Annotated in this window: 52 protein-coding genes and 1 tRNA gene (1 of these 53 only partly in view); 28 read left to right on the top strand and 25 right to left on the bottom strand. The window is 74.2% G+C overall.

Going from position 1 to position 56,383, the window contains the following annotated elements; all coding sequences use genetic code 11:
- The 5 genes from AMK13_RS34890 to AMK13_RS34870 form a co-directional block, all read left to right on the top strand.
- Positions 1-443, top strand: partial view of a carbohydrate ABC transporter permease gene (locus AMK13_RS34890; protein ID WP_049651466.1) — the 3' end only. 466 nt of this gene lie to the left of the window's left edge; 443 of the gene's 909 nt are visible here — the last part of the coding sequence; the start codon falls outside the window, past its left edge; the stop codon is at positions 441-443.
- Positions 444-451: 8 nt separating this feature from the next.
- Positions 452-1,732 (top strand): 6-phospho-beta-glucosidase, encoded by a 1,281-nt coding sequence (locus tag AMK13_RS34885; RefSeq protein WP_074005641.1) that lies wholly within the window; start codon positions 452-454, stop codon positions 1,730-1,732.
- Between the two features lie 172 nt (positions 1,733-1,904).
- Complete coding sequence (locus AMK13_RS34880; protein WP_074005610.1) at positions 1,905-2,924, top strand: N-acetylglucosamine kinase; 1,020 nt, start codon at positions 1,905-1,907, stop codon at positions 2,922-2,924.
- 168 nt (positions 2,925-3,092) lie between these two features.
- A complete protein-coding gene (locus AMK13_RS41460) occupies positions 3,093-3,794 on the top strand; it encodes a hypothetical protein (RefSeq protein WP_079272777.1) in 702 nt (233 codons plus the stop codon).
- 360 nt (positions 3,795-4,154) lie between these two features.
- Complete coding sequence (locus AMK13_RS34870; RefSeq protein WP_198959494.1) at positions 4,155-5,255, top strand: hypothetical protein; 1,101 nt, start codon at positions 4,155-4,157, stop codon at positions 5,253-5,255.
- A gap of 113 nt (positions 5,256-5,368) precedes the next feature.
- Here AMK13_RS34870 and AMK13_RS34865 read toward each other — a convergent pair whose 3' ends face one another.
- Both AMK13_RS34865 and AMK13_RS34860 read right to left on the bottom strand, forming a co-directional pair.
- Entirely contained in the window at positions 5,369-6,031 is a 663-nt protein-coding gene (locus AMK13_RS34865; protein WP_049653795.1) for a response regulator, read from the bottom strand.
- Positions 6,028-7,281: a sensor histidine kinase gene (locus tag AMK13_RS34860; RefSeq protein ID WP_074005609.1), complete on the bottom strand. Its 1,254-nt coding sequence runs from the start codon at positions 7,279-7,281 to the stop codon at positions 6,028-6,030. The genes AMK13_RS34865 and AMK13_RS34860 overlap by 4 nt, the downstream gene beginning before the upstream one ends.
- Positions 7,282-7,415: 134 nt before the next feature.
- Here AMK13_RS34860 and AMK13_RS34855 point away from each other — a divergent pair, with 134 nt between their 5' ends.
- Both AMK13_RS34855 and AMK13_RS34850 read left to right on the top strand, forming a co-directional pair.
- Positions 7,416-8,327 (top strand): ABC transporter ATP-binding protein, encoded by a 912-nt coding sequence (locus tag AMK13_RS34855; RefSeq protein ID WP_074005608.1) that lies wholly within the window; start codon positions 7,416-7,418, stop codon positions 8,325-8,327.
- On the top strand, positions 8,324-9,196 hold the full coding sequence (locus AMK13_RS34850) for a hypothetical protein (RefSeq protein ID WP_079272776.1): 873 nt from the start codon (positions 8,324-8,326) through the stop codon (positions 9,194-9,196). Before AMK13_RS34855 ends, AMK13_RS34850 begins: the two co-directional genes overlap by 4 nt.
- A gap of 26 nt (positions 9,197-9,222) precedes the next feature.
- Here the strand turns inward: AMK13_RS34850 and AMK13_RS34845 are convergent, their stop codons facing one another.
- The 3 genes from AMK13_RS34845 to AMK13_RS34835 form a co-directional block, all read right to left on the bottom strand.
- On the bottom strand, positions 9,223-9,786 hold the full coding sequence (locus AMK13_RS34845; RefSeq protein ID WP_074005607.1) for a DUF4291 domain-containing protein: 564 nt from the start codon (positions 9,784-9,786) through the stop codon (positions 9,223-9,225).
- A gap of 116 nt (positions 9,787-9,902) precedes the next feature.
- Entirely contained in the window at positions 9,903-10,457 is a 555-nt protein-coding gene (locus AMK13_RS34840; protein WP_074005606.1) for a hypothetical protein, read from the bottom strand.
- A gap of 38 nt (positions 10,458-10,495) precedes the next feature.
- The gene (locus AMK13_RS34835; protein ID WP_074005605.1) at positions 10,496-11,254 is read right to left on the bottom strand and encodes a tyrosine-protein phosphatase; all 759 of its coding nucleotides are present in this window, start codon (positions 11,252-11,254) and stop codon (positions 10,496-10,498) included.
- Positions 11,255-11,566: 312 nt separating this feature from the next.
- Here AMK13_RS34835 and AMK13_RS34830 point away from each other — a divergent pair, with 312 nt between their 5' ends.
- The 8 genes from AMK13_RS34830 to AMK13_RS34795 all read left to right on the top strand — a co-directional run bounded on the left by AMK13_RS34830 (position 11,567) and on the right by AMK13_RS34795 (position 24,244).
- Positions 11,567-12,343: a GntR family transcriptional regulator gene (locus AMK13_RS34830; protein WP_074005604.1), complete on the top strand. Its 777-nt coding sequence runs from the start codon at positions 11,567-11,569 to the stop codon at positions 12,341-12,343.
- 145 nt (positions 12,344-12,488) lie between these two features.
- Complete coding sequence (locus AMK13_RS34825) at positions 12,489-13,610, top strand: PucR family transcriptional regulator (protein ID WP_241853159.1); 1,122 nt, start codon at positions 12,489-12,491, stop codon at positions 13,608-13,610.
- A gap of 371 nt (positions 13,611-13,981) precedes the next feature.
- A complete protein-coding gene (locus tag AMK13_RS34820) occupies positions 13,982-14,710 on the top strand; it encodes an OB-fold-containig protein (protein ID WP_074005603.1) in 729 nt (242 codons plus the stop codon).
- A gap of 124 nt (positions 14,711-14,834) precedes the next feature.
- Positions 14,835-16,865 carry a flotillin family protein gene (locus AMK13_RS34815; protein ID WP_049655427.1) on the top strand — a complete coding sequence of 677 codons (2,031 nt, stop codon included), beginning with the start codon at positions 14,835-14,837 and terminating at the stop codon, positions 16,863-16,865.
- Positions 16,866-16,989: 124 nt separating this feature from the next.
- Positions 16,990-21,747 (top strand): DNA repair ATPase, encoded by a 4,758-nt coding sequence (locus AMK13_RS34810; protein ID WP_241853158.1) that lies wholly within the window; start codon positions 16,990-16,992, stop codon positions 21,745-21,747.
- A gap of 34 nt (positions 21,748-21,781) precedes the next feature.
- Positions 21,782-22,192 (top strand): PPOX class F420-dependent oxidoreductase, encoded by a 411-nt coding sequence (locus AMK13_RS34805; RefSeq protein WP_074005601.1) that lies wholly within the window; start codon positions 21,782-21,784, stop codon positions 22,190-22,192.
- Positions 22,193-22,329: 137 nt separating this feature from the next.
- Entirely contained in the window at positions 22,330-23,184 is an 855-nt protein-coding gene (locus AMK13_RS34800) for a class I SAM-dependent methyltransferase (protein WP_074005600.1), read from the top strand.
- Positions 23,185-23,191: 7 nt separating this feature from the next.
- Positions 23,192-24,244 (top strand): aromatic ring-hydroxylating oxygenase subunit alpha, encoded by a 1,053-nt coding sequence (locus AMK13_RS34795; protein WP_074005599.1) that lies wholly within the window; start codon positions 23,192-23,194, stop codon positions 24,242-24,244.
- Positions 24,245-24,630: 386 nt separating this feature from the next.
- Here AMK13_RS34795 and AMK13_RS34790 read toward each other — a convergent pair whose 3' ends face one another.
- The 8 genes from AMK13_RS34790 to AMK13_RS34755 form a co-directional block, all read right to left on the bottom strand.
- Positions 24,631-26,325, bottom strand: a complete 1,695-nt coding sequence (locus AMK13_RS34790; RefSeq protein ID WP_074005598.1) for a 4Fe-4S binding protein — start codon at positions 26,323-26,325, stop codon at positions 24,631-24,633.
- Between the two features lie 58 nt (positions 26,326-26,383).
- Positions 26,384-27,295 (bottom strand): AurF N-oxygenase family protein, encoded by a 912-nt coding sequence (locus tag AMK13_RS34785; RefSeq protein WP_074005597.1) that lies wholly within the window; start codon positions 27,293-27,295, stop codon positions 26,384-26,386.
- A 288-nt stretch (positions 27,296-27,583) separates the two neighbouring features.
- Complete coding sequence (locus AMK13_RS34780; protein ID WP_074005596.1) at positions 27,584-28,633, bottom strand: alpha/beta hydrolase; 1,050 nt, start codon at positions 28,631-28,633, stop codon at positions 27,584-27,586.
- Between the two features lie 142 nt (positions 28,634-28,775).
- Positions 28,776-30,053 (bottom strand): RNA polymerase sigma factor, encoded by a 1,278-nt coding sequence (locus AMK13_RS34775; protein WP_074005595.1) that lies wholly within the window; start codon positions 30,051-30,053, stop codon positions 28,776-28,778.
- Positions 30,050-30,427, bottom strand: a complete 378-nt coding sequence (locus AMK13_RS34770; protein WP_074005594.1) for a YciI family protein — start codon at positions 30,425-30,427, stop codon at positions 30,050-30,052. Before AMK13_RS34770 ends, AMK13_RS34775 begins: the two co-directional genes overlap by 4 nt.
- A 166-nt stretch (positions 30,428-30,593) precedes the next feature.
- A complete protein-coding gene (locus AMK13_RS34765; protein WP_074005593.1) occupies positions 30,594-31,619 on the bottom strand; it encodes an RNA ligase family protein in 1,026 nt (341 codons plus the stop codon).
- Positions 31,620-31,757: 138 nt separating this feature from the next.
- Positions 31,758-33,005: a 3-phosphoshikimate 1-carboxyvinyltransferase gene (gene aroA, locus AMK13_RS34760; RefSeq protein WP_074005592.1), complete on the bottom strand. Its 1,248-nt coding sequence runs from the start codon at positions 33,003-33,005 to the stop codon at positions 31,758-31,760.
- A 160-nt stretch (positions 33,006-33,165) separates the two neighbouring features.
- Positions 33,166-33,828, bottom strand: coding sequence for a TetR/AcrR family transcriptional regulator (locus AMK13_RS34755; protein ID WP_074005591.1), 663 nt, complete (start codon positions 33,826-33,828; stop codon positions 33,166-33,168).
- 134 nt (positions 33,829-33,962) lie between these two features.
- Between AMK13_RS34755 and AMK13_RS34750 the strand changes: the two genes are divergently transcribed.
- On the top strand, positions 33,963-35,375 hold the full coding sequence (locus AMK13_RS34750) for an amidase (RefSeq protein WP_074005590.1): 1,413 nt from the start codon (positions 33,963-33,965) through the stop codon (positions 35,373-35,375).
- 110 nt (positions 35,376-35,485) lie between these two features.
- On the opposite strand, the gene AMK13_RS34745 is transcribed toward AMK13_RS34750, so the two are convergent.
- Both AMK13_RS34745 and AMK13_RS34740 read right to left on the bottom strand, forming a co-directional pair.
- Entirely contained in the window at positions 35,486-36,193 is a 708-nt protein-coding gene (locus AMK13_RS34745; protein WP_074005589.1) for a response regulator transcription factor, read from the bottom strand.
- Positions 36,194-36,240: 47 nt separating this feature from the next.
- The gene (locus tag AMK13_RS34740; protein WP_074005636.1) at positions 36,241-37,455 is read right to left on the bottom strand and encodes a sensor histidine kinase; all 1,215 of its coding nucleotides are present in this window, start codon (positions 37,453-37,455) and stop codon (positions 36,241-36,243) included.
- Positions 37,456-37,765: 310 nt separating this feature from the next.
- Between AMK13_RS34740 and AMK13_RS42530 the strand changes: the two genes are divergently transcribed.
- The 8 genes from AMK13_RS42530 (at position 37,766) to AMK13_RS34705 (ending at position 44,339) form a co-directional block, all read left to right on the top strand.
- Positions 37,766-38,110: a hypothetical protein gene (locus AMK13_RS42530; protein WP_143204709.1), complete on the top strand. Its 345-nt coding sequence runs from the start codon at positions 37,766-37,768 to the stop codon at positions 38,108-38,110.
- 278 nt (positions 38,111-38,388) lie between these two features.
- A complete protein-coding gene (locus AMK13_RS34735; protein WP_074005588.1) occupies positions 38,389-39,597 on the top strand; it encodes a hypothetical protein in 1,209 nt (402 codons plus the stop codon).
- A 44-nt stretch (positions 39,598-39,641) separates the two neighbouring features.
- Positions 39,642-40,859 (top strand): hypothetical protein, encoded by a 1,218-nt coding sequence (locus tag AMK13_RS34730; RefSeq protein WP_074005587.1) that lies wholly within the window; start codon positions 39,642-39,644, stop codon positions 40,857-40,859.
- A 376-nt stretch (positions 40,860-41,235) separates the two neighbouring features.
- Positions 41,236-41,505: a hypothetical protein gene (locus AMK13_RS34725; RefSeq protein WP_074005586.1), complete on the top strand. Its 270-nt coding sequence runs from the start codon at positions 41,236-41,238 to the stop codon at positions 41,503-41,505.
- Positions 41,506-41,855: 350 nt separating this feature from the next.
- Positions 41,856-42,125, top strand: coding sequence for a hypothetical protein (locus AMK13_RS34720; RefSeq protein ID WP_074005585.1), 270 nt, complete (start codon positions 41,856-41,858; stop codon positions 42,123-42,125).
- Between the two features lie 214 nt (positions 42,126-42,339).
- Positions 42,340-43,224 carry a hypothetical protein gene (locus tag AMK13_RS34715; RefSeq protein WP_107418942.1) on the top strand — a complete coding sequence of 295 codons (885 nt, stop codon included), beginning with the start codon at positions 42,340-42,342 and terminating at the stop codon, positions 43,222-43,224.
- A 133-nt stretch (positions 43,225-43,357) separates the two neighbouring features.
- Positions 43,358-43,819: a hypothetical protein gene (locus tag AMK13_RS34710; protein ID WP_074005584.1), complete on the top strand. Its 462-nt coding sequence runs from the start codon at positions 43,358-43,360 to the stop codon at positions 43,817-43,819.
- A 112-nt stretch (positions 43,820-43,931) separates the two neighbouring features.
- Positions 43,932-44,339 (top strand): hypothetical protein, encoded by a 408-nt coding sequence (locus tag AMK13_RS34705; RefSeq protein ID WP_074005583.1) that lies wholly within the window; start codon positions 43,932-43,934, stop codon positions 44,337-44,339.
- Positions 44,340-44,356: 17 nt separating this feature from the next.
- Here the strand turns inward: AMK13_RS34705 and AMK13_RS34700 are convergent, their stop codons facing one another.
- Positions 44,357-44,713, bottom strand: coding sequence for a peptidase inhibitor family I36 protein (locus AMK13_RS34700; protein ID WP_143204708.1), 357 nt, complete (start codon positions 44,711-44,713; stop codon positions 44,357-44,359).
- Between the two features lie 256 nt (positions 44,714-44,969).
- The gene (locus AMK13_RS34695) at positions 44,970-45,359 is read right to left on the bottom strand and encodes a peptidoglycan-binding domain-containing protein (RefSeq protein ID WP_074005581.1); all 390 of its coding nucleotides are present in this window, start codon (positions 45,357-45,359) and stop codon (positions 44,970-44,972) included.
- A gap of 309 nt (positions 45,360-45,668) precedes the next feature.
- Here AMK13_RS34695 and AMK13_RS34690 point away from each other — a divergent pair, with 309 nt between their 5' ends.
- Positions 45,669-49,178: a hypothetical protein gene (locus AMK13_RS34690; RefSeq protein ID WP_074005580.1), complete on the top strand. Its 3,510-nt coding sequence runs from the start codon at positions 45,669-45,671 to the stop codon at positions 49,176-49,178.
- Between the two features lie 64 nt (positions 49,179-49,242).
- On the opposite strand, the gene AMK13_RS34685 is transcribed toward AMK13_RS34690, so the two are convergent.
- The 4 genes from AMK13_RS34685 to AMK13_RS34670 form a co-directional block, all read right to left on the bottom strand.
- Positions 49,243-49,326: transfer RNA gene (locus AMK13_RS34685), tRNA-Leu, on the bottom strand.
- 312 nt (positions 49,327-49,638) lie between these two features.
- Positions 49,639-49,836: a hypothetical protein gene (locus AMK13_RS34680; RefSeq protein ID WP_049649391.1), complete on the bottom strand. Its 198-nt coding sequence runs from the start codon at positions 49,834-49,836 to the stop codon at positions 49,639-49,641.
- 303 nt (positions 49,837-50,139) lie between these two features.
- Positions 50,140-51,141, bottom strand: a complete 1,002-nt coding sequence (locus AMK13_RS34675) for an alpha/beta hydrolase (RefSeq protein ID WP_074005579.1) — start codon at positions 51,139-51,141, stop codon at positions 50,140-50,142.
- Positions 51,142-51,165: 24 nt separating this feature from the next.
- A complete protein-coding gene (locus AMK13_RS34670) occupies positions 51,166-52,233 on the bottom strand; it encodes an alcohol dehydrogenase catalytic domain-containing protein (RefSeq protein ID WP_049649390.1) in 1,068 nt (355 codons plus the stop codon).
- A 97-nt stretch (positions 52,234-52,330) separates the two neighbouring features.
- Between AMK13_RS34670 and AMK13_RS43160 the strand changes: the two genes are divergently transcribed.
- Entirely contained in the window at positions 52,331-52,924 is a 594-nt protein-coding gene (locus tag AMK13_RS43160; RefSeq protein WP_158077785.1) for a CGNR zinc finger domain-containing protein, read from the top strand.
- Between the two features lie 74 nt (positions 52,925-52,998).
- Here AMK13_RS43160 and AMK13_RS34660 read toward each other — a convergent pair whose 3' ends face one another.
- Genes AMK13_RS34660 through AMK13_RS34650 form a run of 3 tightly spaced genes read right to left on the bottom strand, consistent with a single transcriptional unit; the run spans position 52,999 to position 54,321 of the window.
- A complete protein-coding gene (locus AMK13_RS34660; RefSeq protein WP_338016377.1) occupies positions 52,999-53,259 on the bottom strand; it encodes a DUF397 domain-containing protein in 261 nt (86 codons plus the stop codon).
- A 20-nt stretch (positions 53,260-53,279) separates the two neighbouring features.
- Complete coding sequence (locus AMK13_RS45470; RefSeq protein ID WP_079272787.1) at positions 53,280-53,417, bottom strand: DUF397 domain-containing protein; 138 nt, start codon at positions 53,415-53,417, stop codon at positions 53,280-53,282.
- On the bottom strand, positions 53,374-54,321 hold the full coding sequence (locus AMK13_RS34650; protein WP_074005576.1) for a Scr1 family TA system antitoxin-like transcriptional regulator: 948 nt from the start codon (positions 54,319-54,321) through the stop codon (positions 53,374-53,376). The genes AMK13_RS45470 and AMK13_RS34650 overlap by 44 nt, the downstream gene beginning before the upstream one ends.
- Before the next feature lie 161 nt (positions 54,322-54,482).
- Between AMK13_RS34650 and AMK13_RS34645 the strand changes: the two genes are divergently transcribed.
- Both AMK13_RS34645 and AMK13_RS34640 read left to right on the top strand, forming a co-directional pair.
- Positions 54,483-54,911, top strand: coding sequence for an ATP-binding protein (locus tag AMK13_RS34645; RefSeq protein ID WP_079272770.1), 429 nt, complete (start codon positions 54,483-54,485; stop codon positions 54,909-54,911).
- 14 nt (positions 54,912-54,925) lie between these two features.
- The gene (locus tag AMK13_RS34640; protein ID WP_074005575.1) at positions 54,926-55,477 is read left to right on the top strand and encodes a hypothetical protein; all 552 of its coding nucleotides are present in this window, start codon (positions 54,926-54,928) and stop codon (positions 55,475-55,477) included.
- 125 nt (positions 55,478-55,602) lie between these two features.
- On the opposite strand, the gene AMK13_RS46175 is transcribed toward AMK13_RS34640, so the two are convergent.
- Entirely contained in the window at positions 55,603-56,169 is a 567-nt protein-coding gene (locus AMK13_RS46175; protein WP_074005574.1) for a LysM peptidoglycan-binding domain-containing protein, read from the bottom strand.
- Positions 56,170-56,383 lie beyond the last annotated feature (214 nt).

Below are 56,383 nucleotides of genomic sequence, written 5' to 3'. Positions count from 1 at the left end.
AGCAGATGGGCCTGAGCAGCTCGCTCTGGCCGCTGATCATCCCGATGGCCTTCGGCGACGCGTTCACCATCTTCCTGCTGCGCCAGTTCCTGATGACCATCCCCAGGGAATACATCGAGGCCGCCCGGATCGACGGCTGCGGCGACCTGCGCACCCTGCTGCGGGTGGTCCTGCCGATGGCCAAGCCGGCCATCGCCGCGGTCGCGCTGTTCCAGTTCTTCTACTGCTGGAACGACTACTTCGGCCCGCAGATCTACGCCAGCAACAACCACGACTCCTGGACGCTCAGTTACGGGCTGGAGTCCTTCAAGGCCGCCCACCACACCAACTGGAACCTCACCATGGCCGCCACCATGATGGTGATGGCCCCGGTGATCGTCCTCTTCTTCTTCGCTCAGAAGGCCTTCATCGAAGGCGTGACACTGACAGGGGTCAAGGGCTGATGTCCGCACTGAAGTTGGCAATCGTCGGCGGGGGTTCGACGTACACTCCGGAGCTGATCGACGGCTTCGCCCGGCTGCGCGACACCCTGCCGGTCGGCGAGCTGGTGCTGATCGACCCGGCCGCCGAGCGGCTGGAGCTGATCGGCGGCCTGGCCCGGCGGATCTTCGCCCGGCAGGGCCACCCCGCGGTCGTCACGGTGACCACGGACCTGGCGGCGGGCGTCGCGGACGCCGACGCCGTGCTGCTCCAGCTGCGCGTCGGCGGGCAGGCGGCCCGCAACCAGGACGAGACCTGGCCGCTGGAGTGCGGCTGCGTCGGGCAGGAGACCACCGGCGCCGGCGGGCTCGCCAAGGCGCTGCGCACCGTCCCGGTGGTGCTGGACATCGCCGAGCAGGTGCGCCGGACCAACCCGGACGCCTGGATCGTGGACTTCACCAACCCGGTCGGCATCGTCACCCGGGCGCTGCAGACCGCCGGCCACAAGGCCGTCGGGCTGTGCAACGTCGCGATCGGCTTCCAGCGCAAGTTCGCCGGGCACCTGGGCGTGGACCCGGAGCTGGTCCGGCTGGACCACGTCGGGCTCAACCACCTGACCTGGGAGCGCGGGGTGACCCTGCTGGACGCCCCGGGCGCCACGACCGGGCGCGAGGTGCTCCCCGAGCTGCTCTCCTCGCACGGCAAGGCGATCGCCGAGGACCTGCACCTGCCGCAGGCCGTCATCGAGCGGCTCGGCGTCGTGCCGTCCTACTACCTGCGGTACTTCTACCAGCACGACGCCGTGGTGGCGGAGCTGAGGGAGCAGGGCTCGCGGGCCGCGCAGGTCGCCGAGATCGAACGGCAGCTGCTGGAGCTGTACGCCGACCCGGCCCTGGACACCAAGCCCGAGCTGCTCGGCAAGCGCGGCGGCGCCTTCTACTCGGAGGCGGCCGTCCAGCTGATCGCCGCGCTGCTCGGCACCGGCGGCGGCACGTCCGTCCAGGTGGTGAACACCCGCAACGACGGCGTACTGCCGTTCCTGCCGGACGACGCCGTCATCGAGGTGCCGGCCGAGGTGGACGCGCGGGGCGTGCGCCCGCTGCCGCAGCGGCCCGTCGAGCCGCTGTACGCCGGACTGGTCGCCGCCGTCACCTCGTACGAGCACCTCGCCCTCGACGCCGCCCTGCGCGGCGGCCGCGACCGGGTCTTCGACGCCCTGCTCGCCCACCCGCTGGTCGGCCAGATCGAGCTCGCCGACCAGCTCACGGACCGCCTGCTCGCCCACAACCGCGAGCACCTCGCCTGGGCCTGACCCGGCCCGCTCCGCGCCGTCCGGCGACCGCCCCCGGTCGCCGGACGGGCACCGCGAGGAGACCGTCCACCCCCGGCCGGGGACCTTTCGGCCGGGCCACCCGGCCGGGACCACCGCCGGGCACCCGGCCGACGACCAACGGCCCGGGCCACGTACGAGCCGCGGGGACCTGATGACCCACCAGCCCGAACCACTCCTGCCCGGCGTCCTCGCCATCGACGCGGGGAACTCCAAGACCGACGTCGCCCTGATCGGCACCGACGGCAGCATCCTCGGCACCGCCCGCGGCGGCGGCTTCGAACCGCAGAAGATCGGCGGCGCGGCGGCCGTCGCCGGCCTCGCCCCGCTGGTCGAGCAGGCCGCCGCCGAGGCCGGCCACCCGTCCTGGAGCGGCGTGCTCACCGGCCACGTCAGCGCCTGCCTGGCCAACGCCGACCTGCCGGTCGAGGAGGAGGCGCTGCGGGTGGCGCTGGAGTCCCACCCCTGGGGCGCCGGCAACACCGTCGTCAACGACACCTTCGGCCTGCTGCGGGCCGGCACCGACGGCCCGCGCGGGGTCGCGGTGGTCTGCGGCGCCGGGATCAACTGCGTCGGCCTGCTGCCGGACGGCCGCACCGCCCGCTTCCCCGCCCTCGGCGAGCTCACCGGCGACTGGGGCGGCGGCTCCGGACTCGCCGTCGCCAGCATGTGGCACGCCGTCCGCGCGGAGGACGGGCGCGGCGGGCCGACCGGGCTCGCCCGCGCCATCGCCGAGCACTTCGGCCTGCCCGGCGCCGGCGCCGTCGCCGAGGCCGTCCACCTCGGGCACCTGCCGCACGCGCGGCTGCACGAGATCGTCCGGGTGCTGTTCGCCGTCGCGGACGAGGGCGACGAGGTGGCGCGGGGGCTGATCGACCGCCAGGCCGACGAGATCGTCCGGCTCGCGGTGGTGGCGCTCCGCCGCCTGGACCTGCTGGACGCCCCCACCCCGGTGGTGCTGGGCGGCGGTGTGCTCGCCTCCCGGCATCCGCTGCTGCTGGACAACGTGACCGCCCGGCTCGCCGAGGCCGCGCCGCTGGCCGAGCCGCGCGTCGTCGTCGCCCCGCCGGTGCTGGGCGCGGCGCTGCTCGGCCTCGACCACCTGGCGGCGGGCGCGCGGGCGCAGGCCCGGGTGCGCGAGGCGTACGAGGCGGGCCGGCCGGTGGCCGCCTGACGGCCGCCACCTGCTCCCCTGCCGCCGCCTGACGGCCGCTCATCGGCTCCTCTCCCCCGCCGGATCCGCACATCCGGCGGGGGAGGGGCCCTGGCGGGAACCACGGGCCGGGCCCCGGTCGTGTTAAGCGGGTACCGCCAACCGCCGCCGCCCGGGGAGACTTGTGTCATGGCCACCCCCCGCATGCTCCTCGCCGCCGCCCTGCTGGCCTGCGGCGCCGCCGCCGTCCTCACCGGCTGCACGCCCGCCGACTCCGGCCCCACCGTGGCCGCCGCCTCCGCCGCCGCGCTGGCCGACGAGGGCGCGGACGACCTGCTGGACGAGGACGACGGCCTCTTCTACGAGGAGGAGGAGTACTACTCCGGCTCGGCCGAGCCGTCCGCCGCCTTCTCCTCCGCCTCGCCCGACTCGTCCGCTTCGCCCGACGTGCCCGCCCCGCCGGACTCGCCGGACGCGCCCGCGTCTCCCGACGAGCCCTCCGCCGAGCCCTCCACGGGGTCTTCCGCCGGGCCCGGGTGCGCCGTTCCCACCGGCCGCCCCGGCCACGAGTTCCTCGTCGTCGTCTCCGCCGGACCGGCCGAACTCACCGCCCGGTCCGCCCGCTTCAGCTGCGGCTCCGCCCGCTACGAGCCCGTCGGCAGCCCCGTCCACTACGGCTTCGCGGGGGCGGGCGTGGCGGCGACCCTGGTCGACGTCACCCACGACGAACCGGCCAGGACCGTCCGCCTCGACGAGCTGATCGCCCACATCGACGACTGCCTGGCCGAGCGCGAACCGGCCGACCCGTACGGCTGCCACGGCAACGCCTACGACGTGGTGCTGGACTCGCACGGCCGGATCATGCGGATCGGCGAGGTCGAGGGCCCCTGAGTCGGCCTTCGGCGACGACCTGACGGCGCATACGGTGTAGAAGCGCCTCTCAACTGTTGGCATTCGGCTGCGCTACGCGCATCAACCCACGTCCAGCTGCGGGCTTTTGACGTTCGCTACGTCCGCCCGGGCGTTCCTTGGGGCGGGTCTTACCCTTTGCGTGCTTGAAGCGGTTTCGGCGGCGGTGCTTTGCTTCCGGCGGTCGGCGGTGAACCGGTCCCCCATCCCACCCCGCTGGTCGTCCCTGACGGGCCGCCGGCAGGTCCGGCTCGCCGTCGTCGTGCTCCTCCACCCCTTCGTCCCCCACCGTGCCGCCGCGCCGTACCCGGGCGCGGCCGGCACCAGAGAGGAACCCTCACGATGGGCATCTCCCCCACCTCCCGCCGGATGCGACTGCGGGCCCTGACCGGGCTCAGCGCCCTGGCGCTGGCCGCCGCCGGCTTCGCGGCCGCCCCGGCGGCCCAGGCCGCCCAGGACAACCGGCCGGCCGGCGAGTTCGCCGGACAGCCGCACCCCTACCGGCACGGCGCGCACCCGACCAAGGAGGCCGGCAACTCCGCGAAGGCCGCGGGCAACAACCTGAGCTACGGCGGCGGCGTCGACGGCATCGGCGTCACCACCGGCGCGCCGAAGGTCTACCTGGTCTTCTGGGGCTCCCAGTGGGGCACCCAGGGCACCAACTCCAGCGGCTACACCACCCTGACCGGCGACCCGAAGGGCGAGGCCGTCCGGGCGCAGCAGCTGTTCAAGGGCCTCGGCACCAACAGCGAGACCTGGTCCGGCGTCATGACCCAGTACTGCGAGGGCGTCGCCGCGGGCGCGACCAGCTGCCCGACCGGTTCGACGCACGTCGGCTACCCGACCGGCGGCGCGCTGGCCGGCGTCTGGGTCGACGGGTCCGCCGCCGCTCCGGGCCAGGCCAGCGGCAACCAGCTGGCCGCCGAGGCCGTGAAGGCGGCCGGGCACTTCGGCAACACCACCGCCGCGTCCAACCGCAACGTGCAGTACGTGGTGCTGTCGCCGACCGGCACCCACCCGGACGGCTTCAACACCCCGAACGGGGGCTTCTGCGCCTGGCACGACTGGAACGGCGACACCACCCTGAGCGGCGGCGCGGCCTCCTCCCCGTACGGCGACGTGGCGTTCACCAACGACCCGTACGTGACCGACATGGGCAGCTCCTGCGGCCAGAACTACGTCAACAGCGGCAGCGCGGGCACCCTGGACGGCGTGACCATCGTGTACGGCCACGAGTACTCGGAGACCATCACCGACCAGAACCCGGCGGGCGGCTGGACCGACTCGACCGGGTACGAGAACGCCGACAAGTGCTCCTGGAACGGGGTCGGCGGGACGGGCGGCGCGCAGAACGTGACGTTCGCGACGGGCTCGTTCGCCATGCAGGGCACCTGGTCGAACGGCGTGAGCGGCTGCCAGATCTCGCACGCGGTCGTCCACTGACGACCGGGTGAGGCGAGCGCCGGAGTGGGCCGTGCGGGCCCGCTCCGGCGCTCTCGCGTGACGCGCTCCACATGCTTTTCGCGCGTTACGCGCCTTGCGCGCTTTACACGCTTCTACGCACTGACCAGCCCGAACTCGTAGGCCTGGATGACCAGGTGGACCCGGTCGCGGGCGTCGAGCTTGGTGAACAGCCGGGCGACGTGGGCCTTGGCGGTGGCCACGCTGATGGTGAGCTCCGCGGCGATCTCGGCGTTGGACAGGCCCCGGCCGACCAGGGTGAGCACCTCCCGCTCGCGCTCGGTGACGGCCTCGGCGACCGGCCTGCGGGGCCTGGCCGCGGCGTCGGCGTCCGGGCGGGCGGCGAACTCGCCGATCAGCCGACGGGTGATGCCGGGGGCCAGCAGGGCGTCCCCGGCGGCGACCACCCGGACGCCGTCCAGGATGGTCTCCAGGGCGAGGTCCTTGACCAGGAAGCCGCTCGCCCCGGCCCGCAGCGCGCCGTAGACGTAGTCGTCGTCGTCGAAGGTGGTGAGGACGAGGACGTGGGTGGGCAGGTCCGGGTCGGCGGTGATCCGGCGGGTGGCCTCGATGCCGTCCATGCCGGGCATCCGGATGTCCATCACGGCGACGTCGGGGCGCAGCCGGGCGACCAGTTCGACGGCCTCGGCGCCGTTGCCGGCCTCGCCGACCACCTCCAGGTCGGGGGCGTCGGCGATCAGCACGCGCAGGCCGGTGCGGATGAGCGGCTGGTCGTCGACCAGGACGACACGGATCACGGTCCCACCTCCACGGGGGTCTCGACGGCGGTTCCGACACCGGGCTCGCCGGGGGTCTGCACGGCCGGGGTCCGCACGGCCGGGCTCTCGGGGAGCGGCAGCCGCGCGGCGACCCGGAAGCCGCCCTCGGGGCGCGGGCCGGCCGCGAACTCGCCGTCCAGCAGGGCGACCCGCTCGCGCATGCCGGCCAGTCCGTAGCCGGTGCCGGGGGTGCCGGTCGCCGCGCCCGCGCCCAGGTCGACGACGGTGACGTCGAGTTCCCGCGGCCCGTACCCGACGGTGACGTGGCAGTCCCGGGTGCCGGAGTGCTTGACCACGTTGGTGACCGCCTCCTGGACGATCCGGTAGGCGGCGAGGTCCACCTCGGACGGCAGCGGACGGGCTTCGCCGCGGCGGGTGAGCGCCACCCGCACCCCGGCGCCCGCCGCCTTCTCCACCAGCCGGTCCAACTCGCCCAGTCCGGGCATCACTTCGAGCGGCGCCGGCTCCCCCTCGCCCTGCCGCAGCGCGCCGAGCATCCGGCGCAGCCCGGCCAGGGTCTCCCGGCTGGTGGCCTCGATCGCCTCCAGGGCGGCCCGGGTCTCGGCGGGCTGGGTGTCCATGACCCGGCTGCCCATGCCGGCCTGGATCGCGATGATGCCGATGTTGTGGGCCACCATGTCGTGCAACTCGCGGGCGATGCGCAGCCGTTCGGCGGTGATGGCCTGCTCGGAGGCCCGGCCGCGCAGCGCCTCGGTGTGGGCCCGGCCCTGGTGCACGGTGTTGCCGATCAGCCAGGCGATCAGCACGGTGGCCGCGAAGCCCCCGTAGGCGAGCGGATTGACGGGGTAGTCGTTGACGGCGCCCCAGAGCAGCAGCCCGGCGAGGGTAGCGAGCGGCAGCGCCAGGGCGGTGAGCGAGACCCGGCGGGAGCGGGTGGCCGCGCAGTAGCCGACCACCGCGTCGGCGATCAGGAACTGGAGCGGCGCCGCCTCCGGGACGCCCCACATCCCGAGCGCGAACATCCCGCCCCCGAGCGCCACCACGACGGCGAGCAGCGGCAGCCGGACCAGCAGCGTCGCGACCAGGGTGGTGACCACCGCGGTGACCACCATCGGCATGTCCTCGGGATTGCCGTGGTAGTTCAGCAGGTGGTGCAGCTCGTTCTCGCGCGTGAAGAAGCGGAACGCGACCAGGGCCGTCCACAGCGCCCCCACCCACACGCCCGCGGGCAGGCGCCTGAGCAGCGGCGGACGGGGTTCGGTGATCATGACGCGATGGTAGCGGCGGCCCTGACGGCGGCACATTGGCCCGGGGGCGTAATCCCCGGGGCCAGTGCGGCCGCCCGCGGTTGTGGCCCGCGGCCCGATGCCCGGGCGGGGGCCCGACCGGCAGCGTTGTCCCCGTGATCGAGATCGAGCGACTGACCAAGCGGTACGGCGCCACCACGGCCGTCGACCAGTTGACCTTCACCGTCCGGCCCGGCACCGTGACCGGCTTCCTCGGCCCCAACGGGGCGGGCAAGTCCACCACGCTGCGGATGATCCTGGGCCTCGACACCCCCACCGGGGGGAGTGCCACCGTGGCCGGGGTGCCCTTCGCGAACCGGCCGCGCGGCCTGCGGCACGTCGGCGCCCTGCTGGACGCGGGCGACGTGCACGGCGGGCGCAGCGCCCGGGCACACCTGTCGGCCCTGGCCCGGAGCAACCGCATCCCGCTCCGGCGGGTGGACGAGGTGCTGGCGGAGGTCGGGCTCGGCAAGGCCGCCGGGCGCCGGATCGGCGGCTACTCGCTGGGCATGAAGCAGCGGCTCGGCATCGCGGGCGCGCTGCTCGGCGACCCGCCGGTGCTGCTCTTCGACGAGCCGCTCAACGGGCTGGACCCGGAGGGCGTGCTCTGGGTGCGCGGGCTGTTCCGCCGGCTCGCCGCCGAGGGGCGGACGGTCTTCGTCTCCAGCCACATGATGGCCGAGATGGAGCACACCGCCGACCGGCTGGTGGTGATCGGGCGCGGCCGGCTGATCGCGGACGAGAGCCTCGCCGAGTTCTCGGCCCGCAACGCGGTCTCCTCGGTGGCCGTCCGAGGACCCGAACTCGCCTCGCTGGCCGGGGTCCTGCGCGCGGAGGGGGCCGAAGTACGGCTGACGGAGCCGGGGTTCGGGACCGTCACCGGGATGCCGGCCGAACGGATCGGCGAACTCGCGCTGCGGCACGGCGTGGTGCTGCACGAACTGGCCGCCCGGACGTCGTCGCTGGAGTCGGCGTTCATGTCCCTGACCGCCGACAGCGTCGAGTACCTGGCAGGAGAAGCCCGATGAGCAGCATGGCCCTTGGTTCCACCGGTTCCACCGGTTCCGGCGGTTCCGTCGCCGAGCCGGCCCCCCGGTTCCTCGACCTGCTCGCCGCCGAGTGGATCAAACTGCGCTCGCTGCGCTCCACCTACTGGGTGCTGGCGCTGGCCTCGCTGGTGGCGATCGCGGTCAACGTGAACGCCGTCCACACCGACCTGACGTACATCGACCACCCGCCCGCGCCGATGCCCGGGCGCTCCCCGTACACCTACGACCCGCTGTTCCACGGCCTCGGCAGCATCGCGAGCGACCTGATGGCGGTCGCGGCCGGCAGCCTCGGGGCGATCACCGTCTTCGGCGAGTACACCACCGGCCTGATCCGCACCACCTTCGCCGCCGTCCCGGACCGGCGCGGCGTGATCGCGGCCAAGGTGCTGCTGATCGGCGGGATCACCGCGCTCGCCGGGCTCGTCGTCTCGGCGGTCTCCTTCCTCACCATCAACGCGATGCTGGCCTCCCGGCACGTCGGGCTCTCCGTCACCGACGAGGGCTGCCTGCGGGCCGTGCTCGCCTACGCGGCGATCGTGCCGGTCTGCGCGCTGATCGGGATGGCGCTGGGCGCGCTGCTGCGGCACGCCACCGCCTCGATCGTGTCGCTGGTGATGCTGATGTTCATCCTGCCGATGATGTTCGGCGGGGACCGCTACCGGTGGCTGAAGGAGATCGGCACCCACCTGCCGCTGGCCACCGTGCAGCGGCTCACCATCACACCGAACTCCAGGACCACGATGGGGAAGTACGCGCCGAGCGTGCTGGACTCGTGGATCACCATGGGGGTGTGGGGCGCGGTGGCGGTGGCGGTGACGGTGGTCGTGGTGCGGCGACGGGACGTGTGAGGTATCGGGGCGCCCCAGGCCTCGGGTCACCCCAGGCCGAGGCGCCGCGCCGTCGCGGCGGGCAGCGGGTACGGGCGCTCGGGCGGCAGCAGCCGCTGCGCCTTCGCCGCCTGCCCGCCGCGGACCAGCGCGGCGATCCGCTGCACCTGCGGGGTGAGGTCGGTGAGCCCGACGACCCACTCCTCGGCGTAGCGGCGGACCAGCGACCGGCCGACGCCCACCTGGATGCTGTAGTGGTTCAGCGCCGCCCCGCGCAGCGACCGCTCCGGGTCCCACTGCACGTGGACCTCGGCGCGGGCCACCTCCTCCGGGTGCGCGGTGGTCAGGACGGCGCGGGCGAGCGCCTCCTCCCAGCCCTCCCGGGTGATCCGGACCGCCAGCACCCTGGTCTGGCCGGGCTTCTGCGCCCAGTTGCTGCGGTGCATCAGCCAGCGGAACGAGGGCTTGATCCACGTCATCCGGTGGAAGCCGAACGGCGCCGTGAACCGGCCCGCCGCCAGCGCCGCGTCGGCGATCGCCGGCGGGTAGGCCTGGTAGAGCACGATCGTCCGCCCGTCGTGGTCGGCCCGGATCTCACGCAGAGCGGTCATCCCACGCCACCCCCTTCCGCCCCGGCACGCTGCCCGCCCGGCCACGCTGCCAGCACCGACGGCACGGTGCAACGGGATTAGGGCACGCCGTCGGGCGCGGCTCCAGGGGCGCACCGCTATGGGACGAACTGCGCGCCGATCAGCCCGTGGCCGGCCTCGGCTGCGGCCCGCCAGACCGGGAGGACGGCGTCGAAGAGGCCGGAGAGGTCATCCGTCCGCAGGGCGTCGAGGGCCCGCCGCTCGGCCGCCCGCCGCTCGGCCCCGTCCAGGTCGAACACCGCCTCGACGGCCGGGAGGGCGGCCCGCACCTCCTCAGGCCCGACAACCACGTCCCCGAACCAGCCGGGCAGCCCGGCCGTCCGCTCCGGGCCGAGGCCGTGCGCCAGCCCCAGCACCGGGTAGCGGTTGCGGGCCTGGACGGCGGCGCACGGGCCGGCCGTCCCGCAGTCCTCCCAGACCGCGTACAGGCCGTCCGGGTCCTCCCCGAGCAGACCGACGGCCAGCTCCTCCAACTCCTCCGGCGCCAGCCCCTCCCGCTCCCAGCGACGGCGCAGCGCCCGGTTGCCCGGGTCCGCGGCGTGCGCGTCGAGCAGCGTCCGTAGCCGCGGCCCGTGCCGCTCGACGACGTCGGCGGGCGCGGGGATCAGGAACCACATCGCCTGGTAGCTCATCGCCCGCCAGCGTAGGCGCGGGCTCCGACAGGTCGGGCTCAGGCGGCGGCGCCCGCCTTGGTGCGGAAGGCGCCGAGGGTGGCCGCCGGGACGCCGCAGGAGGGGAGGAAGGAGGCGGCGCCGCCGTGGTGGGTGCGGACGCGGTCGAGGAAGACGGACATGGCCTCGGCCGGGGCCTCCAGGAGGGGCGCGGGGATGGTCAGGTTGCGGCCCCGGGAGTCGGTGACGCGGGAGGTGGTGCGGTCGTTGAGGGCGGTGCGGTGGCGCTCGGCGAGGCCCGCGAAGATCTGCGGGAGGGCGTCGGCGGTGCGGGTGTAGTCGGCGACGATGTGCTCGGCGGGGACGCCGAGGAGGTCCAGCAGGAGGGCGGTCAGCAGGCCGGTGCGGTCCTTGCCGGCGGCGCAGTGCAGCAGGACGGCGCCGGGGCGGACGGTGGCGTCGACGGCGGCGGCCACCGCGTCGGGCGCGGACTCGGCCAGCAGGACGTAGAAGTCGCCCAGGTCGGCGGCGGTGGCCATGGTGCCCATCCGCGCGGTGAGGGCGTCGGTGGCGGGGTTCACCGGGGCGGCGACGACGGATATCCCGGCGGACTCGGCGGCGGCCCAGTCGGCGGGGTCGGTCTCGCGCGGGTCGCGCAGGTCCACGATGGTGCGGATGTCGCAGCCGCGCAGCTGGGCGACGGTGGCCTCGTCGGCGGCCGGGAACGGCTGGGCGGAGCGGTACAGCACACCGGGGCGGACCCGTCGGCCCTCGGGGTCGCCGAGGGCGGCGGCGTCGCGGAAGTTGACCAGGGACATGCGGGAGGCCTTTCGGTGGGGCCGCACCCGGGAGGAGACGGGGAGATCCGGAGGCGGAGACATCTAGACGTCTAGATGTGTAACCCCTCGGGGGGCCGCCGGGCAAGCCTCGGTGGCGCGGGTCTCGCCGACGCGGGCCTCGATCGGTACATCCTTCTATCCCACGCCCATCGCCCGCCCACGGCGACCCGGGGGCCGCGGTGTCCCGTACGGCACGGCGCCCGGGCGGCCCGAGCGGTGACGAGGGGCACAGACGGCACGGGCGGCCCGAGCGGCGCAGGCGGCCCGGGCGGGCTCCGTAGGATCGGGCCCGTGGCGACGAACCCCCCGGACACCCCGAGCTCCCCGAACACCCCGGTGTACCGCCGCCTGGCCCGCCGGCTCCAGGAGCGCGTCGACACCGGCGCCTACCCGCCCGGCACCCGGCTGCCCAGCGAGCCCGAGCTGAGCGCCGAGTTCGGCGTGAACCGGCTGACCGTACGGCAGGCGGTGGCGGAGCTGGAGCGGGCCGCCGTGGTGGAGATCCGCCGGGGCGTGGGCACCTTCGTCCGCCCGCCCGCCGTCCGGGTGTCGATCGCCGTGGACCCGCGCAGCCAGCGCTTCGACCTCGGCAGCGTGCCCACCGCGCTGCCGAACGACGAGTCCACCGACGGCGAGTTCGTGGTGGCCGCCCCGCCCGTCACCGGCTCGGCGCAGGACGCGGAGGCGGCCCGCCAGCTGGGCCGCACTCCCGCGGAGCTGTCCCGGGTGGACTCGGTGATCCGGCTGGGCGGGCGGGCCCGGGCGGCGTGCAGCTACTGGGTGCCGTTCGGCCCGCTGCCCGCCGAGCTGGTTCGGCCGGGCCGCCCCGGGAACCTGGTGCCGGACCTGGCGCGGGCCGCCGGGGTGGAGCTGGAGTACGACTGGCGGGCCTTCGGCGCCGTCGGCGCGGACCTCGCGGACGCCGAGCTGCTGGGCGTCCCGCCGGGCACCGCGCTGCTGGTGCGCGAGGGGGTCAGCTGCACCCCGGACGGCGCTCCGGCGCTGTACGTGCGGCGGCGGATCGACGGCAGCAGCGCCCGCTTCGTCCTGCACTTCCGGGACCGGTAGCGGGGGCCGCCGCGGCGGGCGGCAGCGGCCGGTGGCGGGGGCCTCCCCGGCCGGTGGCGGGGGCCGCCGCGCCCGTTCCCGGCCGGAGTGCCCCTGATAAATTCAGCGCCGAAATACCGGGCCGCACGGGGGTTGGCAGGACAGGGTGACCGAGGAGATCGACTACGACATACCGACCGAGCTGGCCGAGGTCTACCTCGTGCTGCTCGCCGACGTCTCCCGCACCGGCCGGCTGCTGCGCCGCGAGGAGCTGGAGCGCCTGCGAAGGCTCGGCGAGCACTGCGCCGAGGCCGGGCACGGGCTGCGCGAGGTGGTCGCGCACTGCCTGGCCGCGGCCCGGCGGGCCTGGCAGACCCTGCCCGGGACGACCTCCGCGAGCAGCGTCACCGAACTGCGCCGGACCGGCGACGCGGTACTGGCCGCCACCGACGCCGCGCTGGCCGCGCTGGGCGAGGGCCACGAGCGGGCCCAGCGCCTGGCCGTCCGCCAGGAGGAGGCCGCCCGGCGGGAGTTCATCGACGACCTGCTGTTCGGCCGCAGCGACCTCGGACTGCTCGCCGAGCGCGCGGAGCGATTCGGGCTGCGGCTGGCGGGCGCGTACACGGTGGCGGTCGCGGTCGGCGACGAGCCGTTCGCGGACGTCCATCCGATGGTGCACCGGGTGGAGCGGGAGCTGGCCGGGCGGTTCGGCGAGCGGGACGTGCTGCTGGCCAGCAAGGACGGCCGGCTGGTGTGCATCGCCCCGGACTCCGAGCGGGCCGTGCTGGAGGCCTTCGCCGAGCTGACGCTGCGCCCGGGGAGCGGCCGCGGCTACCAGCCGGTCCGGCGGGTGGCCACCGGCCGCCGGCACTCGGGGCCGAGCGGGGTGCTGCGCAGCTACGAGGAGGCGCTGGACGCCCTGGACTACGCGCAGCGGCTGGGCCTGCCCGCCCGGCAGCTGCGGGCCGAGGAGCTGCTGGTCTTCCCGGTGCTGATGCGTGACCGGTCGGCGATGGCCGACCTGGTGCGCACCGTGCTCGGCCCGCTGACCGAGGCGCGCGGCGGCGCCCGTCCGCTGCTGGACACCATCGCGGTGCAGGCGGAGGCCGCGTACGTGAACGCGGAGGCGGCGCGCCGGCTGGGCCTGAGCGTGCGCACCCTGGGCTACCGGCTGGAGCGGATCAAGGCGCTCACCGGGTACGACCCGGCGGACGCGCTCCAGCGCTTCACCCTGGAGACGGCGGCCATGGGGGCGCGGCTGCTGAACTGGCCGGAACAACCGCTGTAGTGCGTGGGACTACCGCTGTAGTGCACGGAACAACCGTTGTAGTGCGCGGAACTACCGCTGCGGTACGCGGCGTTACCGCCGTGGTGCGCTGGACTACCGCCGTAGTGCGCGGCACGACGGCCGTAGTCCCCGCCGCCCAGGGAAGGGCCGCCGCGGTCCCGCCGCGCGAAACCCGCGCGGCGCCGCTGCGACCGTCCGGCGCCCGTCCTGTTGCCTGGTTGTTGCAGTGTCACGCGGGCCGCGTGTACCAGGGTGTCAAGAGGGCGTAAAGATTGCCGGATCCTGGCAATGTGCGACGGGCCCCGGCGCTGTCATGATCTCCCCGGTGCCGAAGCGCGGCGCCGGTGGAGAGGCGGGGGAGGGTGGCCGGGATGGGGGGATTCTTCGCGGCCGCGCTGGCCTTTCCGACGGCGCTGTTCAGCTTCGCGCTGGTGGTGGTGGTCGGGTACTGGTTGCTGATGCTGTTCGGCGGCCTCGTTCCCGGCGCCGTGCACGGGGGGCACGACGCCGGGCACCACATGGACGTCGGGCACGCGGGGCACCACCTCGGTACCGAGCACGGGGGGCACGTCGGACACGGGGGGCACGGTGCCGGGGGGCACGGTGCCGACGGGGGACCCGACCGGCCCGGTGCGGGCCACCACACGGGCGTGCTGGACGCGCTGGGACTGGGCGGGGTGCCCGTGACGGTGGCGGTGTCGCTGCTGGTCGCGCTCGCCTGGTTCGTCAGCCTGGCCGGCACCGTCCTCACCTCGGGGGCGCCGGCGCGCGGCGGCGTGTTCGTCGTCGCGCTGGCCGCCTCCTGGGCGGGCACCCGGGTGCTCGTCCGGCCGCTGTCGCGGCTGTTCCCGCAGGACCGGCCGGCCACCCGGGGGGACTTCGTCGGCCGGGTCTGCGTGATCCGGACCGGCCGGGTGACGGCCGACTTCGGGCAGGCCGAGGTCACCGCGGAGGACGGCTCCACCGCGACCGTCCAGGTCCGCACGGCGGAGCCCGAACCGGGCCTGACGGCCGGGCGGGCCGCCCTGATCTTCGACTACGACGCCGTGGGCGAGCACTTCCTGGTGGCGCCCTTCGAGCCGCCGTCCACCGGCGTCTGATCCCCGGCCTCCCGTTCCCCGGCCGGCCCTCCGCCACCGCACTTCCCTTTCGCACCACCTCTTCCCATCGACTCCTCGCACCACCTCTTCGCTCCAACTCGCCATCTCGTCAAAGGACTCCGTGATGGACACCATCGCCGTGGGTTTCGGCGTGCTCGTCGCCGTCGTGCTGCTCATCCTGCTCGCCATGCTGCTGTTCGTGGGCCGCCTGTTCCAGAAGGTCGAGCAGGGCAAGGCACTGATCGTCTCCCGGACGAAGAAGGTGGACGTGACCTTCACCGGCGCGATCGTCCTCCCGGTGCTCCACAAAGCGGAGTTGATGGACATCACCGCCAAGACGGTGGAGATCCACCGGGCCGGCCGGGACGGTCTGATCTGCCGGGACAACATCCGCGCGGACATCCGGATCTCGTTCTTCGTCCGGGTCAACAAGACCGTCGAGGACGTCATCAAGGTCGCGCAGTCGATCGGCACCGCCCGGGCCAGCGATCCGCAGGCGATCCAGGAGTTCTTCGCCGTCAAGTTCGCCGAGGCGCTCAAGACCGTCGGCAAGCAGCTGGACTTCACCGACCTGTACACCCACCGGCACGAGTTCCGGGACCAGATCATCGCGGTCATCGGCACCGACCTCAACGGCTACACCCTTGAGGACGCGGCGATCGACCACCTGGAACAGACCCCGATGAACCAGCTGGACGCCGACAACATCCTGGACGCCCAGGGCATCCGCAAGATCACCGAGCTGACCGCGATCGAGCACGTGCGCACCAACGAGTACCAGCGCACCGAGGAGAAGGAGATCACCCGGCAGAACGTGGACGCCCGGGAGGCCGTCCTGGAGCTGGAGCGCCGGCAGGCCGACGCCGAGATCCGCCAGCGCCGTGAGATCGAGACCCTGCGGGCCAAGGAGGACGCGGTGATCGCCCGGGTGCAGGAGGAGGAGCGGCTCAACGCCCAGACCGCCTTCCTGCGCACCGAGGAGCTGCTCGGGGTGCAGCGGGAGAACCAGGCCCGCGAGGTCGCGGTGGCGCAGAAGAACCGCGAGCGGGTGATCGCGGTGGAGAACGAGCGGATCGAGAAGGACCGTCTGCTGGAGGTCGTCGGCCGCGAGCGGGAGACCCAGCTCGCCACGATCGCCAAGGAGAAGGAGCTCGAGTCCGCCAAGCGCGAGGTCGCCGACGTGGTCCGCGAGCGGGTCGCGGTGGACCGCACCGTCGCCGAGCAGGAGGAGGCCGTCAAGACCCTGCGCGCCACCGAGGAGGCCGAGCGCGTCCGCAAGGCCGTCGTGATCCAGGCCGAGGCCGAGGCGCAGGAGAAGCTCGTCAAGGACATCAAGGCCGCGGAGGCCGCCGAGCAGGCCGCCACCCACAAGGCCCGCGAGGCGCTGGTGCTGGCCGAGGCCCGGCAGCAGGCCGCCGAGCTGGACGCGGCCGCCAAGATCCGGATGGCCGAGGGCGTCCGGGCGGAGGCCGCGGCCGAGGGCCTGGCCCGGGTCCAGGTCCGCGAGCAGGAGGCCGCGGCGGTGGAGAAGGTCGGCCGTGCCGAGGCCGTCGTCCAGGCGGAGAAGGCCAAGGCCGCCGCGCTGGAGATCGGCGGTCGGCTGAAGGCCGAGGCCGAGGGCCTGACCGAGAAGGCCGCGGCGATGGCCAAGCTGGACGAGGCCTCGCGCGGGCACGAGGAGTACCGGCTGCGGCTGGCCGCCGAGAAGGACGTCCGGCTGGCCGGGCTGGACACCCAGCGGCAGATCGCCGAGGCCCAGGCGGCGCTGGTCGCGGCCGGGCTGGAGAAGGCGAAGATCGACATCGTCGGCGGGGACTCGGTGTTCTTCGACCGGCTGGTGCAGTCGGTGTCGGCCGGCAAGAGCGTGGACGCCTTCGTCGCCCACTCGCAGACCGCGCAGACCCTGGCCGGGCCCTGGCTGGACGGGCGGGCGAGCTTCACGGACGACCTCACCCGGGTGCTCTCCTCGGTCTCCACGGCCGACGTGCAGAACCTGACGGTGTCCGCCCTGCTGATGAAGCTGATCGGCTCGGGGGCCGGCGACCAGGCCGGTCAGCTGCGCCAACTGCTGGAGTCGGCACGGAAGCTGGGCGTCGCGGAGACCCCGATCGGGGCGCTGGCCGGCGGGCTCGCCTCGGCCAACGGCTCCAAGTGATCCGCTGAGCGGGCACGCCGACCGCGCTGAGCGGGCACGCCGACCGCGCCGACCGCGCTGACCGCGGCTACCGATCCAGCCGCATCGATCGCGGCAACCGATTCGACCGAGTCAACTGAGGAACGTGACCGTGACCGTGGACGCCCTCGACGCCCGGCTCGACGCCGGCACCTACGAGGTCCTGCGCGACCGGCTCGCCCGAGCCGCCGCCGAACTCGCCGACCGGGCCCAGGCGTTGAACGCCCGCCGGGTTGCCGAGTTCGGCGGCGGGGAGCTGCGGCTGGCCGGCACCGGACGGCTCACCACCGACCGGGCCTGCCTGCCGCAGGACCTCACCGCCGCCGGCGGGCTGCTGCTGCTCGCCACCCGTCCGACCGAATCCGCCGACGGCGCCGGGGACTTCACCGACGTCCTCGGCCTGCACCACCCCGACCTCTCCCCCGCGCCCGCCGAGGGCACCCTGCTGGACGACCCGCGGCTGCGCCAGGACCTCGCCGACCTGCGGCGCTACTTCCGCGACGCCCGGCTGGAGCGGCTGCGCGCGGTGGACGGCCGGCTGCTCGCCGTCTTCCGCACCGGCCCGACCGCCGCCGACGTCCGGGTGCTGCGCTGGCGCCTGGACGACGGCCTCGCCGACGACGCCCAGCCGTCCTACCTGGACGGGCGCGGCGAACGCGACCACACCCCCGCCGACGGGCAGCAGCTGCCCTGGACCACCCTCACCCGGGACGACCAGCTGCCCGCCGGCCCCGGCCGCCCGCCCCGCGCCGACCTGGCCGGCGAACTGCTCGTCGGCGTCGACGGCGGCCGGCTGACCATCACCGCCCCGGACGGCCGGGAGCTGCACCGCGAGCCGCTGGCCGAGGCCCTGCAGACGCTCGCCGACGCCCGGATCGCCCACGCCCGGCTCGGCACCCTGCTGCTGGTGCGCGTGCGCCCGTACCAGGAGGAGACCGAGCGGCACCTGGTGGTGCACCTGCCCACCGGCACCGTCACCCGGATCGACGCGCTCGGCCAGGCCTGCCTGCGGCTGCCCGCCGACCAGGGCGTGGCCTTCCCCGGCGGCTGCCACCTGGTGGACGGCACCGTGCGCACCTTCGACCAGCCGGTCGACGGCCTGCGCTACGAGCGCACCCTCCTCTCGCCCAACGGCGAGGACGTGCTGTACGAGTTCCGCTCCCCCGCCGACGGCCGCGCCCTGCTCCAGCCGTACAACAGCGTCCGCCAGGAGGCCGCCGCCCCGCTGCCCTGCCAGGGCTACGCGCTGCTCGCCGACGGCACCCTGATCGCGCTGCGCCCGGCCGAGGACGGGCCGACCCGGCTGCACCCCGTCCAGCTCTGGCAGACCCCGTTCACCAGCGAGCGCTTCGCCGCCGAACAGCCGCCCGGCAGCGGGCCGTTGGCCCGGATCGGCAACGCCGACCTGGTCCGCGGCCTGGCCGACTGCCTGGCCCTGGCCCGGCTGGCCGCGGCCGGCGCCGACACCCCGGCCGGCCACCAGGCCGTCCTCGCCGCCTGCACCCGCACCGCCGACCGGCACCACTGGCTCGGCCAGGACGGCCTCGGCGACCTCGCCGCGCCGCTCGCCGAGATCCGCGACACCGCCCGGCAGGTCGTCGCCGAGTACGAGGCCGTCGCCCAACTCACCACGCACGCCGCCCGGCAGACCGACGAGGCCGCCGAGCACGTCGAGGGCCTGCTGCGCACCGCCCGCGGCGAGACCCTGGCCGACGCCGCCGAGTGGGTCGACCGGCTGGCCGGACTGCGCCGCGCCCAGGGCCGCGTCGAGGCGCTGCGCGACCTGCCGCGCGCCGACCCGGAGCGGATCGACGGGCTCGCCGCGCACCTCGCCGAGGGCCTGGCCGAGGCCGCCGACCGCGCCGTCGGCCAGCTCGCCGAGCCGACCGCCTTCGAGCCCCACCGGCAGCGGGCCGGCGAGCTGGCCGAGCGCTGCGCCGCCATCGCCACCGCCGCCGAGGCCGAGCCGCTGGGCCTCGAACTGGGCGGCCAGAGCGAGGCCCTGCAGACCGTCTCGGAGCTGGTCGGCACCCTCGACCTGGCCGACGCCACCACCCGCACCGCGATCCTCGACCGGCTCGCCGACGTGCTCGGGCTGCTCAACCGGGCCCGGTCCGCGCTGACCGTGCGCCGCCGGGAGCTGCACACCCGCGAGGCCGCCGCCGAGTTCGCCGCCGAGACCGCCCTGCTCGGCCAGGCCACCACCGCCGCGCTCGCCGCCGCCGACACCCCCGAGGCCTGCGACGAGCAGCTCGGCCGGCTGCTGCTGCGGATCGAGCAGCTGGAGACCCGCTTCGCCGACGCCGACCCGGCGCTCGGCGAGCAGCTCACCGCCCGCCGCACCGAGGTCCACGACGCGCTCACCGCCCGCCGCCAGCACCTGCTGGAGGAGCGGGCCCGGCGCGCCGACCGGCTGGCCGCCTCCGCCGGGCGCGTCCTCGACACCCTGCACCGCCGGCTGGCCGGTCTTGACACCGCCGCCGAGATCGACGCCGCCCTCGCCGCCGACCCGACCGCCGTCAAACTCCGCGACCTGGCCGGGCAGTTGACCGCGCTCGGCGACCGGGTCCGGGCCGAGGAGCTGACCGGACGGCTGCGCGCCGCCCGCGGCCGCGCCCACCGGGCCCTGCGCGACCGCGCCGAGCTCGCCGGGGACGGCCCCGGCACCCTGCGGCTGGGCCGGCACCTGTTCGCCGTCACCACCCAGCGCCCCGAACTCGCCCTGGTGCCCTGGCGCGGACGCCCCGCCTTCACCCTCACCGGCACCGACTACCGCTCCCCCGTCACCGACCCGGCCTTCGCCGCCACCGAGCGGTACTGGGACCGCCCGCTGCCCTCGGAGACCCCGCGGCTGTACCGCGCCGAGTACCTCGCGGCGAGCCTGCTGCCGACCGTCGAGGCGGCGGCGCCGCTCACCGACGCCGAGCTGCTGGAGCACGTCCGGCGGGCCGCCGAGCAGCGCCCGGACGAGGGCTACCAGCGCGGCGTGCACGACCACGACGCCGCGCTGCTGCTCCGCGCCCTGCTCCGACTCGACGCCGAGGCCGGGCTGTTGCGCCACCCGGCGGGCGCCCGGGCGGCCGCGCAGCTGTACTGGGCGCACGGCGCCGACGAGCGGCAGCGGCTGCTCTGGCACACCCGGGCCCGCTCGCTGGGCCTCGCCCGGGACGCCTTCGGGGGCGCCCCGGCGCAGGCCGCGCTGGACGCCCTCGCCCGCGAACTCTCCTCCGCCGTCGCGGACTTCGTCCCGGGAGCGGCGCCCGCCGGGCCCTACCTGGTGGCCGAACTGGCCGCCGCCGCACCCAGCTTCGCCCACTCGACGGGCGCCGCCGCACTGCTCGACAAGTTCCGCGCCGCCCCCGAGTCGGCCGGTCTCACCGAGGCGCTGGCCGCACTGCCCGAGGAGCCCGATCTGCTGCCGGTACGGCGCCAACTCGCCGCCGCCTGGCTGGAGTCGGGCGCCGTCGACGCCGATCCGGCGGACCTCGCCGAGGCCGCCGCCGCGCTGCTCTGCCCGTCCCTGCCGCGCCGCCCCGCCGAGGGGGCCGTGGGCGCCCGGATCACCGGGCTGCTCGGCGACCACCCGCGGCTCGCGGGCGGAGCGCTCGACCTCCGGCTGGACGAACTGCTCGCCCGGGTGGCGGAGTTCGAGCAGGTCGAGGTGCCCGGCTACCGGGCCTACCAGCGGCTGCGCGGCGAACTGCTGGCCGCCGAGCACGCCCGGCTGCGGCTCGACCAGTACCGGCCCGCCCCACTCAACGGCTTCGTCCGCAACCGCCTGATCGACCAGGTGTACCTGCCGCTGGTCGGCGACAACCTCGCCAAGCAGCTCGGCACCGCCGGGCCCGGCGGACCGGTCGACCGCAGCGGCCTGCTGCTGCTGGTCTCCCCGCCCGGCTACGGCAAGACCACCCTGGTCGAGTACCTCGCCGAGCGGCTCAGCCTGCTGCTGGTCTCCGTCAGCGGCCCCGCGCTCGGCCACCGGGTCACCTCGCTGGACCCGGCCGAGGCCCCCGACGCGACCTCCCGGCGCGAGGTCGAGAAGCTCAACTTCGCCCTGCACGCGGGCGACAACGTGCTGCTCTACCTGGACGACGTCCAGCACACCTCGCCCGAGTTCCTCCAGCGCTTCATCCCGCTGTGCGACGCCCAGCGCCGGGTCGACGGCGTCTGGGACGGCGAGGCCCGCGAGTGGGACCTGCGCGGCAAGCGCTTCGCCGTCGTCATGGCCGCCAACCCGTACACCGAGTCCGGCCGCCTCTTCCGGCTGCCCGACATGCTCGCCAACCGCGCCGACGTGTGGAACCTCGGCGACGCCGTCGCCGGGCGCGAGGACCTGTTCGCGCTCAGCTTCGTCGAGAACGCCCTGCCCGCCAGCCCCCACCTGGCCCCGCTCGCCACCGCCGAACGCGCCGATCTCGACACCCTGCTCGCCCGCGCCGGCGGCCTGCCCGGCGGCACCCTGGCCGGCGCCTGGCCCGCCGCCGAGACCGAGCGGATGACCGCCGTCCTCGCCGGCCTGCTCCACCTGCGCTCCACCGTCCTGGCCGTCAACCGCGCCTACCTGGCCTCCGCCGCCCAGGACGACCGCACCCGCACCGAGCCCCCCTTCCTGCTCCAGGGCTCCTACCGCAACATGGCCAAGCTCGCCCAGCGCCTCGACCCCGCCCTCACCCGCCCCGAACTCGACGCCCTGCTCACCGACCACTACCGCGCCGAGGCCCAGCCCCTGGGCGCCGACGCCGAGGCCCAGCTCCTCAAACTCGCCGAACTCCGTGGCACCCTGACGGAGAATCAGACAGCCCGCTGGGCGGAGCTGAAGCGCTCGTGGTCGGAGCGCGGACGGCCCGGCGAGCACCCTTGACCTGAAGGGCGCTTGAGCTCCTACCGTCGTCCGCATGACCTTCACCGCGCGCGAACGCGCCTACCTCACCGGCCAACCGCTGGCCCGCCTGGCCACCACCGGCCCGGACGGCTCCCCGCAGGTCCGGCCGGTGGGGTTCCGGCTCAACGAGGACGGCACCATCGACATCGGCGGACCGGACAACGCCCGCAGCCGCAAGTACCGCAACGCCCGGGACCGCCCCGAGGTGTCCGTCCTGGTCGACGACATGGCGCCCGCCGACGATCCGGTCGCGCCCGGCTGGGGCCGCGGCGTGGAGATCCGCGGCCGGGCGGAGGTGCTCGCCGTCGACGTCCCGCCAGTGGCGCCCGACCGGTTCAGCCGGGACGTCATCCGGGTGCACCCCCGGCGGATCGTCACCTGGAACCTGGAGGCCCTGGGCTCCACCGCCCGGGACGTCGACTGACACCTCGGCGGGCCCGACTCCCCCGCTGCCCGCCCTCCCCCACCCCACCGATGGAACGATGACCACATGATTCACTCCATCGGGGCATCCGCAAACGGCGGGGGTAGGCGGCGCCGCGAGCCGGGTAACCCGCTGGCATGAGCGCTCAGGGACTCGATCTGGCCGGGCTGCGCAGGGTGTACGGGCGGGCGGGGAGCCGGTGGTTCTACACCCGGGTGGCGCGCAACGCGCGGCACTGGGGGTGGACGGAGCCGGGGCAGTCGAAGTGGCGGTTGTGGCGGGCGCAGCGGCAGTTGGAGGACGTGCTGGGGCGCAAGCTGGCGCTGCCGGCCGGGGCACGGGTGCTGGACGCCGGCTGCGGGGCCGGGGTGGTGGCCCGGGCGATGGCCCTGCGCTTCGGGCTGGCGGTGACGGGGGTCGACGTCCTGGACTTCCACCTCGCCGAGGCGGCCCGGCTCAGCGCCCGGGCCCGGATGGGCGACCGGACGGTGTTCCGCTTCGGGGACTTCCACCGGCTCCCCTTCGACGACGGGGAGTTCGACGGCGCGTACTCGATGGAGACGCTGGTCCACTCCTACGACCCGCCCCGGGCGCTGGCCGAGCTCCACCGGGTGCTGCGCCCGGGTGGCCGGCTGGTGCTGCTCGGCCCGATGAGCACCGGCCCGCTGGACGAAATGGAGCCGGGCGCAAGGGCGTTGATCGAACCGTACCTGGACGCGATGACGATGACCGGCTCCAAGGTCTACCACGCCGGCAACCTGTCGCGGCTGCTCGCCGAGGCCGGGTTCGAGGTCGAGGAGGCGCTGGACGCGACGCCGTACTACCTGCCGACCTCGGAGGCCGTGTACGCGTACTTCCGGCTGCCGTGGGAGATACTGCGGCGCTTCGGCGATCCGGCCAAGTGGCTCAATCTCCGGTCCACGGTGGAGATGTACGGCGTTCGGGAGCACGTCGCCTGGTACGTTCACACGGCTGTCAAGCCATCGAGGTGAACTCCGCGTGGACGAGCGCTCCGCCCCCCTGCCGTACCCCAGTGGCTGGTTCTGCGTCGGCCGGTCCCGGGACCTGCCGCCCGGGCGGGTGCGCGCGGTCCGGCTGATGGGCGAGGACGTGGTGCTGTACCGGACCCGCCGGGGCGCGGTGCGCGCGGTCGGCCCGCACTGCCCTCACCTGGGCGCGCACTTCGGGGCGGGTGGGAAGGTCCGGGGCGAGGAGCTGGTCTGCCCGTTCCACGGCTTCGCCTTCGGCCCGGACGGCTCGTGCACCGGTTCGCCGGACGGCATCCGGTTCCGGGGCGCCCTGGCCGGGCGCCGGCTGTGCGAGCGGGACGGCGCGCTGTTCGTCTGGTGCGGCCCCGGCGGCGGCCCGGGCAACGGTTCGGGCGGCGGTCCGGACGGCGGCGCACCGGCCTGGGAGCTGCCGCCGGCCGTCGGGGTACGGCCGCTGGCGTGGTGGAGCGGGGACGTGCTCTCCCACCCGCAGGAGGTGATGGAGAACAGCGTCGACTTCCGGCACACCCGGGTGCTGCACGGCCTGGACACCCGGGAGACCGCCCCGCCCGAGGTGGCCGGGCCGCTGTTCACCGTCCACCAGCGCACCACGACCCGGTTCCCCGGGCTGGGCACGGTGAGCCTGGAGCAGCCGGTGACGCTGTTCGGCCTCGGGCTGATGCGCATGGAGGTCGAACTGCCGCAGGTGGGCGGCACCTTGCGGGTGTGGGTGCTGCCGACGCCGGTCGCGCCGTGGCGGACCAGGGTGCGCTTCGCGGTGACCGCCACGGTGCCGGTGCCGGGGGTCGGTGCGGCGCGGGCCGTCGACCGGGCGGCCTCCTGGGCGGCGCTCCAGGCCTCGGTGCGGATCATCAAGCAGGACCGCCCGGTCCTGGACCACAAGCGGTACCTGGCGCAGCCCCGGCTCGTCCCCGGGGAGCGCTCGATCGGGCTGTTCCGCCGGTGGGCGCGGCAGTTCTACCCCGGGTTCCACCCCGAGCCGGCCCCCGGGTTCCACCCCGACGCCCGCGCCGGGCTCCAGCCGGAGCCGGACGCCTCCTGAGCCCCGGCCGGCGCGGCCGGCGGCTCCCAGTCCGGGTCGGGCAGCCCGGGGACGGCCCGCCCCTCGGCCTGCCAGCGCCGGGCCAGTTCGGCGTAGATGGGCGTCTCCGCCACGGGTTCCGGCACGGGCGCCGCCCACGACTGCTCCGGCGGCTGCTCCGGCGGTCTGTCCGGAGCACCGTGCAGGATCGTTTCCTCAACCAACGGCCGCTCCGGTTCCGGCAGCCTCCCAAAACCACTCACACCCGGCCAACGCGCCCCGCCCGTACCGGGACACGGCCACGTCAACCCGACTCCCCGCAGGTCAACCCCCTGCGGGGAGCCGCCGGTGCGCAGGAAGTCGGCCCACCCGACTTCCTGCGCACGTCCTGTGCGAGGGCCGGGGCCCTACCGCCGCAGTCCCGCCGCCAGCAGCTCCGCGACGGTGGCGAGCTTCACCCGGGGCCGCCCCTCGGCCTCGCCCCGCTCGCGTTCCGCGCGGTCCACCGCGCGCAGCTCCCGCAGCCCGACCGCGTCCGGCCGCCGCTTGCGCACCAGCCGTTCGAAGTCGCCGCACCCCGCCTCCGGGACGGGCAGCGCGCGGGCGGTCGCGTCGTCCAGCAGCGCGCCCACCGTCTCCCGGGCGCAGGCCCGGTTGGCGCCGATCCCGCCGGACGGCCCGCGCTTGGCCCAGCCCACCACGTACGTCCCCGGCAGCGGCCGTCCGGTCGCCGGCTCGACGACCCGCCCCGCCCGGTGCGCGACCGTCCCGGTCCGCTCGTCGAACGGCAGCCCGGGCAGCGGGACGCCCCGGTGCCCGATGGAGCGCACCACCAGCCCGGCCCGCAGCACGTCCCGCACGCCGGTGCCCTCGACCCGGCCGTCCGCCCCCGGGGCGGTCCGCTCGACGGTCAGCGCCTCGACCCGCCCCTCCCCGGACAGCTCGACCGGCGCCGACAGGAACCGCAGCACGATCCGCCGCCCCGGCCCGGGCGCCGCGTCACCGTCGTGCGGCACCAGCGGCAGCCCGGCGAGCAGCGCCGCCCCCGACGCCGTACCCGACCCCGCTTCCGCCCCCCGTTCCGCCCCCGCCTCCGCCGCCGCCTCGATGGCCGCCCGGACCTCCGGGTGGTCGGCCACCACCACCTCGACGCCCGGCAGCCGCCGCAGCGCCAGGAACTCCGCCCTGCTCCACGCCGCCTGCCCGGGGCCGCGCCGGGCGAGCAGCACGACCTCCCGGACCCGGCTGCGGCGCAGCGCGGCCAGGGCGTGGTCGGCGATGTCGGTGGCGGCGAGCCGGTCGGGGTCGGTGAGCAGGATGCGGGCGACGTCCACCGCGACGTTGCCGTTGCCGACCACCACCACGCGCTCCGCCGTCAGCTCCACCGCGTCGGCGGGCACCGTCGGTTCGGCGTTGTACCAGCCGACGAAGGCGGTCGCGGGCAGGCTGCCCGGCAGGTCCTCACCGGGTATGCCGAGCCGGCGGTCGGCGGCCGCGCCGACCGCGTACACCACCGCGTGGTGGTGGGCGGCGAGCTCCTGGTGGGTGAGGTCCGTGCCGATCTCCACGTTCAGGTGCATCCGCAGCCGCGGGTCGTGGAAGACGCTCGCGAAGCTCTCCGCGATCCGCTTGGTGGACTGGTGGTCGGGCGCGACGCCGTGGCGCAGCAGGCCGCCGGTGACCGGCAGCCGGTCGATCATGGTGATCTCGGCGCTGGTGCCGCGCAGCAGTTCCTGCGCGGTGTACCCGGCGGACGGGCCGGTGCCGACGACGGCTATCCGCAGCGCGCCGACCTCGGCCGGCAGGCTGCGCGGGAAGCTGGGCGCGCCCCAGGCGTGGTCGTTGGGGTGGTCGCGGAACCAGTCGCGGTTGAGGTCGCCGAACACGGTGTCGGGTCCGCGCAGCCGGTCGACCGGGAACACCGCGTCCACCGGACAGGCGTCCGCGCAGGCGCCGCAGTCGATGCACGCCCGCGGGTCGATGTAGAGCGTGTCGGTGGTGCCGAACTCCGGTTCGTCCGGGGTCGGGTGGATGCAGTTGACCGGGCAGACGGACACGCACGAGGCGTCGTTGCAGCAGGTCTGGGTGATCGCGTAGGCCATGGCCGGGGTGGGTCCTCGCTGCGCGTGGGGGATGGGGCGGCTCGGTGGTGACGGTCCGTCAGAGCATGTGCACCCGGCGGTAGACGGCCGCCGAGCGACTGGTGAGCAGGCCGGTCTCGGCGAGGAAGGCCATCAGGTGCCGGGAGCTGGTGCGCATCATCGCCTTGCGGTGCTCGCTGGCCCGCACTTCGGCGAGCGCCCGCTGCACGTCGAGCCCGGCGGCCTTGTACACGCCCGGGTGCACCATGCTGGTGACGATGACGTACGCGCCCACGGCGATGCCGGTGGCCGAGGCGCGCCGGCGGGCCGGGCTCGCGTGGCGCATCCGCTCGCGGATCTCCTGCCGGGCGAACTTCATGTGCCGGGACTCCTCGACCACGTGGATCCGGGACGTGCCGCGGACGATCTCCAGCACCTTCTCGCCGCGCATCCAGTCGCGCTGCATGACGTCGAGCACCTCTTCGGCCACCAGGATGCCGCCGTAGGCGAGTTCGCCCTTGGCGAGCGCCTTGAAGGCGCGCCCGGACTGGGCGATCACCTTGTTCGGGCGGTAGGCGGGGACGCCCATCTTGGCGCAGGCGCGGGCGAACATGATCGAGTGGCGGCACTCGTCGGCGATCTCGGTGAGCGCGAACTGGAACTCGGCGGTGGCGGGGTTCTTGAGGTACTGGTCGCGCAGCACCATCTGCTGGAGGATCATCTCGAACCAGATGCCGGTGTTCATGATCGAGCAGACCTCGTGCCGGGTGAGCGTGACCCGCTGGCGCTCGGTCATCTCGTCCCACAGCCGGGTGCCGTAGAGGGTGCTCCACTCCGGATTGAGGCCGTAGTGGTCGTCCGGGAGGGGGGCGTCCCAGTCGATCTCGGTCGAGGGGTCGTAGGAGAGGGTGGCGGCCGACTCCAGCAGCCGCTTCGAGACGTCGTCGTCGGCCGTGGTGTGGCCGTGCCCCGTCTGCCAGGTGAGAGCCATGGCTGCCTCCAGGTGCCTGTTCCGCGGGTTCCCGCTCACCCGCTTATTAGACGGACAGTACAATAAGAGCCGGTCGCCGAGAACCCCCTGCGCGACAGCGATCCGGCGCGTGACCGTACGGCTCACGCCCCCCTTCTGCCTCCGGGCACGCCCCCTTCCGTCTCACGGTCACGCCCCCCTTCTGCCTCCGGCCCCGCCCCGCCTTCCCGTCTCACGGCACGGCGAAGGGCGGGACCCGCCCGCTGCTGGGGTCCCACCCTTCGCCGCAAGCCCTCCGGTGCGTTGCCGCTACCCGCCGATCGCCTGCCGCAGCGCCTCCGCCGCCTCGGCCGTCGCCTCCCGGAAGCGGTGGCCGATGCCGATGTAGCTGGCGTACCCGTGGATGAGGTCCGACTGCCGGCTCAGCCGTACCGCGACCCCGGCCTCCTCCAGCGCCCGCGCGTACGCCTCGCCCTCGTCGCGCAGCGGGTCGAAGCCCGCGGTGCCGATGTACGCGGGCGGCAGGCCGGTCAGGTCCTCGGCGAGCAGCGGCGACAGCCGCGGGTCGGTGCGGTCGGCGGGCGCGGGCGCGTACCGGTCGGCGAACCAGTCCATGTCGGCGCTGGTCAGGAAGAACCCGTCGGCGAACAGTGCGCGCGAGGGGCGCCGGGTCGAGGCGTCGGTCGCCGGGTACAGCAGCAGCTGGAACACCGGCGCGGGGCCGCCCCGCCGGACCGCCTGCTGGGCGGCGACGGCGGCCAGGTTGCCGCCCGCGCTGTCCCCGCCGACCGCGATCCGCTCCGGGTCCGCGCCCAGGTCGGCGGCCTTGGCGTGCGCGTAGTCGAACGCGGCCAGCGCGTCCTCGGCCGCCGCCGGGAACGCGTGCTCGGGCGCCAGCCGGTACTCCACCGACAGCACCCGCACCCGCGCCCGCTGGGCGAGGAAGCGGGCGACGTGGTCGTGGCTGGCCCGGCTGCCGACCACCCAGCCCCCGCCGTGCAGGAGGACCAGCAGGCCGGAACCGGCCGCCAGCCCCTCCGGGGTGTACAGCGTCGCGGCCAGTTCGCCGTGCTCCTGCGGGATGCCGACGCTCCGCGCGGCCACCGTACGGTTGCGCGGCCCGCCCACCAGGTGCCGCGCGTGCTCCATCGCGGCGCGCGACGGCCCGACCCCGCCCGACATCACCAGGGACGCCCCGGACAGCCGTTGGAGCTTGAGTATCAACTGCGCGTCCAGCGCGAGCGTCTGCCCGTCGAGGACCACCGGCTTGCCCGCGACGGCCCGCCGCAGGCCCTCGGGCAGCGCGTACGCGGCGCGGACGACGGCGGCCTGGATCCGAACGGGCGGTGGGATCGTCATCTCTTCTGCCTCCTGACGGCGGCCCTGGAACGGTGTCGGGGCGGTTCTACCGGGGCCGGGAGCCCATGATGGGCCCCTCCCACCGGACGCGGAAGCCCCCTGGACGCCGTCTGAACCCGCCCTCGACCCCGCCGCCGCCCGCTCACCCCGAACTCGAGGCCATCTCCAACCGCCGTGCCCGGGAGGCCAGATGGCGCCGCTCCGGGGCGCTCGCCGTCCTGGCCGCCGCCTCCCGGTAGGCGCGGGCGGCGGCCGCCGGGTCGGTGCCGAGCCGGTCGAGCAGGTGCGCCCGGACGGCGAGCAGCCGGTGGTGCCGGGCCAGGCGCCGGTCCCCGGCCAGCTCCGCCACCAGCGCCAGCCCGGCCTCCGGCCCGTGCACCATCGCGACCGCGACCGCCCGGTTGAGCGCGACCACCGGGTTCGGGTCGAGGCGCAGCAGCAGGTCGTACAGCGCCAGGACCTGCGGCCAGTCGGTCTCCCGCGCCGTCGCCGCCTCCCCGTGCACCGCGGCGATCGCGGCCTGCACCTGGTACGGCCCGGCGTGCCCGCGCGGCAGCACCGAGGCGATCAACTCCAGCCCCTCGTCCAATAGTTCACGGCCCCACCGGCCGCGGTCCTGCTCGTCCAGCGGCACCACCGCGCCGTGCGCCCCGGTACGGGCCGGCCGGCGGGCGTCGGTCAGCAGCATCAGCGCGAGCAGCCCCGCCGTCTCGGCGTCCCCGGGGGTGAGCCGCCGCAGCAGCCGGGTCAGCCGGATCGCCTCCTCGGACAGCCGCGGCGCGGTCAGCTCCTCGCCGCCGCTCGCCGTGTAGCCCTCGTTGAAGACCAGGTACAGCACGTGCCGGACCTCACCCAGCCGCCCCGCCCCGCCCTCCGGGAGGGACTCTCCCCCGCCGAGGGACAGTCCCCCGCCCACGCTCCTCAGCGTCTGCTTCGCCCGGCTGATCCGCTGCGCCATCGTCGCCTCGGGCACCAGGAACGCGGCCGCGATCTGCGCGGTGGTCAGGCCGCCGACCGCGCGCAGGGTCAGCGCGATCCGGCTCGGCACGGACAGCGCCGGGTGGCAGCAGAGGAACAGCAGCGCGAGCGAGTCGTCCGCCGCCGGGTCGGGCGCGTCGGCCGCGGGGGCCAGCAGCGCCGACTGCGGCGTGGCCAGCGCCAGCGCCTCCTCCCGGCGGCGCCGCGCCGAATCGCTGCGCACCCGGTCCACCAGCCGCCGGTCCGCGACCGTCACCAGCCAGCCCCTCGGGTTGCCCGGCACCCCGCCCTCCGGCCACTGCGTCGCGGCGGCCAGCAGCGCCTCCTGCACCGCGTCCTCGCACGCGTCGAACGCCCCGCCGTGCCGCCGCACCAGCACGCCGAGGACCTGCGGCGCCAGTTCGCGCAGCAGGCCCTCGACGGCACCGGTCGTTCCGCTCACTCGCACACGGGGAGGTCGCCCGCCGCGGACTCGTGCAGGATCGGCCACAGCTCCACCGGCTCCACGTCCGCGAACGGCATGTCCGCCGCGATCTGCTGGGCCCGCTCCAGGCTCTCGCAGTCCAACAGGTAGAAGCTGGCCACGTACTCCTTGGTCTCCAGGTACGGCCCGTCGGTGACCACCGGCACCCCCTCCGCCCGCCGCACCAGCTGCGCCGCCGCCGCGTCCGCCAGCCCGTACGCGCCGACCAGCTCCCCGCTCTCCCGGTACCGCGCGTTGAACGCCTCCTGCCTGGCGATCGCCTCCGGCCACGCCTCGGCCGGGAAGGAGTCCCACTTGGCCTGGTTGCCGTAGATCATCGCGACGTACTTCATTCCGGGTGTCCCCTCCGTCTCACGCGCCCCGTCGGCGCGCCGTCACCTCTCAGTCGGAGCGGCGGAACCCGGCCTCTACATCGGCCGACGACTTTCCCGAGGAATCTTTCTCGCGCCCCTGACCCCACAGACGATCAAGGTACGGCAGCCGCCGGCCACCCGACGCTCAGGAGTTGCGCCGGTCCTCCGCGTCGAAGGACGTGAGGGCCCGGGCCCCCGGTTCGAGGGCCTGGCGCAGGGCGGCCAGGACGGTTGGGTCCAACCCTCCCACGGCGTCGGCGAGTTCCTCGGCCACGTCCGCCGCGATCTCCGCCGCCACGGCCTGTGCCGGCGTGCGGGGGCCGAGCTTGCTGACGGCGGCGGCGGCGCGGGTGGGGGTGAGCAGGGCCGAGGCCTGGACGAGGAGCCAGGCGGGGACGCCGGCCGCGCCCTCCGGCGGGGGGAGGTAGGGGCGGGCGCCGTCGTAGCGGTCGTCCTCGGCGAAGGCCTGCTGCTTCACCTTCACGAGCGGACGGGCGGTGGCGGACTCGTGCCATTCGCCGGCCGGTTTGAGGACGTACCCCTCGGCGAGGTTGTCCGGCAGCTCGGGCAGGCCGAGCAGGGCGGGCACCCGGCTGGGGTAGCGGACCGGCAGGTCGTGCAGGGTGTTCAGCGGGCCGTGGCCGAGCAGGGGGACGCAGGTGAGTCCGGCGGCCCGCGCGGCCGTGCGCAGGGTCCGGTCGGCGATCCACCAACGGCCCTCGGGTGTCTCGACGGTGGCGTCGAAGGGCAGCCAGCGCAGGCCGGGGGCGTACCAGACGCCGGTCTGGACCGGGTCGACGCCGGGGACGGCGGGCACCCCGGCGTGCGGGTAGCGGCCGCCGGCCAGTTCGCCGTAGACCGTCACCACGGCGGCGGCGCCCCACGGTTCGCGCACCGCGGCGGCGAACCGGGCGGCCGCGACGGAGAGTTCGGGCCAGATCCGGCTCACCCCGAAGAAGCCGTCCAGCCCCTCGTCGTCCAGCAGTTCACGCCGTTTCGCGGCCCGGACGGAGCCGCCTTCGCAGACCACGGCGAAGTGCGCCCCGTGCACCTTCTCGGCCGCGGTCCACTCGCGGCTGCCGGGCCCGCCGGAGCGGCCCCGGGCGGGGATCTTGGGGTAGGGCCGCAGCCCGGGCCCGTCGGACACCGTCTCGAACACCGTCTCGGACACGAACGGAATCCTCGCCGCCGGGGCCGCCGCCTGGCAACCGGGATTTCCCGGCCCGGACGACGACCCGGGTCGGAGCGACGACCCGGGTCGGAGCGGCGACCCGGGTCGGAGCGGCGACCCGGGTCGGAGCGGCGCGGGTCAGACCCCCCACTCCGCGCGCAGCGCCGCGAAGGCCTCGTGGAACCCCGGGAAGGTCTTCCGCACGCAGCCCGGGTCGTCGAAGGTGATGCCGGGGGTGCGCAGCGAGGTGACGGCGAAGGACATGACGATCCGGTGGTCGGAGTGGGTGGTGACCTCGGCCGGGCGGGGCGTGCCGGGCCGGATCTCGATCCAGTCGTCCCCGGTGGTCACGGTGACGCCCATCGCGCGCAGGTTGTCGGCGCAGGCCTCCAGGCGGTCGCACTCCTTGACCCGGGTGTTGTGGACGTCCTCGATCCGCACCGGCCCGGTGGCGAACGGGGCGATGGCCGCGAGGGTGGGCATGGTGTCGGAGATGTCCCGCATGTTGACGGTGATCCCGCCGAGCGGGCCCTCGCCGGCCACCGTGGTGCGGTCGGCGCCGACGTCCACCCGGGCGCCCATCCGCCGCAGCACGTCGACGAAGCGCAGGTCGCCCTGGAGCGCGTCCCGGCCGAGGCCGGGGACGGTGACCTCCCGGCCGGCCAGGGCCGCGGCGGCGAAGAAGTAGCTGGCGGTGGAGGCGTCCGGCTCGATCGGGTAGTCGGCGGCCCGGTAGCCGCCGGGTGGCACCTCGAACAGCTCGCCGGCGGGCGTCCGCTCGCGCTTCACCTCGACCCCGAAGTCGCGCATCATCGCCAGGGTGATGCCGATGTACGGCGCGGAGACCAGCCGGGTGACGGTGATCCGCAGGCCGTCCCGGGTGAGCGGGCCGAGCAGGAGCAGCGCGGTCAGGTACTGCGAGGACTGCCCTGCGTCCAGGGTGAGTTCACCGCCGCGGACGCCGTCGGCGAGGACCGTCAGCGGGTGGTGCCCCTCGGCCTCCTCGTGCCGCAGGTCCACGCCCAGGTCGCGCAGCGCCCGGGTGAGCGGGGCGACCGGGCGGCGGCGCATCTGGGCGGAGGCGTCGAAGCGGTACGTGCCGTGGCCGGCGGCGGCGAGGGTGGGCAGGAAGCGCGCGGTGGTGGCGCCGTCGCGGCAGTACACCTCGGCCTCCGGGACGGCGGGACCGGCCGGGCGGCCCTCCACCCGCCACGCCGCGGCCGTCCGCTCGATCCGGTACCCGAGGGTGTCCAGCCCCTGCGCGAAGCCCTCGGTGTCGTCCGAGGACAGCGGCCGGCGCAGGGTGGTCACGCCCTCGGCGGCGGCGGCCAGGAACAGCGCCCGGGCGGTGATGGACTTGGACCCGGGGATCTCCACAGCAGTCACGGCAGGCTCTCCCAACTCGAGTGTCCGACAGGTGTCTCCGGTGACGTCGGGCCCGATCCTGCCCGACCCGGCCACCGCCGTGGCCGACCATCCACGGACTGGACGGTGACGGGGGCGACAACAGTGGGCGACGACTTCAGCCGCGTGCCGAGGGGCCGTTTCAGCAGCGCGCCCAGAGCCCGGCCAGGTGCGTGTGCAGGACCTCCTCCGCCTCCGCCACCGTCCGGTGCCCGACCAGTACGTGCGCGGTGAGCCCGTCGGCGAGGGCGAGCAGCGTACGGGCTTCGTTCCGCGCGTCCACCGCCCCGGCGGTGTCCGCCCCGCCCAGCGCCGATCCCCCGGCCGCCGGCCCGCCCGCCGTCGCCCCGCCCAGCGCCGATCCCCCGCCCGCCGCCTCCGCGACCAGCCGCACCACCAGCTCCTCCAGCGCCGCGTAGCTGCTCCGCAGGGTGGCCGCCAGCGCCGGGTTGACGGCGGCCCCGGCGACGAAGGCGAGCCAGATCCGCGCCTCGGCCCGGTGTTCCTCGCGCAGCAGCGCCACCTCGCCCGCCACCAGCCCGAGTTCGGTGGCCGCCGACTGCGCCGGGCCGGCCGTGAGCCGGTTCCGCACCCGCGCGGTGACCCGCTCGCCGACGTGCGCGAGCGCGGCCAGCAGCATCTCCTCCTTGGTACGGAAGCAGCGCTGGACGGCCCCCATCGAGACCTCCGCCCGGGTGGCGACGTCCCGCAGGGTGACGCCCTCCAGCCCGTGCTCGTCCACCAGCAGGCAGACGGCCTCGGCGATCCGCCGGCGCCGGCCCTCGTGGTCCACCTGTTTCGGCATGCCCGTCCTCCTCGCCGCCGTGTTCTCCGATACTCGATATTCCGATGCAAGCGTATCGGTTCCGGGCTAGGGTTCGTTCCGTTCCGATGCGACCGCATCGGAACGAGCCCGACGACCCGCCGAGGAGCGCCCCCATGTCCCTGTGGAGCAAGCCCGCCACCGAACTCGCCGCCGCCGTGCGCGGCGGCGAGGTGTCGGCCCTGGAAGTGGTGGACAGCCACCTGGCCCGGATCGACGAGGTCAACCCCCGTCTGAACGCCGTCACCCAGCTCCTCGCCGACCGGGCCCGCGCGGCCGCGCGGGACACCGACCGCCGCCGGGCCGCCGGCGAGCCCCTCGGTCCGCTCGCGGGCGTGCCGTTCACCGTGAAGGAGTGCACCCCGATCGCCGGCGTGGCCACCACCTTCGGCACCCCGCGCTTCCGCGACCACGTCGCCACCGACGACGCCGTCCCGGTGGCCCGGCTGCGCGCGGCCGGGGCGATCCCGATCGGCCACAGCAACCTGCCGACCCTGATCCTCGCCGGGATGCACACCCGCAGCGAGCTGTACGGCGACACCTACAACCCCTGGGACCAGCGCCGCACCCCGGGCGGCACCAGCGGCGGGGACGGCGTGGCCGTCGCCGCCGGGATGGCCCCGCTCGGGCTCGGCAACGACTCCGGCGGCTCGGTCCGCATCCCCGCCTCCTTCTGCGGGGTCGCCGCCCTCGATCCGACCACCGGCCGCTTCCCCGCCGACCAGCGCCTGATCGGCCCGGACGACCCCGGCCCGGCCTCCCAGGTCCTGGTCACCGACGGCCCGTTGGCCCGTACGGTCGCCGACCTGCGGCTCGCCTACGAGACGCTGGCGGGCACCGACCCGCGCGACCCGCGCGCCGTGCCCGTCCCGCTGTACGGCGAGCCGCTCGCCGCCCCCGTCCGGGTCGCCGTCGTCGCCGACCCGGGCGGCCACGGCGTCCACCCGACCGTCCGCCGCGCCGTCGAGACCGCCGCCGACGCGCTGCGCGACGCCGGGTACGACGTCCAGGAGGTCCCCGACGTCCCGCGGCTGGACGAGGCGCTCGACACCTACCACCGCCTGACCGGCACCGAGTTCGCGCCGAACTGGCCCGCCGTCCGGCAGCTGCTGGGCGAGGGCGGCGACCGCTTCATCGAGCTGACGATGCGCAGCTCCCCGCCCGTGGACGGCCCCGGCCTGATCCGGCTGCTGGGCACCTGGATGAACATCCGCCGCTCCTGGGCGGAGTTCCTGCACGCGTACCCGCTGCTGCTGGGCCCGGTGTTCACCGAGCCGCCGGTCGAACCGGGCCTGGAGTCGCGGGACCAGGCGGGCCGGGACCGGGTCGCCTCGGCCATGCGGCTCTGCTCGGTGACCAGCTTCGTCGGCGTCCCGTCCGTCGCCGTCCCGACCGGTCTCGCCGCGGACGGCCTCCCCACCGGTGTGCAGCTCGTCGGCCGGGCCTTCCGGGAGGACCTCTGCCTGGCCGCCGCCCAGGCCGTCGAGGACCGCCTCGGCACCCTCGCCCCGATCGACCCGAGGCCGTAAGCCGCAGGTCGTAAGCCATAGGCCGCACGCCCGCACACCGCACACCGCACGCCGCACCGACCGCCGGGGCTGCTCCCGCCGTGGCCACATCACCGTGGCCGCACCGCCGCTCAGGCGCCGGGCAGCCCCGGCACCACCAGCCCGCTCTCGTACGCGATCACCACCGCATGGGTCCGGTTCTGCGCGCCGAGCTTGCCCAGCACGTTCCCGACGTGCGTCTTCACCGTCTCCTGGCTCACCGCGAGGGCCTGCGCGATCTCCGGGTTGGAGAGCCCGGTCGCCATCAGCCGCAGCACCCCCTCCTCCCGGCCGGTCAGCGCCGCCCTGGGCAGCGCCTCGGCCGACTCCAGCGGCCGGGCCGCGACCATCCGGCGCAGCGCGGCGGGGAACAGCACCGCCTCCCCGGCGGCCACCACCCGTACCGCCTCGGCGATCTGCGGGACGGGCCGCCGCTTCAGCACGAAGCCGCTGGCGCCGGCGCTCAGCGCGGCGGTGACGTAGCCGTCGTTCTCGAAGGTGGTGATCACCACGACCTTGGGCGGGTCGGCGTCCTTCAGCAGTTCGCGGGTCGCCTCGATCCCGTTGCGACGCGGCATCCGCACGTCCATCAGCACCACGTCCGGCCGCAACATCCGGACCTGCTGGACCACTTCGACGCCGTCGGCGGCCCGCCCGACCACCGTGATGCCCTGTTGGGCACCCAGCAGGGTGCTCAGGCCGCTGCGGGTGACGGGGTCGTCGTCGGCGATCAGGAGGGTGACGTCGGGCGCCGCCCCCGCGGCGGGGTCGGCCGCCCCGCCCTCACCGCTCCCGCTCACGCTCCCGTCGGCCCCGCTCCCCCCGGAGCCGCGACCACCGCTCCCGCTCACGCCGACCACCGCATCGGCAGCCGGACCGCCAGCCGCCACTGCCCCTCGCCGTACGGGCCGGCCTCGAACTCGCCGTGCAGCAGCCGCACCCGCTCGGCCAGCCCGGGCAGGCCGTGCCCGGAGGTCGGGAAGCCGCCCGCCCCGGCCCCGTCCGCCACCCCGTTGACCACGCTCAGCTCCAGCTCGTCCGCCCCCGCCGCCACCCGCAGCTCGATCGTCCCGCCCGAGCCGTGCCGCAGCGCGTTGGTCAGCCCCTCCTGGACGATCCGGTACGCGGCCCGGGAGAGCGTGCCCTGCACCTGCGCCAGGTCCCCGGTGGTGCGCGGCGCCACGACGGCGCCCGCGTGCCGGAGCCGGTCGATCAGTTCGGGCAGGTCGGTGAGGGTGCGGGTCGGCGCGGTGCCGGACTGCTCCTCGCGCAGCGCGCCGAGCACGTAGTCGAGGTCCTCCAGCGCGGCCCGGGTCGACTCCTCGATGCTGCGCATGGCGGCCCGCGCGGCGACCGGGTCGTCGGCCAGCACCTCGCCCGCGACGGCGGCCTGGATGGTGGCGGCGGTCAGGGTGTGCCCGATGGAGTCGTGCAGTTCGTGGGCCAGCCGGTTGCGTTCGGCCAGCAGCCGCTCCCGCTCGGCGGCCATCGCGAGCCGCTCGGCCGGCGAGGGCCCGAGCAGCCGGGGCGCCAGCCACCGCAGCGCGCCCGACACGGCCACGAACAGCGCCACCGCGAGCACCAGGGCGAGCACTCCGACGATCCAGGCCCAGACGCCCGTCACGTCCGTGGCCCAGCCGAGGAGGCTGACCCGCGCCGTGCCCTCCGCCCAGCGCCCGGGCAGCGCCACGGCCGTCACCAGCAGCGTGCTGCCGCCGATCAGCACCGTCCAGCCCAGCGCCACATGCGCCACCACGAACGCCGGCGTCCGCCACCACTCCGCCGCGGCGGCCCCCTTCACCGGGGCAGGCACCGCGACGCCCAGCGTCCTGCGCGCCCCCGCCGCCAGCACCCGGCGCACCATCCGGGGCAGCCCGCACAGCCCGAGCAGCACCGCCCACAGGGGCAGCGCCACCCAGACCGAGTCCGGGCGGCCGGACAGCCCCAGCGTCACCCCGAGCGCCACCATCGCCACCGGCAGCGCGGCCACTGCCCCGACCACCGCGAACAGCACACCCGTATACGTCGACCCGCGCAGCAGCGGCTTCAGTCCCTTGATCATGTCCGCCAGTATCACCGGCCTTCGCACCCTCGCCCTCCCCCGATCGAGGGAGGATCTCCGCAGGTCCGCGCCGTGCCCCCGCGCCGTCCGCCACCCGCCGGCTCCGCCGACTCCGCCGAGCACGACGCGGCTCCCCGCGGCGGGGCCCCGGGCGCGGTCCCGCGCCGCCCGTCCGAGGCCGCCCGTCCGAGGGCCGCCGACCTTCACCGACGAGGGCCCGCGTCGAACTCGGCCGGAACGCGACCACTCGTTCGCGTGATTCGGGGTCGAAGCCACCGCCGGGGCCGCCGGAGATCAGACCATCGCAAGGATGACGATCAATCAAAAGCTCTTCCGGCAAGGCCTGTTGGCGACCGCCTCCACTGCCACGGCGCTGGCCGTCACGACCGGCACCACGACGACCGCCCCGGCCGCACCCGCCCAGCGGGACGGCGGCCCGCAGGCCTACCGGGTGTCCGTCCGGGCCGGTGGGGCCTGGGAACTGCCCCCCGGCCTGACCTCCTTCACGGTGTACGTCCGGGGTTCCGGCGGCGGCTCCGGTGGCGGCTCCGGCGGCGGCGGCTCCGGAAGCGGCTGGAGCGGCAGCCGGGACGCCGCCGAGGGCACCACCGAGGGCACCACCGGCAGTGGCGGCCCGGCGATCGCACCCGGCTGACGCAGCCGGGCGGAGGCGCAACGACGCCCGCACCGGCACCCCCACCGCCCCGCACGGCCGAACCACGGGAAACCGGCCGCCGCCCCGGATCCGCACCCCTCCCGACCAGCCCGATGCGGATCCGGGGGTGCGGATTCCGGCCGTTTCGGTGATCGGCCTGCCAACGAACGGACGGTGGCCGAGACTTGGCCACCGGACCGGGCACCCGACCAGCCTGACTCCGACGGAACGTCAATTCGCTTGATCCACAAGGTCATTGAAGAGACAGGAGTTTCCGGATGGCTGGTTCATCCACCCCACGCACGGCCGCCCTCGCCGCCGCCGCGACGGCCGTCGCCCTGCTCCTCGGCCCGATACCCGCCGCAACGGCCGACCCGGGCCCGCCGCTCCCGACCCCCTACCTCCTACCGCTGCCCGCCAACGCCGGCCCGCTCAGCACCGCGTCCAGCCTGAACAACGCGGGCGACGTCCTCGGCGAGTGCTACCTGGACATCCCCGGCCGGTTCGCCCCGCGCGCCCTCCGCTGGAACACCGGCACCCTCGGCTACACCGCCCTGGAACCGCTGCCCGGCGAGACCGGTACCCGCCCGGGCGCCATGAACGAGGCGGGCACCGCGGTCGGGGTCTCCTTCGCGACGCTGACCGACAACCACCCGGTCCGCTGGGCCCTCGACGGCACCCCGACCGCCCTGGAACTGCCGGCCGGAGCCCGGGGCGGCGGCGCGTCCGGGATCAACAACGCCGGTGTCGCGATCGGCAGTTCGTACGACGCGGTGTTCCGCCCCGTGCCCGTGAAGTGGCGGGCCGACGGCACCCGGGTCGCCCTGCCCCTGCTGGACGGCGACGACACCGGCTCGACCACGGCCGTCAACGACGCGGGCTTCGTCATCGGCTGGTCCGAACGGCGCCTCAGCGGCGAACCCCGGACGCGTACGGTGGTCTGGAGCCCGTCGGGCACCGTGACCGAACTGCCGCCCCCACCGGGGATCGACGTGGTCGGGGCCCGCCGGATCACCAACTCCGGCGTGATCCTCGGCAGCGGACGGCGCGAGGGGGGCACCGAGCTCGACCGGCTGGTGGTCTGGGCGGCGGACGGCACCGTCCGGGACATCGGCGAGGGCCGGCCGAGCTCGATCACCGACACCGGCACCGTCGTCGGGGCGGCCTTCGGCGCCGCCCGCCCCCTGCAGGCCGCGTACTGGCGGCCGGACGGCACCCGGACCCTGCTCGACGGCCCGGCGGGCCGGCAGACCACGGCGAACGCGATCAACAGCGCGGGCACCGCCGTCGGCACCGCGACGAGTTCGGACTGGTACCACGGCACGGCACTGCTGTGGAAGCGCGACGGGACGGCCGTCACGCTCCCGCCGTCCTCGCTCAGCCCGTACGCCTCGGCCTCCGTCATCAACGAGTCCGGGGTGATCGTCGGGCACGCCACCCTGCCGGACGCGCAGTCGCTGCCGCGCGCGATGGTCTGGAAGCCCTGATGGCCACGACCCGAAGTCCCCTCGACGAGACAGGAGTTCTCCGCATGACCGGTTCACGTACCCCTCGTACGGCCGCCCTCGCCGCCGCCGCGACGGCCGCCGCCCTGCTCCTCGGCCCGATACCCGCGGCGGCTGCCGCTCCCGCCCACTATCTGGCCTCCCCGCAGTTCCTGCCGACCCCGCCGGACACCGCCTACAGCACGGTGTGGGGCCTGAGCCGCGACGGCGCCGTCGTCGGCGAGTACTCCCCGAACACCCCCGGCCGGTACACCGTGAGCGCCCTCCGCTGGAGCCCCGACCACCTCGGCTACACCGTCCTGGCGCCGCTGCCCGGCGACCTGTCCAGCCGCCCGAGCGGGTACAACGACACGGGCACCGTGGTCGGGGCCTCCTTCGTGTCGATGAGCGACAACCACCCGGTCCGCTGGGCCCCGGACGGCACCCCGACCGCGCTGGAGCTGCCGGCCGGGGTCCGCGGTGGCGGCGCGTTCGCGGTCAACGACGCCGGTGTGGTGGTCGGCTGCTCGTCCGACGAGGTCTACCAGCCCAAGCCCCTGAAGTGGCGGGCCGACGGCACCAGGGTCGACCTGCCGCTGCTGCCCGGCGACACCATGGGCTCGACCACCTCCGTCACCAACGCGGGCATCGTCGCCGGCATCTCCAAGCGGCGCCTCGGCAACGGCGACTACCAGGAGACCCCGGTGCTCTGGAGCCCGACGGACACGGTGACCGCGCTCCCGCTCCCGCCGGGCGTCGACGGGGCCCGGGTGGACAGGATGACCGACGACGGCGTGGTGCTCGGGCACGGACGGCGGGCCGGCGGCACGGAGTTCGACCGGGTGCTGGTCTGGACGGCCGACGGCACCGTCCGCGACGCCGGCTACGGCCGGACACGGGCCGTCAACAGCGCGGGCACCGTCGTCGGGGCCACGTTCGACGCGGCGCACTCCACGTTCGCCGCCCGCTGGAACCCGGACGGCAGCCAGACCCTGCTCGGCGGCCCGGCGGGCCGGCAGAGCGAGGCCATGGCGGTCAACAGCGCGGGTACCGCCGTCGGCAGCGCCCAGGGCCCGGACTGGACCCGCAGCACCGCCCTGCTGTGGCAGCCCGACGGGACGACCGTCACGCTCCCGCCGTCCCCGCTCAGCCCGTACGCCGAGGCCAGGTACATCAACGACGCCGGACTGGTCGCCGGTCACGCCGTCGAGCTGAACGCGGCCGGCCAGCCGGTCGCGTCCCACCCCGTGGTCTGGAAGCCCTGACGCGGAACCGCCCGTCGGCCCTCGGACGGCCGGTCGACCACGAGGTCGACCGGCCGTTCCCATGCACCGGCCCGGAGGGGAACCCCCACGACCCGGGCCCTCGGCCCCTGAACCGGCACGGCAGATGTGGACGACGAACCGGCCGTCGGACGCCGCCGCCGCATCTCCTGACGCACCGCCTGCTCCGCCCGGACGACCTCGGCGATCGACCGCCCGAGCGGCCGTTTCCGCAGGTCGGCGCGGCGCGCCTGACGCACCGTGAGCGTCGTTCGGATGGCGACCCCGCTTGCGAGGGGAGGCGGCGCGTGTCCCGCTGGTTCCGGCGGGCCGATCGGCGCCGCCGCTCATGACCTCGAATCCCACGAAGGAAACCACCATGCGTACTCTCAAGCGTGTCCTGGCCGTCAGCGCCCTCACCGTCCCGCTCGTGATCGGCGCCGCCGGCCTCGCCTCGGCCCAGGAGGGCCTGGACGCATCCTGGGGCCAGGGCCAGTTCATCGCCAACCAGAACGGCGCCGGTGTCGCGGGCGCCGAGTCCTCGGTCAGCCCCGATGGCGTCTCGCACGCCGACTTCTGGGTCTGGTCCGACGACACCGGCGTCTCCGGCGCGTTCACCGGCTCGGGTGCCACCTGGAACCAAGGCTGACGAACCCCGCACCACCGGACGTACGGACCCCCGGAGCGGGGACACCGCTGAACCGGATCCCGGAATGAGGGAACGGCCGGTCGACCACGAAGGTCGACCGGCCGTTCCCATGAGCCTGCCCGGAGAGGAACCCCATGCCGCGGGCCCGCAGGGCTGCTCCGCCCGAACGACCTCGGCGGATGATCGCCCGATCGGCCATTTCCGCAGGTCGGCGCGGCGCGTCTGACGAACCGTTAGGCCTGTTCGGATGGCGGCCTCGCTTGCGGGGGCTGGCGGTGCGTGTCTCGCTGGTTCCGGCGGGCCGATCGGCGCCGCCGCTCATGACCTCGAACCCCACGGAGGAAACCACCATGCGTGTTCTCAAGCGTGTCCTGGCCGTCAGCGCCCTCACCGTCCCGCTCGTGATCGGCACCGCCGGCCTCGCCTCGGCCCATGGGGGCGTCGACGCGGCCTGGGGCCAGGGCTTCTTCACCGCCGGCCCGGACGGTGCCGGTGTCGCGGGCGCCGAGTCCTCGGTCAGCCCCGAGGGCGTCTCGCACGCCGACTTCGGGATCTGGTCCGACGACGAGGGCGTCACCGGTGGGTTCACCGGCTCGGGCGCCACCCTGGTGAACGGCTGACGGACCCCGCACCACCGGACGTACGGGGCCCCGGGACAGGGCCCCCGCTGAACCGGATCCCGGAATGACGAAACGGCCGGTCGACCACGAGGTCGACCGGCCGTTCCCGTGGCCCCACCCGGAGAGGAACCCCATGGCGCGGGCCCCCAGGCCCTCGGAACTGGCGCGGCGGGCATGGGCCGCGAACAGGCCTCTGGCCGGAACGGCCGCCCTGATGGCCCTGATGCTGGCCGTCGCCCTGGTCGGCCTGCTCGCCGATCCCCGGTCGATCACCGGGCAGCCCGCCTGGGCGAAACCGGCCCGCTTCGCGCTCTCGATCGGCCTCTACACCCTCACCCTGCTCTGGCTGCTCACCTTCGTCCGCGGCCACGACCGCCTCGTCCGGGTCGTCTCCCGGGTGACGGCCGTGTCGCTGGTCGTCGAGATGGCCCTGATCGCCGCCGCGGCGGCGGCCGGCACGACCAGCCACTTCAACTTCGCCACCCCGGCGGCGACGGCGGTGTGGATGACGATGGCCGCCTTCATCGTCGCCACCTGGGCGATGGCCCTGGTGGTCGTCGTGCTGCTGCTGCGTCAGCGGGTGCGGCCGCCGGTGTTCGCGTGGGGGCTGCGACTGGGCATGGCCGTGAGCGCCCTCGGCATGGCCGTCGCGTTCCTGATGACGCTGCCGACCTCCCCGCAGCGCGCGGCCGCCAGGCGGGGCCACGGCCTGCCCGTCGTCGGCGCGCACACCGTCGGGCTCGCCGACGGCGGCCCGGGAATGCCCGTCACCGACTGGAGCACCCTCGGGGGCGACCTGCGGATCCCCCACTTCCTCGGCCTCCACGCGCTCCAGGTGCTGCCGCTGATCGGCTTCCTCCTCGCCACCCGGCCGCGCGGGCTGTCCGAGCGCCACCGGGTCGCGCTGATGGGGATCGCCGGGGTGGTCTACCTGGGCCTGGTGCTCGTCCTGCTCTGGCAGGCGCTGCGCGGCCAGCCGGTCACCTCCCCCGACGCGGCGACCGTGGCCGTGCTGCTCGCGCTCGGAGCCGTCGCGGGCGCGGCTGTCCTCGCGGTCCTCCGCCACGCCCGCCGCGCGCACCTCGCGAAGGGCCGGTAGCCGGAACGGCCGGTACGGGACGGCCGCCATTCGAACCAAATCCCGGTCACACGGTCTGCCCCGGGGCCTCCGATTGGTACGCAGGCAGACCGGGATCGGTGGGCGGTCCCGCGAACAAGGGAGAAGCGAGGACATGAAGAACCTCCGGGTCGCAACAGCCGCCGTCTGCGCACTTGCGGGCGCTTTCGCGGGCACGGCGTCGGCAGCGGTCGCCCAGCCCGCGGACACCGGCCCGAGGCCCGTCGCGACGCACGTCCCGCCCGCCCCCTCCGGCGGCCGGGGCGTCGTCCCCGGCGACCCCGAACTGCGCCCGCTGACCTGCGAGAACGGCCACATCTTCTACGGCTGGGACGGCGCCCCCCGCACCTCGTCCGACTTCGTCGGCCTCTACACCACGAAGCCCGACCCGGCCGACACGAGCAGGAACCGCCTCGCCTACGCCTTCGTCTCCTCCGCCGGCACCGTCCGGCACTCGTTCGACTCCGAGTACCAGAGCGGCACCGGCCTGTGGGCCGCGTACTGGACCCGCGACGCGGACTCGGAGACGTACGTGATCGTCAGCGAGGAAGGCCCGAGCAGCAAGTTCTGCAGCTGAGCCCTCTCGGCACCGGCCGGTCGACCGTCGGGTCGACCGGCCGTCACCCGTGGCGGGCCGGGAGGACCGGCCGGCCACGGCATTCGACCACCACAGGAAGGAAGGCCAGGCAATGAGGAACCCCTGGGTCGCGGCAGCCGCCGCGTGCGCGCTTGCGGGAACCTTCGCGAGTGCGGCGTCGGCGGCCCCCTCGGACCGGACGGCCCATGTCCGCAGCGGCCCCGAGGTGCGCCCGCTGAGGTGCGAGAACGGCCGGATCCACTTCGGCTGGGACGGCGCCACCTACGACTGGACCGACTTCGTCACCCTCACCCGCGGCAGGCCCGACCCGGGCTCCACCGCGAACCGCGTCGCCTTCCGCTACGTCACCTCCGAGGACGGCACGGCCGTCCGGCACTCCTTCGACTCCGAGCTCCAGAGCGGCACCGGCCTGTGGACCGCGTACTGGACCTACGACGTGGACCTGAACAGGAACGTGATCGTCAGCGAGGCCGGCCCGGAGGACAAGCTCTGCACCTGACCCCACGGGGGCCTGCGTCAGCCGGTGGGGTCGTCCTCCCCCACCGGCCGCGCGGACTGCACCGGGTACGGGAAGCTGGCGGCCCCCCGGCCCGGTTCGAGGGTGACGGCGAGGCCGCCGTACGCGGGCGACTCGTAGAAGCACCAGGCGACGTGGCTGGTGTTGACCACGCTCTCGACGGGCGGCTCGATCAGCAGCCGCGGCTGCCGGATGTGCACCAGCAGGCCGTGGAAGTCGAGTTCGGTGAACGCGCACACCGTACGGCCCCGGGGCCGGGCGAGTTGCCGGGGCACGGACGGCGCGCCCGCCGCCGGGATCACGGCCGCGCCCGCGATGGCGGCGGCGGTCAGCGAGACGGCCGCCCGTCTCGGCACGGACCACTCCAACGCCAACTCCCTTCCGATGCACCGGTGATCGGCGGTATCGCCGTTCGGGAGGGGGATCCCACCCCGGAGGGGAGGGGTAAACGGCGCCGGGGAAAGTCGTAAGTACACACACCGGGCGGCGTGGTGGCGAATCCGTCATCCGACCCCATGGGGAAGGGCACGCGAAGGGGCTCGGCGGCCAGGCCGCCGAGCCCCTCGTCAGTCACTCACCGGGCCGGGTGCACCCGGCCCGTCGCGGCCCGCGTCAGCCCGGGAGCTGGCCGCTGCAGTTGACCAGCCAGGCGCCGAGCCCCGGGGAGTGGTCGCCGCCGTGGTTCGAGGCGTTGTAGGCCCGGCTGACCGCGTTCTTGATGGAGCCGCCGGTGGCCGGGCCGACGACGCCGTCCGGGCTCAGGCTGTGGCCGCTCTGGTAGTGCACGACGGCGTTGTAGGTGAGGCCGCCGAAGTCGTTGTCGACCTGGAGACCGGCGCTGTCCACGTAGTCGAGGCCCTGCTGGAGGCAGCCGACGGCCGAGCCGGAGCTGCCCTTCGCGAGGGTGCTCGCGGCGCTGGCGGAACCGGCGGTCAGGGCGACGACGGCGGTCGCGCCCACGGCCAGGGCGGCGGCGCGGCGGGTCCAGGTGTTGATGCGCATGATCAGTGCCTCTCCTTGAGTTCCGGCTGGCGCCGGCCCCTCGCGGATCGTCGTCCGCTGCGGGGCCGGCGTGGCTTCGCTGGTGACGACGATGCTCCGATCGGCGCGCCGGAGCCAGGAATTCGCCCCTGGTCGAAACCCTTGCCCCCGGCCCGGCGGTCTGCCCTGCGGGGACGGTCTCTGCCCGTCTTCCCTCCGGAAAGGGCTGTTGGTGGGAACGTCACCGTTCGCCGCACGGGCGCGCTCACGGCCCGGGTACACAGTGCGCGAACCAAGCTGGTTCGCCTCCCAACCGAAATGGAGCCGCTCATGATGGCGCCGAGCGAGACCGACCGGCGGCTGCGCAGCCGCACAGCAGACCGGGTGGAGGTCACCCAAGTCCTCAGCCAGGACGTGGTCCTGGGCGGGCCGGTGATTGTGGACACCGCCCGCCGCAAGCCGGTCCTCGCGTTCCACAACCCCGGAGAGAAGGCGGGTTCGGACTCGGACGGGCACCAGGCCCTGGTGTTCTGTCCCCGGGAGGGCCGGGTGCCCGACATCCGGCACGTGGCCCGCGCCCTGGGCACCCCGACGGGCTGGCGCGTCACCAGCCCGTTCGAGAGCTGGCTCCAGGAGCAGGCCAAGCAGCCCGGCTGGGTGTTCAGGGACCTCACGGTGACCGTGACGCCCGGAAACGGCTCTCGGAGGGTGGTCGCGGAATTCCTCTTCGGGTCCACCGACCCTCAAGACCTCGTCAGCCAGGTCTTCACCGTGGAGCTGTCCCAGGACGGCACCCAGTGGGCGGAACCCGTTCCGCTCGACACCACCGGTCTGCCTCAGCGGAACTACGAAACTGTCGACACGACGTACACGACACAGGGGGATCCTGTGACGTACGCCGTACCGAAGGGGGCATCGGGACTCTGGATCAGATCCAAGGATCAGGGGGACGCCTACCTCCCCACAAGCACGCCCGGCCCGAACGGCGTCCCCGTGGCCGCTGCGCTTTCGGGCTCCGAGGTCGTGCTGGCGAGCGTGGACTCGGGCACGGTGATCGCCTCGCGGGCAACTCTCAGTACGACGTTCAGCGTCCAGACGGATCCGCTCCCCTTCCAGGCCAAGCAGGTCGTCACCGGCTTCGCGACGGGCGAGGGGGCGACCTTCCTGGTGAGCGACTCGGCCGACGGCCTGTGGACGGTGCTCTACGAGGGCGACACGCTGAAGCCTGGCCAGAAGCTCCACGACAAGGGCACCGTCCGGGTGGACTCCCATCCCACGGCTGACGGTGGCCGTGCCGTCTACGTCGTCGACACCGACCACGTCTGCTGGATCCACCGCCTGCCCGCCCAGGGCGCGGCACTGCCGGGAATCCCGCTCCAGAAGGACGTGGTCGCCGTCGCCACGCCGCCCTCGCCGCTGGAGACCTCGACCGTCTTCCTCGTCGAGGCGGGCACCGAGCCCGGCGACGAGACGAAGAACGAGCTCCGGCTCGACGTCCAGGACAGCGCCACCGGCCTGTGGCGGCGGGTACACGTCCACGACCCCGCGGCGGGCGTCAAGGAGGTCAAGCGCTACCGGCTGGAGGCCACCCTCCTCGACCAGTTCGGTGCGCCCATGCCGGGGCAGCATGTGACCCTCGCCCGCGCCCCCGGCAACACCTCGGGCGAGGTCGCCTTCGACGGCCAGGTCACCGATATCACCGACCAGCCGACCCCCCTGAAAACCGACCTGTTCGGCAGGATCACCCTGACCTTCACCCCGACCGGCTTGTCCGCTCCCGACCTCATCCTCAAGGTCCCGGGAATCGACGACATCGCCCTGCGGCCCTCGCGGGACACCGAGGACTACCTGCGCGGCACCAAGAACAAGAAGCTCAACCTCACCAACCCCGCCGGCCCCCTGCCCGACTTCGGCAGCGGTGCCCTGGCCGGCGCGAAGGTCCCCGGCCAGGCAGGGCACCCGACCCACGACTCCCTGGCGCCCTGGGCTGCGAAGTCCAAGCTGGTCGCCGTGCCGGCAGCCAAGGCGATCACGGCCATGGCCGGCTACAAGGCCAGTCCGATGTCGCAGGACGCGCCCAGCTTCCGGCTGTCGGTGCGGCAAGGCACCGGCGCCCCGGAGCTCGTGTACGAGGAGCTCAATGCGCCGGAGGCTCCCGACGACTCCTGGGAGGACTCCCCGATCGCCTTCGGGGACCTCCACGCGGGCCTGCACAGCGGGATCGTCACACCCGTGAGCATCACCTTCGACACGAAGAACGGCATCCTCGCCGTGATCGCCCGGATCGGGAAGGAGCTCAAGACGTTCTGGACCTCGGTGAAGAAGGCGATCGAGGCGGTCTGGGGCTTCATCGGCAGCGTCTTCAACGTGATCGGCTCGAAACTCCTCAACGTCGTCGACTGGTTGGCCGCGTGGTTCGACTTCCCCGCGATCTGGCGCACCAAGAAGGTCTTCGAGGGCTCCGTCCTCAGCATGCTCGACAAGGCCGAGGCCGCCGTGGCCGAGGTCGGCAAGCTCGCCGACGACTTCATCAAGAAAGAGAGGGACAGCGTCCAGAGGACCTTCGACGGCGCCCGCGCCAAGCTCGGGGACACGACGGTCGGCAGCTTCGACACCTGGTCCGGGAAGGGCAAGCAGGACGTGCCCGTCATCGGGGACGCGAAACTCGCCGACCTCGGCGGGGGCAACGCCCACCTCAACTGGTTCCAGGACAAGGCGGCCGGGATGTCGGTCGCGTCGCAGGCCGGCGACAAGGAGATCGTCGACGACGACGCCTGGAACGCCTGCGCCCCCACGTTGAAGCAGGCCGGCGGGGAGTTCGTCAACGGCGTAAGTGACCTACTGGAAGGCTTCACGAAACTCGCCGCCAACCCCCAGGACCTCAAGGCCTCCACCCTCGCCAAGCTCCTCGAATCGTTCGAGCAACTGGCCCTGGCGGCCCTCGACTTCGGGGACGTCCTGGTCCACGCGATGGTCGACCTGGTCTCCAAGGCCGTCGGCAAGCTGAAGACGGCGCTGACCGCCGAACGCGACGCCGGAATCCTCGGGAAGCTCTGGAAGTGGATCGCCAAGCAGGCCGGCGATCCGGACGCGCCACTGACCGTCAACGGCGCGGTCTGCCTCCTCGGCGCGCTCCCGGTGACACTGGTCTACCGGCTGATCAAGGGCAAGGGCGCCGAGCCCTTCCCCGAGAAGTCCACCCCGCTGAAGGCCCTGAGGCACGGGTCCGCCCCCAGGGACACGCTCACCCCCACGGACAAGACGTGGCTGCTGGTCGCGGCGATCCTGCAGACCATGCAGTTCGCCTTCTACGCGGCGGGCGACCTCCTCGCCTACGAGAGCGCGCAGGGCCTCGACTGGCCCTACCTCGGCCCGCTCGTCCAGGTCGCCAACCTGCTGTTCACCCTCGTGGTCTTCGACATCGCGACCACGGTGCTGAAAACGACCCCGGCGCCGGGCTGGGCCATCGCCCTCGTCGCCACCCTGTTCGCCCTGGCGTTCGCGGTCCTGGCCGTGGTCTACCGGACCGCGTTCAAGGGGTGGCTCTCGAAACTGGCGGACGCCGGGGACCCGATCCCCGTCCTCCTGATGCTCAAGGGCTGCTTCTGGAACCTGCGCGGGGCCGTGGCCCGGATCGTCGACGGCACGACGGAGGACGCCGACGAGGGCGCGGCACAGGTCCTGCTCGCGATCTCCCCCGCGACGGCCCTGCTGAACAACCGGATCATGCTCAAGGAACCGGACTCCGGCTTCGTGATCGCGACGGTCAAGGCCGGCCTCGACACCTTCTTCACCGTCCTCGGCGGCGTCCTGCTCTGCCGCCATTACGACAAGCACTGAACCCCGCGCGCCCGGACAACAAAGAACGGCCGGTCGATCCGAAGATCAACCGGCCGTTCATCTGTGCGCGAGGGGGGAGTTGAACCCCCACGCCCTTTCGGGCACTGGAACCTGAATCCAGCGCGTCTGCCTATTCCGCCACCCGCGCATCTGGGTGATGAGGAAAACTATAGACCATCCGGAGGGGCACTTCCGACCACCTCCGGGCAGACGGCCGGGGGCTACTCCGCCCCCAGGATTCGGAGGCCGTGCTCCTTCTGGAAGTACGCGTAGTCCTTCAGGTTCAGCGTCGCCAGCGGAAGGTCGTAGGTGAGACAGCAGGCCGCGATCCACATGTCGTTGACGGGACGCGGAAGACCGGCCTTCAGGCCGGCCGCCGAGAGCCTGCCCCCGCCAACCTGCGCTTGTGCGTCAGGGACGTGACGTCGGTGTCAAGAATGACAGGCTGCACCTTGCTCCCTCAGGCCACGTTCCGCTGGCGTTCGGCGCGGACGAACGCCAGGAACTCGTCGAGCTCTTCGTCCGACTCGAAAGTGTCGGCCTGGAGCTCATCGAGGGACCGTATGGGCTGCGTGTTCTTGGCTGCCAGCAGTTCCTCGACCGTGACTCGGGGGCGCGCGGGCGGGTAGATCGGGCGTTCAACTTCCGAGGCGCTCATGAGTGGCCTCCCGCAAGTGATCGGCTAGGGCTTACGAAAGCCATGATAGAGCCCAATCACACCGGGTGATGCCTTCGCTACCCGTCCGCCGCCCCTGGGCTCCGCAGGCGGGGAGCGGCCATGGCGGTGTCTCCTTCCGCGGCCGCTCAGGCCTGGAACTCGTCGATGACGACGGCACTGGTCGGGCCGTACGTCTCCAGGGACTCCAGCACGTCGCCCGCCTCGTGGAGGCTGACGATGCGGGTATAGACCATCCGGAGGGGCACTTCCGACCACGTCCGGGCAGACGGCGGGAGACCGGGCCTACGCCGGGAGCTGGGGGCTCTGGGGCGCGGGGGTACGGAAGTGGCGGGCGAGGTAGCCGAGCCAGGCCTGCTCGAAGCTCTCGGCGAGCTGTGACTCGGGGGCGAACAGGTCGAAGGCGTGGTACGCGCCGGGGTAGAGGTGGAGTTCGACGGGGACGCCGTGGGCGCGCAGGCGCATGGCGTAGTCGAGGTCCTCGTCGCGGAAGGAGTCGAGTTCGCCGACGGCGACGAAGGTGGGCGGCAGGCCGCCGAGGTCCTCCGCGCGGGCGGGGGCGGCGTACGGGCTGACCTGGTCGGTTCCGGCGCGGTCGCCCAGGATCGCCCGCCAGGCGAGGAGGTTGGTGGCGCGGTCCCAGATGCCGAGGTCGGTGATCTCGTGGCTGGACGCGGTCCGGTTCCGGTCGTCGAGCATGGGGTACATCAGCGCCTGGAACAGCGGCGTGGGGCCGCCGTGGTCGCGGACCAGCAGGGCGGTGGCCGCCGCGACTCCCCCGCCGCCGCTCTGGCCGCCGATGCCGATCCGGGTGGCGTCCAGGCCGAGCACCCCCGCCTCGTGGAGGAGCCACCGGTGGGCGGTGTGCCCGTCCTCGGCGGCGCCGGGGGCGGGGGTCTCCGGGGCGAGCCGGTAGTCGACGGCGGCGACGGCGCAGCCGAGCCGTGTGCTGAGCCGCTTGAGCCAGGGGTCGTCCTGAGCGGCGAAACCGAGTACCTGCCCGCCGCCGTGGAACCAGAGCAGGACCGGCAGCGGGCCGGGCCCGGCGGTGGTGGGCCGTAGCAGGCGGATCGGTACGTCCGGGCCGTCGGGCCGGGTCGCGCGGTGTTCGGTCACGGTGACCGACGGGTCGTCGGGGGTGGAGTCGGCGACGGCTGCGGCGAAGGCGCGGAGGGTCTCGCGGGTCGCGGGGATGTCGGTCAGGTCGAACGCGCCGTTGGGGGTCATCGGGACGGCGTCGAGGGCCCGGCGCAGTTCCGGGTCGACCAGCAGGCGGGGAACGGGCATGGTCGTGCTTCCTTCCACCGGTGCTCAGGCCCGGAACTCGTCGATGACGACGACGCCGGTCGGCCCGTACGTCTCCAGGGACTCCAGCACGCCACTCGCCTCGTGGAGGCCGACGGTGCGGGTGACGATCCGGCCGGGGTTGAGGCGGCCGGCCTCGATCATGTTGAGCATGGTGCCGAACCGCTGGCCCTGCATCCCGAAGGCGCCCAGGAACTCCAGCTCCTTGACCATCATCACGTCGATCGGTAGCCCGACGTCGCCCTTCTCCGCACCGGTGGTGTGGCCGAGTTGGAGGTGGCGGCCGCGCGTGCGCAGGGAGAGGACGGAGTTGCGGCAGGCCTCGGCGATGCCGACGGCGTCGACGGACACGTGGGCGCCGCCCCGGGTGAGGGTCCTGACCGCCTCGGCCGGGTCGTCGGTGGCGGCGTTGACGGTGTGGACGGCGCCCAGGGCGCGGGCGGCGTCCAGCTTCTCCTCGGAGATGTCGACGGCGATGACGTTGGCGCCGGTGGCGGCCGCGATCTCCACCGTGGACAGGCCCATGCCGCCGCCGGCCCCGTACACGGCGACCCACTCCCCGCCGCGCACGCGGGCCTGGTCGACGACGCCGTGGAAGGCGGTCATGTAGCGGCAGGCGAGGGCGGCGACATCGACGAAGCCGACGGTCTCCGGCACCCGGACGAGGTTGACGTCGGCGAAGCGGACCATGACGTACTCGGCGAAGGCGCCCCAGTAGGAGACGCCGGGGACGAGCGAGTCCACGTGCTCGCACACGTGCTGGTTGCCGCTGCGGCACATCTCGCAGGAGCCCTCGCCGGGGTTCATCGGGAAGATGACCCGGTCGCCGTCCCGCCAGTCCCGAACGTCCCGGCCGACCTCCACGACGGTGCCGGCGAACTCGTGGCCGAGGACGAACGGGGGCTTGACCTGCGGCCCTCCCGTCCAGAAGTCCCCGGCCCACAGGGCCCAGTCGGTGCGGCAGATCCCGTTGGCGCCGACGCGCACGATGGCGCCGTCGGGCGGGCAGACGGGGTCGGGCACGTCACGGATGACGAGGGGCTGGTGGAGTTCTTCGATGACTGCGGCGCGCATGGACGCGACCTCCTCGGGGAAAGTCCACCGGTTCAAGTGGTGGACCTTGAAGCTATGCGCCCGCTTCGACGCGTGTCAACCGCTTAGAGTGGTGGACATGAGTGACGAAGACGGCCGACGAGAAGGGCGCCAGCGCGCCAAGACCGACTTCCGGTTCGACGACGCACGGCTGTGCTTCGCCTTCGCCGGCACGCTCGCCGATCGCGGCAAGGAGCTGCACGTCGAGCGGCTGGCGCTGCCGGAGGACCTGAGCCGGTGGAGCATGGAGAGCGGCTGCACGACGGTGGCACCGAGGTGCAGCGAGGCCGAGCTGGAGGGAGCGAGGCGGCTGCGCGAGGCGATCCAGCGGACGGGCGTCGCACTGGCGGAGGGGGTGCCGCCCGCGCCCGAGGACGTCGCGGTGGTCAACGGTGCTGCGGCCGAGGCGACTTCGGTACCGGTGCTCGCTGCGGACGGGGCGTCCGTGCGGTGGGACGGGGACGGGATCGCGGCCGTGCTGTCGATGGTCGCGCGGGACCTGATCGCGCTCTGCGCGTCCGAGGAGCAGCGGACGCGCGTGCGCATCTGCGGAAACCCCGACTGCGGAACGCCGTTCGTGGACACATCGAGGGCGGGCGCGCGGCGCTGGTGCTCGATGAAGACCTGCGGCGCACTCGCGAAGAAGCGCGCCTACCGCGCGAAGGCGAAGTAGCCACGGGCGGGGAACGCCTCGGGGCGGGGCACCAGTTGGCGCCCCGCCCCGAGGGAGGGATGTGGAGGGGTGACTCAGCCCTCGATCGGCAACTCGCCGGCGCGGACCGCTGCGACGAAGGCGTTCCAGGAGGAGTCGGGGAAGAGGAGGGACGGGCCGCCGGGGTCCTTGGAGTCACGCACCGGGACGGCGCCGGGCAAGAAGCCGAGGGCCACCTCGACGCAGCAGCCGCCGTTGTCGCCGCTGTGGCTGCTCTTCTGCCAGACCGGCAGCGCCACCTCGATGCACATGCCACCGTTGTTGCCGCTATAGCTGCTCTTCCGCCAGGTCAACACAGCCAGCTCCTTGGGGAGTTCTACACCGGGAAGTCGCCCTCGCGGACGGCCGCAACGAAGGCTTCCCAGGCGGAGGCCGGGAAAACGAGGGCCGGGCCCTGCGAGTCCTTGGAGTCACGCACTGGAACGAGGCCCGGGAATCCGGGGGCTACCTCGATGCAGTCCCCGCCGTCGTTGCCGCTGTAGCTGCTCTTCCGCCAGTCGGCTGCGGCGAGCTCGTTGCTCTTCATCCTTGAATCCCTCCAGCGCCTCGGCGAACCGCTGAAGCGATTCGCTCTCTGACAGGCATTCGCCACGGAGCTGATCATAGTGGCGCTGGTACTTGACCACACTGGCGGGAGCATCGCTCAAGTGCCCTCGTTCAAGGCTCTCCGAGTACACAAAGCGCTGCCCGTCCGGCAGCTCCAGCAACACCATATCCGTCTTGATGAGCGTCCGCCGGTCCGCGAACGGCGCCAGATGAAGCACGACGTTCGGGAGCTGAGCCACCCTCAACAGGTGCTCCATCTGAGCCCGCATCACGCTCGGACCGCCAATGACCGTACGAATGGTGCTCTCGCCGAGGATGACGACCAGCAGCGGCCCATCGGGCACAAGGAATCGACCCTGCCGACTGAGTCGAGCATTGGTCAGCTCTTCGACCTCCACCGGATTTCCGGCCGCGTCTCCAGTCTCGAAGACCGCCCGCGCATACTGTCGGCACTGCAACAGGCCGTACATCACAGTGTCCTGGTAGACACGCAGCCCGACCGCGAGGGCCTCCAGCTCCGCACGCTCCTGGAACCAATCCGGATGCTCGATCGCGGCGCTCCAGTCGACCCAGCCGTACAGCCGCGTGAGCAGTTCGGTGGCGTTCAGCAGTTGCCCGAGCTGCGCCAGCTCCTCGAGCGACGGCTTCCGCCGTCCGCCCTCCATCCGCGAGATCACCGTGCGGTCGAGGTGCATCTTCCTGCCCAGGTCCTCCTGGCGGTAGCCCATCGCCGCGCGCGCGTGGCGGATCTCTTCGCCGAACATGATGGCGGAGCTCGCCGTCGGTCCGTGCCCGGTCTTCCTCTGTGCCATGACTGCCCCCAGCTGTGCTTCGCGTGCCCAACACGCGGAATTGGGGACCACGGTATCCCCACAGGCCGATCATTGTTACCGGAACGCAGTCATCTGCATGCGCAGCGTGAACCGTGCGCTCCTGTCGCACGCCCCCCTCCGCCCCCGTGAGGTGCTCCCCCATGCTCTCGTCCCGCAGGCCCCGCGCGTTCGTCGCGCACCTCGACTCCCGCGCCGAATCCACGCCCCTGGCGCGCTACTTGCTCCGCGCCTACCTCTCCGGGCTGCCCTCCGGCAACCGCTACGCGGACACCGCCGAGCTGCTCCTCGGCGAACTGTTCGCCAACGCCGTCCAGCACTCCGACGCGCCGGACGACCGCCACATCGAGATCCGCATCGCCCTGATCAACTCCCGCCTGCGGCTGGAGGTCCACGACGCCGGCAGCGGACACCCCACCCTCCACACCCCCGCTCCTTCCGACGAGCACGGGCGCGGCCTGTTCCTCGTCAACAAGCTCGCCGAACGCTGGGGCTGCACCTCCCGCCCCGACGGCATCGGCAAGTTCGTCTGGGTGCTCGTCGCCCCCGCGCCCGCCACCGCCCTCGCCTGAAAGCCCGAACCCCCATGCACCTCACGACCCTGGCCCGGCACGCCCTCTCCCGTGGCGCGACCCCGGCTGCGGCCTTCGCCCTGATCGCCCGCCTGGGCCACCCGCCCCTGCCCGTCGCGCGCGCCGTCTGCCTCGCCCTCGACATCCCCCTCGCCGAGACCAGCCGCCGCCTGGCCGAGTGCTACGACGCCCTGCTCTCGAACCCCCGCCCGGACTCCGAGAACGACACCGGTGAACTCCTCGAAGCCCTCGGTGTCTTCGACGTCCCCAAGTCGCTCACCGACACCGAACTCGCCGTCGTCGAACACTTCCTGGCCGCCATCGACGCCCACGGCAGCCTCCGCCCCGGCCACCGTCACGGCCTCCAGCGCTGGTTCACCACCGGCAACCTCACCACGGCCTACCTCTCCCTGGCCGCCGCCCATCCCATGCCCCGCACCGGCGACCCGGCCCTGTACTGGGCCACGCTCGTTACCGCCGGCGAACTCCTCACCGCCGCCCCCGGCCCCGACAGCCGCATCAAGTACGCCCTCTCCCACTGCCGCACCCAGGCAGCCCGCACCTGAACGCCCTGCGTGGGAAGTCGGCGGGGCCGACTTCCCACGAGCCGGTCACCGGCACACCGGCACACCGAATCGACGATCCGGTGATCAGGGCGAGGTGCCCGGGCGCGGACGCCCGGACCGCACGATTACGGAATCGTCAGCACCTGACCGACGTTCACCAGGTCCGGGTCGTCGATGCCGTTGGCCTGCGCGATCTCCAGGTAGCGGCTGCCGTCACCGTAGAAGCGCTCGGCCACGGCCCACAGGGAGTCCCCGGGCTCGACGGTGTAGGTCTGCACCGCGACGGGCTCCGGGGTCGAGACCGGCTCCGGCTCCGCGACCGGAGCCGGGGCCGAGACCGGGGCCTCGGCGGCGAGGGGGAAATCGGTGTTGGTGTCCGTCGCCCACCGCGCCCCGCCGTCCCGGGCGTACAGCACCACGTTGCGGTCGGCCTGCACGACCAGGCGGTCGACGTCCTGGCCGTCGGTCCCGGTGGACCACGCCGCACCGTCGCCCTTGTAGAGCACGAAGTTGCCGTCCTCCTGGAGCACGGCCCGCTCGACGCCCTGGTTCTGGGTCTCGGTCGCCCACACGACGGCGCCCGGCTCGGAGAGCACCAGGTTCCCGTCCCCCTGGAGGGTCAGCGTGTAGGCACCGCCGGTCAGGGACTGGCCGAGACCGAGTTCGTTGCCAGCGTACAGAGTGTCACTCATGGATATTCCTTTCGGATAAGGGACTTGGCGTCGTCGCGCCCGGCTAGCGGCACGTCAGAGACAGGCAGCCTCACCCGCCGCCGGCGCACGAACACCAGTCCTTGGACTCTAGGTGCCATCGGGGTTTGCACACAATTCACCGCATCGGGTGACATCCCCGGCACGGCGGCCGCGCCCCTGCGGCCGCCCGCGACTGCCCCCCCCCCCCCCCCCC

Source organism: Streptomyces sp. CB02056 (assembly GCF_001905545.1).
GTDB lineage: Bacteria > Actinomycetota > Actinomycetes > Streptomycetales > Streptomycetaceae > Kitasatospora.
Note: the sequence above shows the minus strand (reverse complement) of the source record. Positions and strands in the feature narration are given on the sequence as shown.

Coding starts and splice junctions, on each gene's coding strand:
- AMK13_RS34880 (WP_074005610.1), top strand. CDS start 1,905: ATGACCCACCAGCCCGAACCACTCCTGCCCGGCGTCCTCGCCATCGAC.
- AMK13_RS41460 (WP_079272777.1), top strand. CDS start 3,093: ATGGCCACCCCCCGCATGCTCCTCGCCGCCGCCCTGCTGGCCTGCGGC.
- AMK13_RS34870 (WP_198959494.1), top strand. CDS start 4,155: ATGGGCATCTCCCCCACCTCCCGCCGGATGCGACTGCGGGCCCTGACC.
- AMK13_RS34860 (WP_074005609.1), bottom strand. CDS start 7,281: ATGATCACCGAACCCCGTCCGCCGCTGCTCAGGCGCCTGCCCGCGGGC.
- AMK13_RS34850 (WP_079272776.1), top strand. CDS start 8,324: ATGAGCAGCATGGCCCTTGGTTCCACCGGTTCCACCGGTTCCGGCGGT.
- AMK13_RS34845 (WP_074005607.1), bottom strand. CDS start 9,786: ATGACCGCTCTGCGTGAGATCCGGGCCGACCACGACGGGCGGACGATC.
- AMK13_RS34840 (WP_074005606.1), bottom strand. CDS start 10,457: ATGAGCTACCAGGCGATGTGGTTCCTGATCCCCGCGCCCGCCGACGTC.
- AMK13_RS34835 (WP_074005605.1), bottom strand. CDS start 11,254: ATGTCCCTGGTCAACTTCCGCGACGCCGCCGCCCTCGGCGACCCCGAG.
- AMK13_RS34820 (WP_074005603.1), top strand. CDS start 13,982: ATGGGGGGATTCTTCGCGGCCGCGCTGGCCTTTCCGACGGCGCTGTTC.
- AMK13_RS34815 (WP_049655427.1), top strand. CDS start 14,835: ATGGACACCATCGCCGTGGGTTTCGGCGTGCTCGTCGCCGTCGTGCTG.
- AMK13_RS34805 (WP_074005601.1), top strand. CDS start 21,782: ATGACCTTCACCGCGCGCGAACGCGCCTACCTCACCGGCCAACCGCTG.
- AMK13_RS34800 (WP_074005600.1), top strand. CDS start 22,330: ATGAGCGCTCAGGGACTCGATCTGGCCGGGCTGCGCAGGGTGTACGGG.
- AMK13_RS34790 (WP_074005598.1), bottom strand. CDS start 26,325: ATGGCCTACGCGATCACCCAGACCTGCTGCAACGACGCCTCGTGCGTG.
- AMK13_RS34785 (WP_074005597.1), bottom strand. CDS start 27,295: ATGGCTCTCACCTGGCAGACGGGGCACGGCCACACCACGGCCGACGAC.
- AMK13_RS34780 (WP_074005596.1), bottom strand. CDS start 28,633: ATGACGATCCCACCGCCCGTTCGGATCCAGGCCGCCGTCGTCCGCGCC.
- AMK13_RS34770 (WP_074005594.1), bottom strand. CDS start 30,427: ATGAAGTACGTCGCGATGATCTACGGCAACCAGGCCAAGTGGGACTCC.
- AMK13_RS34755 (WP_074005591.1), bottom strand. CDS start 33,828: ATGCCGAAACAGGTGGACCACGAGGGCCGGCGCCGGCGGATCGCCGAG.
- AMK13_RS34750 (WP_074005590.1), top strand. CDS start 33,963: ATGTCCCTGTGGAGCAAGCCCGCCACCGAACTCGCCGCCGCCGTGCGC.
- AMK13_RS34740 (WP_074005636.1), bottom strand. CDS start 37,455: ATGATCAAGGGACTGAAGCCGCTGCTGCGCGGGTCGACGTATACGGGT.
- AMK13_RS42530 (WP_143204709.1), top strand. CDS start 37,766: ATGACGATCAATCAAAAGCTCTTCCGGCAAGGCCTGTTGGCGACCGCC.
- AMK13_RS34735 (WP_074005588.1), top strand. CDS start 38,389: ATGGCTGGTTCATCCACCCCACGCACGGCCGCCCTCGCCGCCGCCGCG.
- AMK13_RS34730 (WP_074005587.1), top strand. CDS start 39,642: ATGACCGGTTCACGTACCCCTCGTACGGCCGCCCTCGCCGCCGCCGCG.
- AMK13_RS34725 (WP_074005586.1), top strand. CDS start 41,236: ATGCGTACTCTCAAGCGTGTCCTGGCCGTCAGCGCCCTCACCGTCCCG.
- AMK13_RS34720 (WP_074005585.1), top strand. CDS start 41,856: ATGCGTGTTCTCAAGCGTGTCCTGGCCGTCAGCGCCCTCACCGTCCCG.
- AMK13_RS34715 (WP_107418942.1), top strand. CDS start 42,340: ATGGCCCTGATGCTGGCCGTCGCCCTGGTCGGCCTGCTCGCCGATCCC.
- AMK13_RS34710 (WP_074005584.1), top strand. CDS start 43,358: ATGAAGAACCTCCGGGTCGCAACAGCCGCCGTCTGCGCACTTGCGGGC.
- AMK13_RS34705 (WP_074005583.1), top strand. CDS start 43,932: ATGAGGAACCCCTGGGTCGCGGCAGCCGCCGCGTGCGCGCTTGCGGGA.
- AMK13_RS34695 (WP_074005581.1), bottom strand. CDS start 45,359: ATGCGCATCAACACCTGGACCCGCCGCGCCGCCGCCCTGGCCGTGGGC.
- AMK13_RS34690 (WP_074005580.1), top strand. CDS start 45,669: ATGATGGCGCCGAGCGAGACCGACCGGCGGCTGCGCAGCCGCACAGCA.
- AMK13_RS34680 (WP_049649391.1), bottom strand. CDS start 49,836: ATGAGCGCCTCGGAAGTTGAACGCCCGATCTACCCGCCCGCGCGCCCC.
- AMK13_RS34675 (WP_074005579.1), bottom strand. CDS start 51,141: ATGCCCGTTCCCCGCCTGCTGGTCGACCCGGAACTGCGCCGGGCCCTC.
- AMK13_RS34670 (WP_049649390.1), bottom strand. CDS start 52,233: ATGCGCGCCGCAGTCATCGAAGAACTCCACCAGCCCCTCGTCATCCGT.
- AMK13_RS43160 (WP_158077785.1), top strand. CDS start 52,331: ATGAGTGACGAAGACGGCCGACGAGAAGGGCGCCAGCGCGCCAAGACC.
- AMK13_RS34650 (WP_074005576.1), bottom strand. CDS start 54,321: ATGGCACAGAGGAAGACCGGGCACGGACCGACGGCGAGCTCCGCCATC.
- AMK13_RS34645 (WP_079272770.1), top strand. CDS start 54,483: ATGCTCTCGTCCCGCAGGCCCCGCGCGTTCGTCGCGCACCTCGACTCC.
- AMK13_RS34640 (WP_074005575.1), top strand. CDS start 54,926: ATGCACCTCACGACCCTGGCCCGGCACGCCCTCTCCCGTGGCGCGACC.
- AMK13_RS46175 (WP_074005574.1), bottom strand. CDS start 56,169: ATGAGTGACACTCTGTACGCTGGCAACGAACTCGGTCTCGGCCAGTCC.